43 protein-coding genes are annotated in these 50,007 nt (G+C 73.1%); 26 read left to right on the top strand and 17 right to left on the bottom strand.

Translation table 11 applies throughout. The features are described 5' to 3' along the window. The first annotated feature begins 185 nt into the window (after positions 1-185). Complete coding sequence (locus ABZ693_RS28465) at positions 186-1,451, top strand: cytochrome P450 (RefSeq protein WP_359882955.1); 1,266 nt, start codon at positions 186-188, stop codon at positions 1,449-1,451. Between the two features lie 160 nt (positions 1,452-1,611). Here the strand turns inward: ABZ693_RS28465 and ABZ693_RS28460 are convergent, their stop codons facing one another. The 3 genes from ABZ693_RS28460 to ABZ693_RS28450 are packed head-to-tail and all read right to left on the bottom strand — an operon-like array spanning position 1,612 to position 3,879. Then, a complete protein-coding gene (locus ABZ693_RS28460) occupies positions 1,612-2,253 on the bottom strand; it encodes a hypothetical protein (RefSeq protein ID WP_359882952.1) in 642 nt (213 codons plus the stop codon). Then, on the bottom strand, positions 2,246-3,556 hold the full coding sequence (locus ABZ693_RS28455; RefSeq protein ID WP_359882949.1) for an NAD(P)/FAD-dependent oxidoreductase: 1,311 nt from the start codon (positions 3,554-3,556) through the stop codon (positions 2,246-2,248). The genes ABZ693_RS28460 and ABZ693_RS28455 overlap by 8 nt, the downstream gene beginning before the upstream one ends. Continuing rightward, on the bottom strand, positions 3,556-3,879 hold the full coding sequence (locus tag ABZ693_RS28450; protein ID WP_359882947.1) for a 2Fe-2S iron-sulfur cluster-binding protein: 324 nt from the start codon (positions 3,877-3,879) through the stop codon (positions 3,556-3,558). The genes ABZ693_RS28455 and ABZ693_RS28450 overlap by 1 nt, the downstream gene beginning before the upstream one ends. Positions 3,880-4,122: 243 nt before the next feature. On the opposite strand from ABZ693_RS28450, the gene ABZ693_RS28445 reads away from it, so the two are divergent. Then, positions 4,123-5,559, top strand: coding sequence for an alpha/beta fold hydrolase (locus tag ABZ693_RS28445; RefSeq protein WP_359882944.1), 1,437 nt, complete (start codon positions 4,123-4,125; stop codon positions 5,557-5,559). A gap of 149 nt (positions 5,560-5,708) precedes the next feature. Beyond that, positions 5,709-6,938 (top strand): cytochrome P450, encoded by a 1,230-nt coding sequence (locus tag ABZ693_RS28440; RefSeq protein ID WP_359882942.1) that lies wholly within the window; start codon positions 5,709-5,711, stop codon positions 6,936-6,938. Between the two features lie 10 nt (positions 6,939-6,948). On the opposite strand, the gene ABZ693_RS28435 is transcribed toward ABZ693_RS28440, so the two are convergent. From ABZ693_RS28435 to ABZ693_RS28415, 5 genes are all read right to left on the bottom strand, one after another. Then, positions 6,949-7,497 carry a GNAT family N-acetyltransferase gene (locus ABZ693_RS28435; RefSeq protein WP_359882959.1) on the bottom strand — a complete coding sequence of 183 codons (549 nt, stop codon included), beginning with the start codon at positions 7,495-7,497 and terminating at the stop codon, positions 6,949-6,951. Continuing rightward, positions 7,410-8,735, bottom strand: a complete 1,326-nt coding sequence (locus ABZ693_RS28430; protein WP_359882940.1) for an NsdA family TPR-like regulatory protein — start codon at positions 8,733-8,735, stop codon at positions 7,410-7,412. The genes ABZ693_RS28435 and ABZ693_RS28430 overlap by 88 nt, the downstream gene beginning before the upstream one ends. Positions 8,736-9,236: 501 nt before the next feature. Further along, positions 9,237-9,791: a VOC family protein gene (locus ABZ693_RS28425; RefSeq protein ID WP_359882937.1), complete on the bottom strand. Its 555-nt coding sequence runs from the start codon at positions 9,789-9,791 to the stop codon at positions 9,237-9,239. Positions 9,792-9,833: 42 nt separating this feature from the next. Beyond that, on the bottom strand, positions 9,834-10,622 hold the full coding sequence (locus tag ABZ693_RS28420; RefSeq protein WP_359882935.1) for an SDR family NAD(P)-dependent oxidoreductase: 789 nt from the start codon (positions 10,620-10,622) through the stop codon (positions 9,834-9,836). A 111-nt stretch (positions 10,623-10,733) separates the two neighbouring features. Then, positions 10,734-12,305 carry an amino acid adenylation domain-containing protein gene (locus ABZ693_RS28415; RefSeq protein ID WP_359882933.1) on the bottom strand — a complete coding sequence of 524 codons (1,572 nt, stop codon included), beginning with the start codon at positions 12,303-12,305 and terminating at the stop codon, positions 10,734-10,736. A gap of 253 nt (positions 12,306-12,558) precedes the next feature. Here ABZ693_RS28415 and ABZ693_RS28410 point away from each other — a divergent pair, with 253 nt between their 5' ends. From ABZ693_RS28410 to ABZ693_RS28395, 4 genes are all read left to right on the top strand, one after another. Next, the gene (locus ABZ693_RS28410) at positions 12,559-13,407 is read left to right on the top strand and encodes an NAD(P)H-binding protein (RefSeq protein WP_359882932.1); all 849 of its coding nucleotides are present in this window, start codon (positions 12,559-12,561) and stop codon (positions 13,405-13,407) included. Between the two features lie 174 nt (positions 13,408-13,581). Then, on the top strand, positions 13,582-14,784 hold the full coding sequence (locus ABZ693_RS28405) for an NAD(P)/FAD-dependent oxidoreductase (RefSeq protein WP_359882929.1): 1,203 nt from the start codon (positions 13,582-13,584) through the stop codon (positions 14,782-14,784). Positions 14,785-14,848: 64 nt separating this feature from the next. Further along, a complete protein-coding gene (locus ABZ693_RS28400; RefSeq protein ID WP_359882926.1) occupies positions 14,849-15,076 on the top strand; it encodes an acyl carrier protein in 228 nt (75 codons plus the stop codon). A 13-nt stretch (positions 15,077-15,089) separates the two neighbouring features. Then, positions 15,090-16,133 (top strand): ketoacyl-ACP synthase III family protein, encoded by a 1,044-nt coding sequence (locus ABZ693_RS28395; RefSeq protein WP_359882923.1) that lies wholly within the window; start codon positions 15,090-15,092, stop codon positions 16,131-16,133. Between the two features lie 78 nt (positions 16,134-16,211). Here the strand turns inward: ABZ693_RS28395 and ABZ693_RS28390 are convergent, their stop codons facing one another. The 5 genes from ABZ693_RS28390 to ABZ693_RS28370 form a co-directional block, all read right to left on the bottom strand. Then, positions 16,212-17,318, bottom strand: a complete 1,107-nt coding sequence (locus ABZ693_RS28390) for a winged helix DNA-binding domain-containing protein (protein WP_359882920.1) — start codon at positions 17,316-17,318, stop codon at positions 16,212-16,214. A gap of 119 nt (positions 17,319-17,437) precedes the next feature. Next, positions 17,438-18,466 (bottom strand): MDR family NADP-dependent oxidoreductase, encoded by a 1,029-nt coding sequence (locus tag ABZ693_RS28385; RefSeq protein WP_359882917.1) that lies wholly within the window; start codon positions 18,464-18,466, stop codon positions 17,438-17,440. Beyond that, a complete protein-coding gene (locus tag ABZ693_RS28380) occupies positions 18,463-19,764 on the bottom strand; it encodes a cytochrome P450 (RefSeq protein WP_359882914.1) in 1,302 nt (433 codons plus the stop codon). The genes ABZ693_RS28385 and ABZ693_RS28380 overlap by 4 nt, the downstream gene beginning before the upstream one ends. Before the next feature lie 22 nt (positions 19,765-19,786). Beyond that, entirely contained in the window at positions 19,787-20,914 is a 1,128-nt protein-coding gene (locus tag ABZ693_RS28375) for an epoxide hydrolase family protein (RefSeq protein ID WP_359882911.1), read from the bottom strand. Between the two features lie 178 nt (positions 20,915-21,092). Further along, entirely contained in the window at positions 21,093-22,325 is a 1,233-nt protein-coding gene (locus tag ABZ693_RS28370) for a cytochrome P450 (protein ID WP_359882908.1), read from the bottom strand. 263 nt (positions 22,326-22,588) lie between these two features. On the opposite strand from ABZ693_RS28370, the gene ABZ693_RS28365 reads away from it, so the two are divergent. The 11 genes from ABZ693_RS28365 (at position 22,589) to ABZ693_RS28315 (ending at position 36,571) form a co-directional block, all read left to right on the top strand. Continuing rightward, entirely contained in the window at positions 22,589-23,671 is a 1,083-nt protein-coding gene (locus tag ABZ693_RS28365; protein WP_359882906.1) for a CaiB/BaiF CoA transferase family protein, read from the top strand. A gap of 84 nt (positions 23,672-23,755) precedes the next feature. Continuing rightward, positions 23,756-25,570 (top strand): MFS transporter, encoded by a 1,815-nt coding sequence (locus ABZ693_RS28360; protein ID WP_359882903.1) that lies wholly within the window; start codon positions 23,756-23,758, stop codon positions 25,568-25,570. A gap of 213 nt (positions 25,571-25,783) precedes the next feature. Then, on the top strand, positions 25,784-27,421 hold the full coding sequence (cimA, locus tag ABZ693_RS28355) for a citramalate synthase (protein WP_359882901.1): 1,638 nt from the start codon (positions 25,784-25,786) through the stop codon (positions 27,419-27,421). A gap of 84 nt (positions 27,422-27,505) precedes the next feature. Then, positions 27,506-28,537: a ketoacyl-ACP synthase III family protein gene (locus ABZ693_RS28350; RefSeq protein ID WP_359882899.1), complete on the top strand. Its 1,032-nt coding sequence runs from the start codon at positions 27,506-27,508 to the stop codon at positions 28,535-28,537. 109 nt (positions 28,538-28,646) lie between these two features. Continuing rightward, positions 28,647-29,651, top strand: coding sequence for an aromatase/cyclase (locus ABZ693_RS28345; RefSeq protein ID WP_359882896.1), 1,005 nt, complete (start codon positions 28,647-28,649; stop codon positions 29,649-29,651). Continuing rightward, positions 29,638-30,267, top strand: coding sequence for an antibiotic biosynthesis monooxygenase family protein (locus tag ABZ693_RS28340; protein WP_359882893.1), 630 nt, complete (start codon positions 29,638-29,640; stop codon positions 30,265-30,267). The genes ABZ693_RS28345 and ABZ693_RS28340 overlap by 14 nt, the downstream gene beginning before the upstream one ends. A 159-nt stretch (positions 30,268-30,426) precedes the next feature. Then, the gene (locus ABZ693_RS28335) at positions 30,427-30,618 is read left to right on the top strand and encodes an acyl-CoA carboxylase subunit epsilon (protein WP_359882891.1); all 192 of its coding nucleotides are present in this window, start codon (positions 30,427-30,429) and stop codon (positions 30,616-30,618) included. A 130-nt stretch (positions 30,619-30,748) separates the two neighbouring features. After that, positions 30,749-32,515, top strand: a complete 1,767-nt coding sequence (locus ABZ693_RS28330) for a fatty acyl-AMP ligase (RefSeq protein ID WP_359882889.1) — start codon at positions 30,749-30,751, stop codon at positions 32,513-32,515. Next, complete coding sequence (locus ABZ693_RS28325) at positions 32,512-34,272, top strand: acyl-CoA dehydrogenase family protein (protein WP_359882886.1); 1,761 nt, start codon at positions 32,512-32,514, stop codon at positions 34,270-34,272. The genes ABZ693_RS28330 and ABZ693_RS28325 overlap by 4 nt, the downstream gene beginning before the upstream one ends. A gap of 159 nt (positions 34,273-34,431) precedes the next feature. Then, complete coding sequence (locus tag ABZ693_RS28320; protein WP_359882883.1) at positions 34,432-35,682, top strand: acyltransferase domain-containing protein; 1,251 nt, start codon at positions 34,432-34,434, stop codon at positions 35,680-35,682. A gap of 1 nt (position 35,683) precedes the next feature. After that, positions 35,684-36,571 (top strand): 4'-phosphopantetheinyl transferase family protein, encoded by an 888-nt coding sequence (locus ABZ693_RS28315; protein ID WP_359882880.1) that lies wholly within the window; start codon positions 35,684-35,686, stop codon positions 36,569-36,571. 25 nt (positions 36,572-36,596) lie between these two features. Here ABZ693_RS28315 and ABZ693_RS28310 read toward each other — a convergent pair whose 3' ends face one another. From ABZ693_RS28310 to ABZ693_RS28295, 4 genes are all read right to left on the bottom strand, one after another. Next, positions 36,597-37,211 (bottom strand): response regulator transcription factor, encoded by a 615-nt coding sequence (locus ABZ693_RS28310; RefSeq protein ID WP_359882877.1) that lies wholly within the window; start codon positions 37,209-37,211, stop codon positions 36,597-36,599. A 49-nt stretch (positions 37,212-37,260) separates the two neighbouring features. Continuing rightward, on the bottom strand, positions 37,261-38,367 hold the full coding sequence (locus tag ABZ693_RS28305) for a sensor histidine kinase (RefSeq protein WP_359882875.1): 1,107 nt from the start codon (positions 38,365-38,367) through the stop codon (positions 37,261-37,263). A 289-nt stretch (positions 38,368-38,656) separates the two neighbouring features. Beyond that, on the bottom strand, positions 38,657-40,999 hold the full coding sequence (locus ABZ693_RS28300; RefSeq protein ID WP_359882873.1) for a TOMM precursor leader peptide-binding protein: 2,343 nt from the start codon (positions 40,997-40,999) through the stop codon (positions 38,657-38,659). Beyond that, the gene (locus ABZ693_RS28295) at positions 40,996-41,337 is read right to left on the bottom strand and encodes a hypothetical protein (RefSeq protein WP_359882870.1); all 342 of its coding nucleotides are present in this window, start codon (positions 41,335-41,337) and stop codon (positions 40,996-40,998) included. Before ABZ693_RS28295 ends, ABZ693_RS28300 begins: the two co-directional genes overlap by 4 nt. Before the next feature lie 268 nt (positions 41,338-41,605). Here ABZ693_RS28295 and ABZ693_RS28290 point away from each other — a divergent pair, with 268 nt between their 5' ends. The 8 genes from ABZ693_RS28290 to ABZ693_RS28255 form a co-directional block, all read left to right on the top strand. Beyond that, positions 41,606-42,400, top strand: a complete 795-nt coding sequence (locus tag ABZ693_RS28290; protein WP_359882868.1) for an AfsR/SARP family transcriptional regulator — start codon at positions 41,606-41,608, stop codon at positions 42,398-42,400. A 206-nt stretch (positions 42,401-42,606) separates the two neighbouring features. After that, complete coding sequence (locus ABZ693_RS28285; protein ID WP_359882865.1) at positions 42,607-44,196, top strand: acyl-CoA carboxylase subunit beta; 1,590 nt, start codon at positions 42,607-42,609, stop codon at positions 44,194-44,196. A 495-nt stretch (positions 44,197-44,691) separates the two neighbouring features. Next, positions 44,692-45,960, top strand: coding sequence for a beta-ketoacyl-[acyl-carrier-protein] synthase family protein (locus tag ABZ693_RS28280; protein WP_359882863.1), 1,269 nt, complete (start codon positions 44,692-44,694; stop codon positions 45,958-45,960). Further along, positions 45,957-47,219 carry a ketosynthase chain-length factor gene (locus ABZ693_RS28275; protein ID WP_359882860.1) on the top strand — a complete coding sequence of 421 codons (1,263 nt, stop codon included), beginning with the start codon at positions 45,957-45,959 and terminating at the stop codon, positions 47,217-47,219. Before ABZ693_RS28280 ends, ABZ693_RS28275 begins: the two co-directional genes overlap by 4 nt. A gap of 215 nt (positions 47,220-47,434) precedes the next feature. Further along, positions 47,435-47,698, top strand: coding sequence for an acyl carrier protein (locus ABZ693_RS28270; RefSeq protein ID WP_359882857.1), 264 nt, complete (start codon positions 47,435-47,437; stop codon positions 47,696-47,698). Positions 47,699-47,834: 136 nt separating this feature from the next. Then, positions 47,835-49,652: an acyltransferase domain-containing protein gene (locus ABZ693_RS28265; protein WP_359882855.1), complete on the top strand. Its 1,818-nt coding sequence runs from the start codon at positions 47,835-47,837 to the stop codon at positions 49,650-49,652. Beyond that, entirely contained in the window at positions 49,649-49,885 is a 237-nt protein-coding gene (locus ABZ693_RS28260; RefSeq protein ID WP_359882960.1) for a DUF6059 family protein, read from the top strand. The genes ABZ693_RS28265 and ABZ693_RS28260 overlap by 4 nt, the downstream gene beginning before the upstream one ends. Further along, positions 49,807-50,007, top strand: a 201-nt coding sequence (locus tag ABZ693_RS28255) for a hypothetical protein (RefSeq protein ID WP_359882957.1), incomplete at its 3' end; no start/stop codon positions are given. The genes ABZ693_RS28260 and ABZ693_RS28255, both read left to right, overlap by 79 nt.

Below are 50,007 nucleotides of genomic sequence, written 5' to 3'. Positions count from 1 at the left end.
ATCTTGGCCTCGTCGTACGCCTCGGCGACCACGCTGCCGGAGGTGAGCAGGACGGGACCACGAGTCCCGGGCGCCCCCGCTTCGCATGACCCCCTTCAACCGACCCTAGTCCGAGCCGACTTGGGCTCGATCCGCGCTGCCTACGGTGAGGCCAGACCCGTGACATCCCAAGCGGAGGTTCCCTCGTGACCATCACCCAGGAGACAGCCCCCCAGGAGACGGAGCCCCAGGGCACCGGCTGCCCGGTGGCGGGCACGTTCCCCTTCAGCGGATCCAGCTACCAGGGCCCGTCCCCGGCGTACGGGCGGCTGCGCGCCGAACAGCCGGTGGCGAAGGTGCCCACCGCGGGGGGCGTGGACGCCTGGCTGGTCACCCGCTACGAGGACGTGCGCCGGCTGTCCGCCGACCCCCGGCTCAGCCGTGCCCAGGCCTGCGGCGAGGGCGCTCCCCGGGTCGGCGGCACCATGCACACCACCCCCGAGATGATCATCTCCCTCGACGGCGCCGAGCACGCCCGGCTGCGCAAGCTGGTGGCCGGCGCGTTCACCATGCGCCGGGTCGAGCGGATGCGCGACAACGTCCAGCGGGTCACCGACGAACTCCTCGACGACATGGCCGCCAAGGGCGGCGTCGTCGACCTCGTCCAGCAGCTGGCGGTGCCGCTGCCGCTGACCGTCATCGGCGAGCTGCTCGGCGTACCGGCGCAGGACCTGCGGGAGTTCGAGCAGTGGGCCCGCGCGTTCGCCACCGTCGACGACCGGGCCGGCGGCGAGGCGTCCCTGCACGCGCTCGGCAAGCTCAGCGAGTACATCGTCGGCCTCATCGCCGAGAAGCGCGCGAACCCCACCGACGACATGCTGTCCGAGCTCATCGCGGCCCGCGACGACGACGACCGGCTCAGCGAGCCCGAACTCGTCACCTTCGGCTTCACCCTCATCGGCGCCGGCTTCGACACCACCGCCAACCAGCTCGCCAACTCGGTCCTCGCCCTCCTCGCCGACCACCCCGACCAGTGGCGCGCGCTCGTCGAGGACAGCACCCGGATCCCCCGGGCCGTCGAGGAACTCCTGCGCCACGTCAACCTGTTCGCCACCGACACCTCCGGCTTCCCGCGGATCGCCGCCGAGGACATCGAGGTCGGCGACGTGACCATTCCCAAGGGCGACGCCGTCCTGCTCGCGCTCGCCTCGGCCAACCGGGACCCGGAGGTCTTCGCCGACCCGGACCGGCTCGACCTCGCCCGCGAGCGCAACCCGCACATCGCCTTCGGCCACGGCATGCACTACTGCCTCGGCAAGCACCTCGGCCGGATGGAGATGGAGATCGCCCTCGAAGGGCTGACCCGCCGATTCCCCGACCTGCGGCTGGCCGACCCGGACGCCGAACTGCCGTGGCACGTCGGCGAGATCAACCACACGCTGACCAGCCTGCCGGTGGTGTGGGGCGCCTGAGGCCCCCCGTACGTACAGACACGGACGCGACGGTCCCGGTCACCCTCTCGGTGGCCGGGACCGTTCGTTGTCCGGAGCCAGGGGAGGTACGCGTACGACCGCGCCCCGGCTCGCGGGAGCCGGGGCGCGGTCGTGGCGGACGTACGGTCCGGGCCGGCCGTCAGGACGCCGGGACGGCGGAGACCCAGGTGCCGGTGGAGTCGACGTCGATCGGGCCCAGCGGCGCCTGGCCCGGGTCCGTGGTGACGAAGGCGTACGCGACGGTCGTCAGCGTCTTGCCGGATATCTTGCCCATGTGCACGGCCTGGACGACCCCGGGGATCGCGCCGCCCTCCACGCTGCCGTGGGTGATGTAGAGGGCGAAGGTGCCGTCCGGCTTCGCGTTCCAGAAGCCGGTCTCCGTGAACAGCGGCTGCCCGTTCGCGTCGAGCGGCCCGTCGCCGGTCAGCTGGTGGTCGGCGCGGAAGGTGAAGCGCGTGGGGTTGGTCGAGACGCCGCCGTCGGGCGTGTGGACGGTGACCATGAGGTCCCAGACCCCGACCAGGGACACCGGGGCGGTGCCGCCGTGACGCGGGTGCGGGCGCTTGCCCGCCGTGGCCGCCGCCGCGGCGCTGGTGCCGGCCAGGACGGCCAGCACGGTCAGCCAGACGCCCAGGACCCGCAGCGCGATCGGGCGCGGGGTGCGCGGGGTGCGCGGGGTGGCCAGGAGGGCCGGGGTGGCCGCGGTGGCCGGGGTGGCCGGGGTGGCCGGTGCGCCCGGACGGGCCGGGGCGGGTGCCGGGGTGGGTGTGGTCTCAGACATGAACGGTCCGCCTTTCTACGGAAGTTCGAGGTGTCGAGGCGGCGGGGCGGCGTGCCAGGTTCTTGAGGTCGAAGCCCGGCTGCCGGACCGTGTCGGGCGACAGGTCCGTGCCCGTCGCGAGGAGCCGGCGGGCGATGCCGTGGTCCGCCGGCCGGTTCACCGACTCGACGCCGATCAGCCGCCCCTCCCGGAAGCAGAAGACGGAGAACCGCCCGCTGTCCCGGTCGCCGACGGTCACCGTCTCGTCGTGGTCCGCGGTGAGCCCCGCGATCTGGAGGCGCAGCGCGTACTGCTCGGACCAGAACCACGGCACCGCGGTGTACGGGGCGGACTCGCCGTCGCCGTCGCCGTCGCCGTCGCCGCACAGCGCGGCGGCCACGCACTTCGCCTGGTCGGTGGCGTTCTGCACGGACTCCAGGCGGATGTGCCGGCCGCCCGCGTGCGGGCTGGGGAAACGGGCGCAGTCGCCCACGGCGTAGACATCCGGATCGCTCGTCCGCAGCCGCTCGTCGACCACGACACCGTCCCCGACGAGCAGCTCCGCGGCCGTCGCGAGCGCCGTGTCCGGCAGCACCCCGACCCCGACCACGACCAGATCCGCGTCGATCCGCCGGCCGCCGTTCAACTCGACCGAGTGGACCCGGTCTTCGTCGTCTCCGTGCAGCGCGGCGATCTCCTGGTTCAGGAGCACCCGCACTCCCCGCGCGCGGTGCTCGGAGACCAGCCGGTCCGCCATGCCGGGGGTCAGGGCGCGGGCGAGCGCGCGGGCCTGCGCCTCGACGACGGTCACCTCGTGGCCGAGGCCGCGGGCCGAGGCCGCCACCTCCAGGCCGATGAACCCGGCGCCCACGACGACCAGCCGGCGCGGCGGGCCGTCGAGCCGTCGCCGCAGGTCCTCCGCGTCGGCAAGCCCGCGCAGCGTCGACACCCCGTCCAGCGAGGCGCCCGGCACGGGCAGCGTGCGCGGCCGGCAGCCGGTCGCCAGGACCAGCGCGCCGTACGGCACCCGCAGCCCCGAGTCCAGCGTCACCGTGTGCCGCTCCCGGTCGATCGACACGACCCGGTCGCCGGCCAGCAGATCGATGTCCTGCGCGGCGAAGAACTCCGCCGGACGCAGCGCGATGTCGGCGGCCGGGACATCGCCCGTCAGATACCCCTTCGACAACGGCGGCCGGTGGCACGGCCCCGGCGGCTCCCCGCCGATCAGGGTCACCCGGCCCTGGAACCCGCGGGCCCGCAGCGCGGCCGCGGTCTCCACCCCGGCCTGGCCCGCGCCGACTATGACCACCGCGTGCGGGGCCATCAGCTCTGCGCCTCGGGCAGGTGGACCAGCAGGCCGTCGAGCGCGTCCGAGATCGGCAACTGGCAGCTCAGTCTGCTGAGTTCGGTCCGCTCGCAGGCCGTGCCGTACAGCACGTCGTCCTCGACCGAGTCCATCTCCGGCAGCGGAAGCGTGTTCGCGGGATCGATGTACACATGGCACGTGCCGCACTGGGCGGAGCCGCCGCACTGGGCCTCGATGCCGTCGACGTTGTTGAGCTTCGCCGCGCGCATGACCGTGTTCGGGGCGTCGGCGTCGACGGCGGTGACGGTGCCGTCGGGGTGCTTGTAGGTGATCTTGGCCATGGCGAGCGCTCCTCGTTTGGGCGGCCCTGGAGGTATGCGGGGACTGTGGCGAGGCGGTCTCCAGTTCGAGTGGAGCGCGTCTGGATCGTGGTGCGGGTTCAGACGATGGGGGGTGCGGTCGTGGGGGCGGCGGGCTCGCTGAGGTGTGTGGTGGGTGGGTACGCGGGGGCCATTCCGGGGTCCAGTGCTGCTCTAGGACGCACCGAGACGCTGGCCGTCTGACGAGATCGGAGGTTTGCGGTGGTGAGCGAGTTCTCCACACAGCGGCCGCGGTGGGCGCCCGGGGCGGATCAGGGCGACGAGCGGGTCGAGTACGCGACGATCGAGGTGCCCCGTGACTACGGCGACCCCGGGGGCGAGCGGATCACGCTGGCGCTCAGCCGCCGCCGCGCCACCGACCCGGCGCGGCGGCGCGGGGTGCTGCTGGCCGTCAACGGCGGGCCGGGCGGGGACTGGGGTGGCGGCCGGGATCTGCCCGGGCGGTACGTCGGGACGCCGCTGCACGAGGTGTACGACCTGATCGGCTTCGACCCGCGCGGTATCGGGGCGTCGACGCAGCTGCTGGCCGAGGTGTCCGTGCCCGCCGTACCGGCGGACTCGCGTCCGCCGGACGAGACGTTCGCGGCGATCGCCGAGGACATGCGGCGGCGCGAGGAGGCCTGCGCGCGGGCCGGGGGCGCGCTGCGGCCGCACATCAGCACCCGTAACACCGCCCGCGACATGGACGTGATCCGGGCCGTACTCGGCGAGGAGCGCATCAGCTTCGTCGGCTACGCGTACGGGGCGTATGTGGGGGCCGTCTACGGGAGCCTGTTCCCGGGCGGGCTGGACCGGCTGGTCCTCGACTCGTGTGTCGGCCCGGACTGGACCTGGCGCGAGCAGTTCCTCCAGCAGGGCGACGCCGTCCAGCGCAATGTCGACCTGTGGGCCGGCTGGACCGGGGAGCGGAACGGCACCTTCGGGCTCGGCGGTTCGGCCGAGCGGGTGCTCGGCACGGTGGAGGGCGTCGTCGCGGCGCTGGAGGCGCTGCCGGAGGACGCCGTACGGCTGCGGTCGCTGTTCGACGGCGCGGTCGGCGACTGGGCCGGGGACCGGGCGCGTTGGGCCGATCTCGGGCAGCTCGTCGGCGGGCTGCGGGACGCCGCCGGCGCGGGTGATGCCGGGCGGTGCCGGGAGCTGCTGGCGCGGCAGGAGACGTGGCGGGCCGCGGACAGCGAGGGCGATCTGCGGGTCGGCGTCCTGGAGGCCATCACCCTGGAGCACGCCTGGCCCGCCGACCTGGAGGTCTACTACCAGGACATGCGGGAGTTCCGGAAGCGGTTCCCGTACGGGAACGGGGTGTTGAAGGCCTCGCCGTGGGTCGGCGCGTTCCGGTCGTTCGAGGCGCCCGAGGAGCCGACGGTGCTCGGCCGGGACGGGTATCCGGTGGGGCTGATCGTGCAGGCCGACGGGGACCCGATGGACCACTACGACGGGGGTGTGGCCATGGCCGAACGGCTCGGCCACCATCTGCTCACCGTCGAGGACTCCGGGGAGCACGAGGTGTACGTACTCTCCGGGAACCCGCACGTCGACGCGGTCGTCCACCGCTACCTGGTCGACGGCGTGCTGCCGCCGGCCCGCTCGTCCGTACCGGGCCGGGCGTCCCGTCCCGACGTCGCCGCCGACGCGGCGGCCTGAGCCGGATCCGTCCGCCGGGCCGTGGGTGTTCCTGCGGCCCGGCGGTTTGGCGGTTTGGCGGTTCGGCGGCGTTCGAGTCGGGGGCAACCGCTCCTCCAGTCGACCCTTCTACGTTTCGCACAACCCTGCCCGCTCATGGAGGTGCCGTCTTGTCCGCGACCGAACAGGCCTTGGAAACACCGGTGTTCCCGCTCGCCGGCTCGTCCTACCGCTGCCCCGCCCCCGGGTACGCCCGGCTGCGCGCCGAGGCGCCGGTGGTCCGGGTGCGGACCGAGGGCGGCGTCGACGCCTGGCTGGTGACCAGGTACGAGGAGGCCCGGGAGGCGCTCGCGGACCCCCGGCTGAGCCGGGCCGAGACCGTGAAGCCGGACGCGCCCCGGATCGGCGGCGCGATGACCTCGTCCCCCGACATGATCATCTCGATGGACGGAGCCGAGCACGCCCGGCTGCGCCGCCTCGCCGCCGGCGCGTTCACCGCCCGCCGTATCGAGCAGATGCGTCCCGGGATCCAGCGGATCGCGGACGGCATCCTCGACGAACTCGCCCTGGGCGGTGGCCCGGTGGACCTGGTCGAGCGGTTCACCGTACCGATGCCGCTGACCGTCATCGGCGAACTCCTCGGCGTGCCCATGCGGGTGCTGCGGATGTTCGTCGCGAACGCGCGGGACTTCGTCACCGTCGACGACCAGGGCGAGAACTCCGACTCCGTCAACGGCATGGCGAACCTCTTCGAGTCGATGGTCGAAGTCGTCGCGGACAAGCGGAAGAACCCGGCGCAAGATCTGCTGTCGGACCTGATCGCGGCCCGCGACAGCGGCGACCGGCTCAGCGAACAGGAGCTGGTCACCTTCGCCTTCACCCTGATCGGCGCCGGCTTCGACACCACGGCCAACCAGCTGGCCAGTTCCGTCCTCGCGCTCATCGCCCACCACCGCGACCAGTGGAACTGGCTCGCCGAGGACCGCACCCGCGTCCCCCGGGCCGTCGAGGAACTGCTGCGCCACGTCAACCTGTTCTCCACCGACTCGGCCGGCAACCCGCGGATCGCCGCCGAGGACGTGGAACTGGGCGGCGTGAAGATCGCCAAGGGCGACGCCGTGGTGATCGCGATCTCGGCCGCCAACCGCGACGAACGGGTCTTCCCCGACCCGGACCGCCTGGACCTCGCCCGCACCCCCAACCCGCACCTGTCCTTCGGCCACGGCATGCACCTCTGCCTGGGCAAGCAGCTCACCCGGATGGAGCTGGAGGTCGCCGTCGACGGCCTCGTCCGCCGCTTCCCCGACCTCTCCCTCGCTGTCCCCGAGAGCGAGATCCCCTGGCACCTGGGCGGCATCAACCACGCCCTGGGCGCCCTGCCGGTGACCTGGAGTTCCTGACCCCAATCTCTTATGGGCGGAGAGGAAGCTCCGCGAGCATGACGGCGCAGACCGGGGAGTCAGGGAAGGGCCGGCGTTCGCCGACCTTCTCGAAGCCCCAGGACTCGTAGACGGCTTGCACCTTGGGGTGCTCGGTGTCGACCAGGAGGACCACGAGGTCTTCGGCCCGCTCTTCCAGAAGCGCCCGGGTGACGAGCCTCGCCGTCCCGGTTCCCCGGTATTCCGTTCGCACGGCCAGCTCGGAGAACGCGAAGGTCTCGTGCTTCTCCGGGACGTCTGTGAGGTACTCGCGCCACCATTCCCGGTACGGCCTGGCCGGAGCGCCGTAGGCGAACGCCACTGGTGTCTCCCCTTCGAAGGCGATCACGCAGGCGAACGCCGGGTTGCCACCCCAGTGGTCCACGAACCAAGGGAAGCGCTGGTTGAACTCGTCGTCCATGGCGTCGGCGTAGGCGTCCGCATGGATGTCGATCAGTGCCTGGCGGATCCGCGGGACATCGGCGTGAGTGAAGTATCGGACTTCCGGCTTGGGGGTGTTCCCGCTCGGTTCCCTTCGGATCGGATGCGGTCCCCCCACTCTCGTGACACCGCCGCATCCGGCGCAAGGGCGATCAAGTCCCGGTAGTAGTCGCCGAGGAGAGAGCGGAGCCGGCCGGGGAGCGGGTCCCCGTCCATCAGCTCGAAGACTGCCGACGCCGTGGCGCATGCCTGGTCGAGATCGCCTTGATGGAGCTGGGCGAGGGCGAGCCGGGCGGTGGCCATGGCCCGGTTCCTGCGGAACTGTGGCGGGATCGAGGCCAGGGCCTGGTGGGAGGCCGCCTCGGCGTGGTCGAAGTCTCCGATGCGGTCGCGGACGATAGCCGTGATGGCCATGAGCTCCCCTCGCCCGTAGAAGGCCACCCAGCTTGGCCGGGGTGCGTCGGGGGTCGCCTTCTCCAGAGCCTCCCACGCATGGCCCAGGGACCGGATCGCGGCCTGCCGGTCGAGGCTCGCGTGACCGATCGCCGTGCGGGCATGGGCCAGGGAGGCGTAGAACGGGTCTCGCTTGGTGATGCTCGTGGACTGGGCTGCCATGGCGGAGTCCACGGCCTGCGTGCGCTCGTCGCGTTGGCGGGCCAGCATCGCGTACAGGTTCCAGGTGCACAGTTCCGCACCCGAGTCCCGGCCCATCCCGGCCAGGTACAGAGCTCGGCCAAGGAGAGCTTGGGCCCGGTCGCCCCGGCGGGCGTCGAGAGCGCTCCAGGCCGCTGCCGCGGTGTAGTCGGCGGCCACCGTATAGAGGCGTCGGCGGATGCGCTGGGTGGCGCCGAGCTTCTGCTTCTCCAGCGCTTCGGCCGCCCCGGCCAAGGCGGCCCGTTCAAGGGCTTCGTGGCCGCCCCTCGTGTCGTCCACCGCCATCAGGTTGTCCAGCCCGCTGCGGAGCCGGATGACATCGGAGGTGCCCACCTGTGGAGGGGCACCCAGGAACGGGGCGGCCGCCGCGACCATCGTTCCGCCGGCACCGGTGAGGAAGTTCCTCCGATCCACGGAATCCTCCAAGGGAGTCGAGGGGCGTTTTCTTACTGGTGGACGGAAGCCCAGCTCCTCGGCTGTGCGGCGGAACACCGCCTCCAGCGCGTCCCGTTGCCGAGGGTGAGGCCACTTGGTCGTGCCGGTCAGCCAGTTCCGGACCGTGCGCTCGCCGACCGTGCCCTTGTACCCCTTGTCGATCAGGCGGCTGTTGACCGCGTCGGCCAACTCATGCTGCTTGAAGCCGTGCTCCCGCATGGCGCTGGCGAGGTGCTCGTTGCCCTCCATGTACCCACGGTAGCGACCCGTATTCAGTACGTGAGTGTGAGTGACCGGAATTTCCGGTCGGAATGGACGCGTACGTGCGGGATGTTTCCTCCTGGCGCAGCTCCGTCGGTCGTTCACGGAATCGAGGCCCCGCCGCTCCTCGGAAGACCGTGAGCGGTCCACCCACCCGTGAACAGGTCCTGATGACTGTGATGTCTCGCCCCACAGGGCATCCCGTGTACTCGCAGACCCTCCCGCGCGAACCGCAGAGCGCGGCAGTCGCCCGCCGGCTGGTCAGGACGGCGCTGGCCGTCTGGGGTCTGGAGTCGCTGAGCGACGACGCGGGCGTAGTGATCACCGAGTTGGTCTCCAACGCGGTGGCACACAGCCGGCTCGCGTCGATTCGTGTGATCGTCGCCAGGCCGTCAGTGACCGGGGTCCGGCTGAGCGGACGCGAAGGCCCCCGCCCGGATCCTCCGGGTGGGGGCCTTCGCGGTGTGCGGGGTGGGGTGGGGCCGGGGGTCAGCTGATCGGGGCGTCGCGTTGGACCTCGGTCGGGTCCGTGCCGGCGATCCAGGCGTCCATCGAGGGCTTCATCAGGGTGTTGAGCAGCTCGACGCGGATGCCGCCGAGGCCGCGGTGGTAGACCCACGTCAGCTTGCCGTCGGCCTCGAAGTCGTTGGAGGCCTCGACGTCGAGGCCCAGGTCCACGAGAGCCGCGGAGATCTCCTCGATGCGCTCGTCCTCGGCCCAATAGCCCACGTGGTGCGCGCCGTTGCTGCCGTCGGAGACCCAGACCGTGCCGGGGATCGCCTCGACGAGTTCGAGCCGGGGCTCCTCGACCGAGAGCACGAAGCGCTGGGCGGCGTGCTGCCGGCCGTGCGGGGTGCGGGCCGTGACCTGGAGTTCCATGACGGTGGTCCAGTGGTAGCCGGCCAGTTCGCTCAGGGACTTCATCGCCGATTCGAGGTTCTCCACCACCAGGCCTGTGTGGAACAGGGCCTCGGGTGTGAGGACCGCGCCCGGCGCGGGGCGGGAGGAGCCGTTCTGGTGGTGCTCGTTCGCTGTCTGCGACATCGCGCGTCGCCGTCCTTCCGTTGGCGTGAGTGGGGAACGCGGTCAGACCTGGCGTGCCCGCACCAGGTCCGCGCCGCCGTCCATCGTGAGGATCTGGCCCGTCATCCAGGCGCTGCCCGGTGCGGCGAGCAGGGTGATCCAGCGCGACACGTCCTCCGGGACGCCGGTCACGCCCATCGGCACGCTCGTGGCGGCCTGCTGGAAGAGCTCGTCCACCTGCTCGGTGGTCATGCCGTGGGACTCGTACACCTCGGTCCGCACCCAGCCCGGCGCCACCGCGTTCACACGGATGCCCCGGGGGGCCAGTTCCAGGGCCCAGCTGCGGGTGAAGGTGTCCACGGCCGCCTTGCTCGCCGCGTACACCGAGGCCATGGGGGTCGGGTTGTGCCCGGCCGGGCTGGTGACGAAGACGATGCTGCCGCCGGGCGCGGTCAGGGCGGGGAGCAGCCGGTTGGTGAGGATGATCGTGCCGAGGACGTTGATGGCGAAGAGTTCGCGGGCGGCCTCGGGGTCGATGGCCCCGACGGCGCCGATGGTGTGCACGCCGGCGTTGTGGACCAGTACGTCGACGGTCCCGCCCCAGGCCTCGACGGCCTCGGCGACGGCGTCGGCGCCCTCCTGGGTGCTCACGTCCGCGCACACCGGGACCAGCGCCGGGTGCAGGGCCGCCACCTCGTCCAGCTTGTCCTTGCGGCGCCCGGTGACGATCACCCCGGTGGCGCCCTGCCGGGCGAAGTCGAGGGCGGTGGCACGGCCGATGCCGGTGGCGCCGCCGGTGACCACGACGTACCGCGGTGCGGAGGGTGCGGAGGGCTGGGGCTGTTCGGTCATGCTCCGTCCTTTCGAGAGGGCTCTGGGCGACGGGTGATTTCGGATGTCTCCGTCTCGTCATCAATCCAGAGCCGGCTGGAACGTGGGTCGAGCGGGCGGTACGGGGCGAGGTCAGACGTAGATGGACCGCGACGTCCAGTCGGGGGTGGGCAGCGCCTTGCGGTCGGTCTTGCCGTTGCCGGTGACCGGCAGCGCGTCCAGCGCCACGAACGCCGCCGGGAGCATGTGCTCGGGCACCAGGTCGCGCAGGTACGAGCGGAGCGCGCGGCGGTCGAGGGTGTCGCCCTCGGGCACCACCCACGCCACCAGGCGGCGGTCGCCCACATGGCTCTCGCGGACGCCGACCGCCGCGCTGCGCACCTGAGCGTGCCCGGCGAGCACGCTCTCCAGCTCGCCCGGCTCGATACGGAAGCCGCGCAGCTTGAACTGGTCGTCGTTGCGGCCGAGGAAGACGACGACGCCGTCGGGGCGCCGTACCGCCAGATCGCCGCTGCGGTAGTAACGGCCGGTCATGGCAGGCGTGTTGCTGGTGGTGAAGGCCTTCTCGGTGAGGTCGGGGCGGCGCCAGTAGCCGCGCGAGACGCCGGCCCCGCCGATCCACAGTTCGCCGGGCGTGCCGTCCGGGAGCGGCGCGCCCGTGTCGTCGACGATCCGGACGTCGACGTTCTGCAGGGGCGTGCCGATGGGGACCGAGTGCCCGAGGTCCTCGTGCGGGTCGACCCGGTGGCAGAGGGCGAACGTGGTCGTCTCGGTCGGCCCGTACCCGTTGACGATCCGGCAGTCGGGCACGGCGGACTGGAGCTCGCGGAGGTGCGGGACGGAGAGGACGTCCCCGCCGGCCAGGACCGTGCGCAGCCCGGCGAACGCCTTGACGTCGACCTCGATCTGGCGGTGGAAGAGCGCGGCGGTCAGCCAGAGCACGGTGATGCCGCCGTGCCGCAGCAGGGTGCCGAGTTCCTCGGCCTGGACCTGGCGCGGCGGGGCGAGGACGAGGCGGGCGCCGTTGAGGAGGGCGCCCCAGATCTCGAAGGTGGCGGCGTCGAAGGCGACGGGCGCCAGCTGGAGGATGCGGTCGTCGGGGCCCAGGTCGACGTAGTTGGGGCCGGTGACCAGGTTGGTGATGTTGCGGTGCTCGACCATGACCGCCTTCGGGCGGCCGGTGGAGCCGGAGGTGTACATGAGGTACGCGAGGTCGTCGCCGGCCGTCTCCGGGAGGGGGACGTCGGCCACGGGTACGTCTGCCGTGACGCCGTCCGCTACGGGGGCTTCCGCTTCGGGGGCTTCCGCCGCCGGGCCGTCCGGCCGGGCCGGGACCTGGAGGACGGGGATCCCGTAGGGGGCGAACCGTTCGGCGTCGTCCGGCCCGCACAGGACGGCGCTCGCCCCGGCGTCCCCGAGCACCTCGGCCACCCGCGCCGCCGGGTCGTCGACCGAGAGCGGGACGAACGCCGCGCCGGCCGTGAGGACGCCGAGCAGCGCGGCGACGAGCCCGGGGGAGCGGTCCAGGCAGACGGCGACCCGGTCGCCCGCGCGTACGCCCGCCGTCCCGGCCAGGACGCGGGCCACCTCCCGGGCCCAGGCGTCGAGCCGGGCGTACGCGAGGTGGTCGTCCCCGGCGGAGACCGCCACGGAGTCGGGGGTCTCGGCGACCCGCCGGCGAAACGCTGCGACTACCGATGTCATCGGCCTGGCTCCTCACGAGTCGAGCATCACGGGAGCGGCAGGGTGAGGCAGGGCCCTCGACCGGCGGTGGAGGAGGCCGGCCCGCAGGCCGTCGACCAGCGGCGGAATCGAACAGATCCCCTGGTGGATCAAGGCGCGCGCGAGTGCGGGCCGGTTCACTGAACCACCGGCTCCGTATAGGGCCCGGCGGGCGGCGCGCCCGCCGGCCGGGCTCCCCCCGACCGAGCCGGAACCGCATCGACAGGAGTACAGCATGACCATCCTGGTAACCGGCGCCCGCGGCAACGTGGGACGTCGCGTCCTCGCCCGCTTACACGCCGCCGGGCGGCCCGTACGCGCCTCCAGCCGCACCCCTGGCGAGCTGGACGCCCCCGCCGGAGTGGACGTCGTCCCCCTCGACCTCAACCGCCCGGAGACCTTCGACGCCGCGCTCGACGGCGTGGACCAGGCCTTCCTCTACGCCGAACCCGACGGGGCCAAGGAGCTGTTCGCCGCGGCCGCGCGCGCCGGGGTCCGGCACGCCGTCCTGCTGTCCTCCTCGACGGTCGGCGGACCAGGGGCGGCCACGGACCCGCTGGGGCAGTTCCACGCGGCGGTGGAGGAGTCCCTCGCGGCGTCGGCGCTGTCGGCCACGGTGCTGCGGCCCGGTGCCTTCGCGGGCAACGCGTACGGCTGGAGCGCCGCCATCCGCGGCGGACAGCCCGTACGGCTGCCGTACGCGCGCGCCCACACCGTGCCCGTGCACGAGGACGACATCGCGGACGTCGCCGTCGCCGCGCTCGGCGATCCGGCCGTCGCGGGCCGGATCCTCACCCTCAGCGGTCCCGAGTCGCTGTCCTTCACCGAGCAGATCGGTGTCCTCGCCGACCTCCTCGGGCGCGAGATCCCCGTGCACGAGCTGACCCGGGAGGAAGCCGTCGAGGAGATGGGCCGCTTCATGCCGCCACTGGTCCTCGCCTCGCTGCTCGGGCACTGGGCCGCGGCCGTGGACCGGCCCGCCCGGATCGAGGACACGGTGGAGCGGATCACGGGCCGGCCCGCGCGGACCTTCCGCCAGTGGGCCGAAGAGCACCTCGGCGCGTTCACGCCCGCCGGCGGCTGAGGACACCGACGGCCCAGGAGTGATCGAGCGGGGTTCGAGAAACGGCTGTCAAGGTGCCCCGTGCCTGCTCCCGGCCGGGCGGGTCGGGCCACATCGCCCGACCCGCCCGGCCGACCGGATAGCGGAAGCAGACCGCACAACACATGAGTCAGATCCGTGACTTGGAGGTCCGGAATGTACGACGTCATCGTGGTGGGGGCACGGGTCGCGGGTGCCGCCACCGCTCTGCTCCTGGCGCGGGCGGGTCGTCGGGTGCTGCTCGTCGACCGGGCCCGGTTTCCCAGCGACACCCTGTCCACGCACTACATCCATCAGCCCGGGATCGAGAGGCTCGCCCGCTGGGGCGTGCTCGACGCGGTCCGGGCCACCGGGTGCCCGGCGCTCGACCGCACCGTCTACCAGGTGGGCGACGTCCGCCTCGACGGCGGCACCGTGCCCGCCCACGGCCAGGCCGAGGCGTACGCGCCGCGCCGCTACCTGCTGGACCAGATCCTCGTGGACGCCGCCGTGGCCGCCGGCGCGGAGTTCCGGGACGGCTGCTCCGTCTCCGGTCTCGTGTACGAGGACGACCGCGTCGTCGGGGTCACGTGCCGTTCCGCCGCCGGGACTCCGGTCGTGGAGCGGGCCCGCCTCGTCATCGGCGCGGACGGGATGCGCTCGGCCGTCGCGAGGGCCGTCGACGCCCCGTTCACCGTGCACGACCCGCTGATGTCCTGCATCTACTTCACCTACTGGCAGGGCGTGCGCTCCGGCTTCGAGCTGTACGAGCGGCCCGGCCGCTGGATCGGCGCCATCCCGACCAACGACGACGCGACCCTGATCGCCGCGTACTTCCCGCAGGCGGAGTTCGACACGGTGCGGGGCGACGCCCTCGCGCACTACCTGGAGAACATCCGTACGACCGCCCCCGATCTGTACGCGCGGACGGAAGGCGCGGAACGCGTCGAGCGGCTCCGCGGCACCGGCGACCAGCAGAACTTCTTCCGCAAGCCGAACGGTCCCGGCTGGGCCCTCGTCGGCGACGCCGCGCACCACAAGGACTCGATCACCGCGCGCGGCATGAGCGACGCCTTCCTCGCGGTCGAGGTGCTGACCGGGGCGATCACCGCCGAGGGCGTCCTCGACGACCCGGCGCTGCTCGACGAGGCGCTGCGCCGGTACGGGGAGCGGATCCAGGACGAGCTCTTCGAGGGCTACCGCAACACCCTGTTCGTCAGCCGTCTGCGGGTCACGCCCGACCGGATGGCGATGCTCCGGGCCATCCAGGACTCCCCGGAACTGACGGAACGCTACTTCGCGGTGGCGGCCGGCGTGATGTCCGTCGACGAGCTGTACGACGAGGACCTGCACAGCCGCATCGGGCTCGAAGCGGCATGACCGGAGCCACCCACCGAAGCCGAGGCGGAAGCCGAAGCCGAAGCGGAAGACAACGGAGGTACCAGTGACCGAATCCGAGTGGGTGAACGAACTCTGCCTGCTGTTCGGCGAAGTGCTCGGCATGCCGCACGTCGAGCCGGACGACAGCTTCTTCGACCTGGGCGGGCATTCCCTCCTGGCGTCCAAGCTGACCCGCCGTATCCACGAGTCGTACGGCATCAAGATCCCGGTGCGCCGCGTCTACCAGGCGCCCACGCCCAGGACCCTCGCCGCGTATCTCTGCGCGGCCTGACGGGAGGACGGACATGCGCTGGAACGATCTGTACGTCGCCGGGGTGGGAGCCTACCTGCCCGAGCGCGTCGAGACCGCCGACGAGGCCATCGCCGCCGGCCGGTACACCGAGCAGAAACGGTCCCTCAACGGCTTCCGCTCGGTGCACGTCGCCGCCGAGCACGAGACCGGCCCGACCATGGCGGCCCTCGCCGGCCGGCAGGCCGTGGCCCGGTCGGGGCACGCGGACGACGACTTCGGGCTCGTCCTGCACAGCTACATCGGCCACCAGGGGCTCGACTTCTGGACGCCGGCGAGCTTCGTGCAGCGCGAGACGGTCGGCGGCTCGGCCCCCGCGTTCGAGATCAAGCAGGGCTGCAACGGCATGCTCGCCGCCTTCGAGGTCGCCTCCTCGTACGTGGCGGCCCGCCCCGACGTCACGGCGGCCCTGGTCACCGGCGGCGACGCCTTCCGGATGCCGTACATCGACCGCTGGGGCTCGGACGAGCAGAACGTCGACGGCGACGGCGCCGCGGCCGTCGTCCTCTCCGGCCGGGGCGGCTTCGCGCGCGTCCGGTCCACGTACTCGCACGGCGACCCGTCGCTCGAACCGATGGGGCGCAGCGGCGCCGGCTGGACGGACACCCCGTTCGCCGGCGGGGAGACGATCGGTGTCAGCAAGCGGAAGTCGGACTACCTGCTCGCCGAGGACATGGAGTTCGACGACGCGATCGAGAAGATCTCGGCGAGCGTCGAGAAGTCCATGGCGCGGGCCCTCGCCGACGCCGACGCCGAACTGTCCGACGTCCGCTACTTCCTGCACCAGAACCTCGCCCTGTCGATCGTGACGCACGGCCTCTACGGTCTGCTCGGGGTCGAGCGCGAGCGGACCACGCACGAGTGGGGCCTGGGCGTCGGCATGGTCGGCACCGCGGACCCCGTCCTCGGCCTGAACCGGGTGATGGCGAGCGGCGAGGCGAAGCCGGGGGACCTGGTGGTCCTCCAGGCGGCGGGCGCGGGCTACGTGTGGACGACGGTGGTCCTGGAGATCCTGGAGGTCCCGAGCTGGGAGTCCTGAGCGGGTGTACGGGGGAGGGGGAGCGGCCGGCGGTGACCGGCGGCTCCCCCTTCCCCTTGCCCCGCCCAGGGTCGGGCGTCAGTCGAAGCGGAGGTCCCGCCCCGTGGCCTCGGCCGCGGCGAAGGACAGCAGCCGCTCGCCCTCGGCCGCGAGCGCCTCCTTGTCGCGGGCGCGCAGCTCCCGGAAGGGCTCCAGGACCAGGGTCGCGGCCTTGCGGCGCTGCTCGATCCGCCACAGTCCGCCGACGAACCCGTCGACGAGGAACGTCGACTTGATCAGGCCGTTGCGGGTGAAGACCAGCTTGCGCTGCTCCTCGGTGATGATGCGGGAGCGGTCGGCGTGCGACAGCAGGATGTTGTCGAACTCGGGCAGGAACCGCACCGGTACGGGCGTGTCCGCGTCGGGCAGCGGGGCGTCGAGCAGGTCGACCAGCTCCTGGCCGTTCTCGTCGCGGAAGCTGCGCAGCCGCGGCCGCAGCCGGCCCACGGCGTCGGCGAGCCGGGTCATGCCGGACCAGACCTGGATGTCCTTGACGGTGGCCGGGCCGAACGCCGCCAGATAGCGCTCGACCATGGCGTCCGGCGTGGCGTCGGCCGCGAGCGGCCGGCCGAGCCAGGACTCGGCGGTCGTGTGCACGGCCTGGCCGCTCTCGCCCCACAGCCCGCGCGGCGGCACCTGCACCAGCGGCACCAGGTTGCGTACGGCGTTGGCGAGGGCGAACGGCTCGCGGTCCGGCCAGCGTTCGGCGAGCCGCGTCCCGAGGCCGCCCAGGGTGAGCGTCTCCTTCTCCACCAACTCCCGCCCCGCCGCCGCCACCTGCGCGGTGTCGACCCCGTCGAGCTTGCGGCCGAAGGTGCCCTTGAGACCCTGTTCCAGGGCGCCTCGCAGCACCGGCCGCAGGGCCAGGCAGTCCTCCGCCGTCACCAGGTGGATGGTGCCGCGCATCAGCACGAGCCGGACCACCTCGCGGGCCGTGACCAGGCCGGCCAGATCGTCGACGCGGAAGCCCGCGAGCCGGGTCCACAGCCCGACGTAGGGCGGGTTGGGTGCCTGGGCCTGCATGCCGACCAGATGGCCGATCGCGGCCGAGGCGGTCATCTCCGAGCGTTCGACGAGCAGTTGGCGGGCCAGCAGGCTCCGGTTGAGCGTCCTGCGGTCCAGCACGCCCGGGTCTCCAGTCGCCATGCGCGTTCCTTTCCTCCGTACAGACATCTTCGTACTCACAGGGACAACGACAAAGGGGTGGTGCCCCGGGTCACGATTCCGACCCGGGGCACCACCGGCGTACGCGTCCTGCCGCGCGTTCAGCTCATCCGCACCAGGACCGTGCCGCTGTACTTGCGGTCCAGCAGGTCCAGGAACGCCTGCGGCAGGGCGTCGACCCCGCCCTCGACGACGGTGTGCGGGAAGACGATCCGGTCCTCGCCGAGCCAGGCGCCGAACCGCGCGTTCCACTCCTCGATCTGGTCGGGGGTGTGCAGGGTGGCGAAGCCGCGCAGCGTCAGGTCCTTGGTGATCGCGGACATCAGCGGCAGCCGCGGGCTGCCGCCCTCGCCCCCGCCGTGCTGGCCGGACAGCACCCCGCACAGCGCGAAGCGGGCGCCGCGGGCCGCGTGCGCCACGGCGGCCTCGAACTGCTCGCCGCCGACGTTGTCGAAGACGACGTCGAGCCCGTCCGGGGCCAGCTCCGCGAGCCGTTCGGCCACCGGGCCGTCGTGGTAGTCGAAGGCGGCGTCGAAGCCGAGCTCGTCGACCAGGAAGTCGATCTTCGCCTTGGAGCCCGTGCTGCCGATGACCCGCTTCGCCCCGCGCAGCCTGGCGATCTGCCCCGCCAGCGCGCCGACGCCGTTGGTCGCCCCGGACACGAAGACCGTGTCGCCCTCGCGGACCTCCGCCGTGCCGACCATGCCGTGCCAGGCCGTCGGGCCCTGCGACAGGAAGTACTCGGGGCCGGGCAGCAGCGCGCGGTCGCGCCGGAAGAACTCGTGGGCCGTGCCGACGGCGTACTCGCGCCAGCCGTTGAAGTGCTCCACCAGGTCGCCGACGGCGAGCGCGTCGCTGTTCGAGCGGACGACCGTGCCGACGGTCCGGCCCCACATGGCGACGCCCGGCTGGAAGACGGGGATCGGCAGCTTGGTGTCCGGGTTCATCTGGTCGCGGGCGACGGAGCCGAGGGTCATCCAGTCGTTGCGGACGACAACCTGTCCCTCGCCCGGCTCGGACAGCTCCGACTCGCCGAACGCGAAGGTGTCCAGGGTGACGTCGTCACCGGGGTACGACGCCAGCCGGACCTCCCGGCTGACGGCCGGAAGCTCGACTCTGCCGCTGCTCATGACGTGCTCCTTCGCAGATGAACGGGGAGGCTTACGAGGTTGTGGTTGACGTCGCCGACCCGCCACAGCAGCTCGGGCTCGGGGACCGCCGGCCGGGCGTCGGGGTAGCGGGCGGTCAGCTCCTCCAGGGCCACGGCCAGCTCGACCCGCGCCAGCGGCGCGCCCAGGCAGTGGTGGATGCCGTGGCCGAAGGCGAGGTGCGGGTTGTCCGCGCGGTCGAAGTCCGCCGTCTCCGGGTCGGGGAAGACCGACGCGTCGCGGTTGGCGGAGGCGAAGGCCAGGAAGACGGCGTCCCCGGCGGGGATGGTCACGCCGGCGACGGTCACGTCCTCGGTGGCGATACGCGGCATGCCGGAGGTGTCGTTGCCCGTCAGGTTCACCGTCCGCAGCAGCTCCTCGACGGCCCGCGGCACGTCCTCGGGGTGCTCGCCGAGCCGCCGCCAGACCTCGGGGTGATGCGCGAGCAGCGTCAGGGTGAAGTTGGAGATCTGGCCCGCCGCCGAGTCGAAGCCGCCGCCGAGCAGGGTGTAGCCGAGGCCCACCAGCTCCTCGAAGCTCAGCCGGTCCTCGCCGTCGCGGGCGGCGATCAGGTCGGAGAGCACGTCGTCGGCGGGGGCGGCCATCTTGCCGCCGACCAGCCCCGCGATGTACGCGCCGAGCTTCTCCCGGCCCTCGACGGCCAGCTCCTCCGGGCCGGACACGTCGGCGAACTGCCGGACCCAGACCAGGAATTGATCGCGGTCCTGCTCCGGCACGCCGAGCAGCTCGCAGATGACCGCCATGGCGAGCGGCGCGGCGAAGCCCTCCACGAGGTCCACCGGCCCGCCGTCCGCCGCCTTCTTGTCCAGGGCGTCGAGCAGCCGGACCGCCACCTCGCGTACGCGGGGCCGCATGCCCTCGATCCGGGTCCGCGAGAAGGCCTGTTCGGCGAGCCGCCGCAGCCGGGTGTGGTCCGGCGGGTCGAGCGAGACGATCATCCCGGGCGGGGCCTGGAACAGCCCCTGGAACGTGGGTGCTTCGGGCGCGTACGAGGCCGCCCGGCTGAACCGGGTGTCGTCGAGCACCCGCCGTACGTCCTCGTGGCGCGTGATCAGCCAGGCGTGGCCGCCCCCGGTCCACCGGACGCGTACGACGGGCCGCTCCGCCCGGAGACGGGTGAAGAGCGGGTCGGGGCCCCGGTAACTCGTACCCGGGAAGGGGAATTCGGGTATCTCTGACAGCTCTGACAGCTCTGACAGCTCTGACAGCTCGGGCAGCTCTGCGCTGGCCCCGGACGTACCGGTCGTACCGGCGGTCATGGCACAGCCTCCAGACTCGGGTTCAGGTCAACGGGCGGAAGAAGGAGCGGAGTTCGTCGACGAGGAGGTCCGGCTGCTCCAGGGCCGGGAAGTGTCCGCCGCGCTCGTGGTCGGTCCAGCGGCGCAGATCGGTGAAGCGGTGCTCGCACCAGGGGCGCGGCATCCGGGCGTCCTTGGGGAACACCGAGCAGGCGGTCGGCACGCCGACCGGCCCGAGGGCCATCTTGTTGTGGCTCTCCCAGTAGATCCGGGCCGAGGAGGCGCCGGTGCCGGCCAGCCAGGCGAGGGTCACCACGTCGAGCAGCCGGTCGCGGTCGAGGACCTTCTCGGCGTCGCCGTCGTGGTCGCTCCACGCCCAGTACTTCTCGATCATCCACGCGAGCTGGCCCACCGGGGAGTCGGCCAGGCCGTAGCCGAGGGTCTGCGGGCGGGTGGCCTGGAGCACCGAGTACGCGCCCTCGTTCGCCTGGAAGTCCTTGAGCGCGGCGAGCCCGGCCAGGTCACGGGCGTCCAGCTCCACCGGGACGTCGCCCTGCGGCGGCATCGCGAACGGCATCGCCAGATGGACGCCGAGCAGATGGTCCGGCACCGTCTCGCCGAGGATGCCGGTCAGGAACGAGCCCCAGTCGGTGCCGTGCGCCGCGTACCGCTCGTACCCGAGGCGCCGCATCAGCGTGTCCCAGGCGGCGGCGGTGCGCTCCACGGTCCAGCCGGCCTCGGCCGGCTTGTCGCTGAAGGCGAAGCCGGGCAGCGACGGGCAGACGACGTGGAAGGCGTCGGCCGGGTCCTCGGGGTCGGTCAGCGGGCCGATGAGGTCGAGGAACTCCAGGACCGATCCGGGCCAGCCGTGGCTCAGCAGCAGCGGCGTGGCGCCGGCGTGCGGCGAGCGGACGTGCAGGAAGTGGATCCCGAGGCCGTCGATCTCCGTACGGAACTGGGGGAGCGCGTTCAGCCGCGCCTCGGCCGCCCGCCAGTCGTACGTGTCGCGCCAGTACGCGGCCAGCTCCTGGAGGTAGCCGAGCGGCACGCCCTGCGACCAGTCGCCGACGGTCTCCTTCTCGGGCCAGCGGGTCCGGGCCAGCCGGTCGCGCAGATCGGCGAGGTCCTCCTCGGGGAACCCGACCCGGAAGGGTGTGAGGGCCGTGCTCATACGTCTTCCTCCTGGACTTCGACTGCGATGTCGACTGCGACTTCGACTGCGACTTCGACGGTGGCTGCGACTCGACTGCGACTGCGGGGATGGTGGGGGCCGCGGTGGCTTGGTGCCGTGGGAGGCGAAGGCTACGGACGGCGGCTCGAACGCCGGTCGAACCGGCCGGACCGCTCGCTCACCAGGTGACCGGCAGCTCCCACAGCCCGTAGATCACCGCGCCCTCCTTGCGGGGGATGTCGAGGAAGGGCTTGGCGAGCCGGAGGGTCGGGATGCGCTGGAACAGCCTGCTCCAGACGATCTCCATCTCCAGCCGGGCGAGGTCCGCGCCGATGCAGTGGTGCACGCCGTGCCCGAAGCCGAGGTGCTTGCGGCTGCCGCGGGTGATGTCGAGCTTCTCCGGCTCGGGGAAGACCTCGGGGTCGCGGTTGGCGGCGAGGCCGAGGCAGAGGATGCCGTCGCCCTCGCGGATGGTCTGGCCGCCGATCTCGATGTCCTCCAGGGCGACGCGCGGGACGGCGGTGTCGCCGATCGTCGCGAACCGCACCAGCTCCTCGACGGCCGGCTTGACCAGCGACGGGTCGGCGAGCAGCAGCGCGAGCTGGTCCGGGTTCTCCAGGAGGCAGGCGGTGCCGAGGGAGAGCTGGCTGGCGGTGGTCTCGTGGCCGCCGTTCATCAGCAGCCGGACCATGTTGAACAGGTCGCGGTCGGTGTACTCCTCGCCGGACGCCTCGTAGTCGGCCATCGCCCGGCTGAGCAGGTCGTCGCCCGGCTCGGCCTTCTTCAGCTGGATCAGCTCGTTGACGTACGCGTTGACCTCGACGATCGCGGCCTGCCGCTCCTCCGTCGAGCTGTGGCCGCCGAGCAGCGCCGTGCCGTGCTTGATGAAGAACTCCTGCCGGTCCTGCGGGATGCCGAGGAGTTCGCAGATCACGGTCATCGGCACGGGCAGCGAGAACGCGTGGTGGAAGTCGACGTACGGCGTCGGCGACATGGCGAGCAGCCGGTCGAGGTGGTGGTCGACGATCTCCTCGATCCGCGGCCGCAGCCGGCGGACCTGGCGGGCCGTGAAGGTCAGCGCGGCCTTGCGGCGGGTGTCGCTGTGCGCCTGGCCGTCGTAGCCGATGAAGGAGGTCTCGGTGCGGTACTCCGGCGGGGCGATGAAGTAGAAGGGGAAGTTCGCGTGCTTGCGCGACGCGCTGACCCGCGGGTCGGTGAGCAGCTGCCGGATGGTCTCGTAGCCGGTGATCGTCCAGATCCGCAGTCCCGAGCCGGTGAGCGTGACCTGGGAGACGTCCTTCTCGACCATCTCCGCGTATTCCTTGGGCGGGGTGAACGGGCACTGCCGCTGATACGGGAACGTGCCGGTCTCCACCTCGGCGGTGCCCGGATCCGTTGCGCTGGTTGTCACGGTGATTCCTTCCTCGGGGCGAATCGGTCGGCACGAACGTCCCGCCGGACGGTGCCAGCGCGGCCTCGCACCCCGCTGGAGCCGGGCCGGTCCCGGGACGGGTCGGTGGACGGCGTACGGGCAGCTCCGAGGCGGCTTCAAGGCCGCTCCGAGGCGGCATCAAGCCGGCTCCGAGCGCGGCTCCAAGCCGGCTCGCGTACGGCCCCGCCGGGACTCCACCACGGCTCAAGTGGGCCTCCACCGGCGCTTTTTACGCTCGCTCAATGGGCATCGCATCGACTGAGGAACGTGCCACCGGCACCGGCACCGGCACCGGTGTCGGTCCGCTGGCCGGGCTGAAGGTGGTCGAACTGGCGGCGATCGGTCCCGGCCCCTTCGCCTGCATGATGCTGGCCGACCTCGGGGCCGAGGTGACCCGGATCGACCGGGCCGACGGCCGCAGGTCGTTCGAGGAGTGGCATCAGGTACTGGACCGCGGCCGGCGCGCCCGGGCCCTGGACCTGAAGGACCCGGCCGGCGTCGCCGAGGTCCTGGACCTCGTGGCGGACGCCGACATCCTGGTCGAGGGCTTCCGCCCGGGGGTGGCGGAGCGTCTCGGTCTCGGCCCCGACGCGTGCCGGGAGCGCAACCCGCGCCTCGTGTACGCGCGGATGACCGGCTGGGGGCAGGACGGGCCGCTGGCCCAGGTTCCCGGCCACGACATCAACTACCTCGCGCTCACGGGGGCGTTGGACGCGATAGGCGAGCCGGGCGGGCCCCCGGTCCCGCCCGTGAACTTCCTGGGCGACTTCGCCGGCGGCTCGATGTTCCTGGTCGCCGGCGTGCTCGCGGCCCTGTACGAGCGGCAGCGCACCGGTCTCGGCCAGGTCGTCGACGCGGCGATCGTGGACGGGGTCGGCGCGCTGCTCGGCATGCTCGTCGGGATGTCCGCGGCCGGTCAGTGGCGGCCCGAGCGGGGCGCGAACCTGCTGGACGGCGGCGCGCCGTTCTACACCTGCTACGCGTGTGCCGACGGCGGCTACGTGGCGGTCGGCGCGCTGGAGGAGCGGTTCTACGCGGCCCTTGTCCGCGGTCTCGGACTCGACGGCGAGGGGCTGCTCCCCGACCGGGCCGACTCCGCCAACTGGACAGCGATACGGCGGGAGTTCGAGGACCGCTTCGCCGCGCGGGACCGGGACCACTGGGCGCGGCTCTTCGAGGACACCGAAGCGTGCGTGACCCCGGTGCTGAGCGTCGCGGAAGCCGCCGCTCACCCGCATCACCGGGCCCGCGACAGCGGCCCCGCCGCGGTCGCCCCGCGCTTCAGCCGGGGTCCAGCCGGACTCCACCGGCCGCGGGCACGCTGATCAGCCCCTGACCCGGGGACCGTACGGCCGCGTGCGCGGCCCCCGGGTACTGCCACCCCCCACCCAAGATCTGAGAGGTACACCATGGCTATTTCCTCCGAGCAGGCTCCGCCCGTCGAGACGGAGGTGACCAGGGACGAGAGGGCCGCGGACACCCCGACCGGCAAGGACACGCAGACCGGAGCGGACACGCCGACGGGCGCGGCACCCGACCCGAAGCGGTGGATGGCCCTCCTGGTGCTGCTGGTCGCCGCCTTCATGGACATGCTGGACGGGACCATCGCGAACGTGGCGGCCCCGGCCATCCAGCACGGGATCGGCGGCGGCTACTCGGTCATCCAGTGGGTGCTGGTGGGCTACCAGCTCAGCTTCGCCCTCATGCTGATCCTCGGCGGACGCCTCGGCGACATCCACGGCCGCAAGAAGGTGTTCCTGATCGGCGTCGCCGGCTTCACGCTGGCCTCGCTCGGTGCCGGACTGGCCCAGGAGCCCTGGCAGTTGGTGGCCTCCCGGATGGTCCAGGGCGCCTTCGCGGGCATCATGGTGCCGCAGATCCTCGCCATCATCCACGTCACCTTCTCCGCCAAGGAGCGGGCCGGCGCCTTCGCGATGTACGGCGGTGTCTCGGGCATCGCCGCGGCCGTCGGCATGGGCGCGGGCGGCCCGCTGGCCGAGTGGGACCTGTTCGGCCTCGACTGGCGGCTGATCTTCCTCATCAACATCCCGGTCGGCATCCTCGGCCTGATCTACGCCCCGCGCGTGATCCGCGAGTCCAAGGCGCCGCACGCCCTCAAGCTCGACGTCCGGGGCGTCGCCCTGGCCACCGTCGGTCTGCTGATGCTGATCTTCCCGCTGCTCCAGGGCCGCGAGCTCGGCTGGCCGGTCTGGGGCTTCGTGTCGATGGCGCTGTCGATCCCGGTCCTCGCCGGCTTCGTGCTGTGGCAGAAGCGCAAGATCGCCCTGGACGGCTCCCCGCTCATCGAGCTGGCGCTGTTCAGGATCCGCAGCTTCTCCTCCGGCCTCGGCGTCAACCTGGCCTTCTACATCGGCATCGGCATGTTCAACATCGGCTGGACCATCTACATGCAGGTGGGTCTCGGCTGGTCGCCGATGCGGGCGGGCCTCACCAGCCTCCCGTTCTGCATCGGCGCCTTCCTGACCTCGTCGATGGCGATGGTCGTCCTGGTCCCGAAGTTCGGCCGCAAGGTCCTCCAGGCCGGCGCGGGCGTCACGATCGCCGGCGCGCTGACCTTCCTGTGGGCCGCGGGCCACTACGGCAGCGGCATCTCGTCCTGGAACCTCGTCGTCCCGATGCTGCTCGTCGGCCTCGGCTTCGGTCTGATCGCGGCCCCGCTGCCGCAGATCGTGATCTCCGAGGTGCCGGTGAAGGACGCGGGCTCCGCCTCCGGCGTCGTCCACACCAACGGCCAGCTCGGCTTCGCCATCGGCGGCGCCCTGGTCAGCGTCGTCTTCTTCGCGGGCCTCGCCGGCAACACCGGCACCGCGATCGACGACCAGTCCGCCCAGCTCCGCAAGGACCTGGTGGCCAGTGCCCAGCTGACCCCGGGCGAGGTGGACGCCACCGTCACCGCCTACCGGCAGTGCGCCGTGGACCGGGTGCAGGAGAAGGACCCGAGCGCCGTCCCGGCGAGCTGCGCCGCGCCCGCGCTGCGGAGCGAGAAGGCGGCCCCGGTCCTCGCCACGTACGCCAAGGACGCCACCGGCACCTCCTTCGCGCGCAGCCTGCAGACCACCCTGTGGGTGTTCGGCGGAGTCGTCGTCGTGGCCTTCCTGCTGATGCTCGCGATCCCGCGGCAGATGCGCCTGGAGGCCCCCGAGGAGGAGGACGCCTCCCCGGCCGAGGACGCCGGCACGGCCCCGGCCGCGCGGGTGTCCTGACCCGGCCACCCTCCGCACCCGCGGCGGGACTCGACGGCAGCGCCGTCCGGTCCCGCCGCGTTCGCGCGTCCGGGGCCGTCCGGGGCCGCCCGGGACGCTCCCGGATCCATCGCCGCTCAAGGGGTTCTCCGGCCCGCCGCCGGACCGTGGGACCGACAAGCAACCGCGAGTCGCCGGGCACCGTCGGCGCGACACAGGACCCAGGGAGGGCCGATGGCCGAGCACGGCTTCCAGCTCTACGACACGACCTTGCGCGACGGCACCCAGCAGGAGGGCATGCTCCTGACGGTCGAGGACAAGCTCGCCGTCGCGCGCCGCATCGACGCCCTCGGCGTCGGCTTCATCGAGGGCGGCTGGCCCGGCGCCGTGCCCCGCGACACCGAGTTCTTCCGCCGCGCCGCCACCGGCGAACTCGACCTCCGGCATGCCGTGTTGGCCGCCTTCGGCGCCACCCGCCGGCCCGGCGTCGCCGCCGCGCTCGACCCCCAGGTGCGGGCCCTGCTCGAAGCGGAGACCCCGGTCGTGACCCTGGTGGCCAAGAGCCACACCGGGCACGTCCGGCACGCGCTGCGCACCACGCTCGCCGAGAACCTCGCCATGATCGACGGTACGGTCCGCTATCTGGTGTACGCGGGCCGGCGGGTCTTCGTCGACGCCGAGCACTACTTCGACGGCTACCAGCTCAACCGCGAGTACGCCCTCGCCGTCGTCCGCACCGCGGCCGAGGCCGGCGCCGAGACCGTCGTCCTGTGCGACACCAACGGCGGCTCGCTGCCCGACGAGGTGGCGTCGATCGTGGCCGAGACCCGCGCCCTGACCGGCGTGCCGCTCGGCATCCACTGCCACGACGACACCGGCTGCGCCGTCGCGAACACCATGTCCGCCATCGACGCGGGCGCCGTCCACGCCCAGGGCACCGCGCACGGCTACGGCGAACGCTGCGGCAACGCCAACCTGTTCACGGTCATCGCCAACCTCGTCCTCAAGCGCGGCCGCGAGGTCGTCCCGCTGGAGAAGCTGCGCGACCTCGCCCCCACCGGCCGTGCCATCGCCGAGGTGACCCAGGTCCCGCCGCGCGCCGCCGCCCCGTACGTCGGCTCCTCGGCCTTCACCCACAAGGCCGGCCTGCACGCCTCCGCGCTGCGCGTCGACCCCAACCTCTACCAGCACACCGACCCGGCCCTGGTCGGCAGCGCCATGCGCACCCTCGTCTCCGACCTCGGCGGCCGCTCCTCGATCGAGCTGAAGGCCCGCGAGCTGGGGTACGAGGTGGCGGCCGGCTCCGACGAAGTGGCCCGCGCCGCCCGGCGGGTGAAGCAGCTGGAGAACGACGGCTACAGTTTCGAGTCCGCCGACGCCTCCTTCGAGCTGCTGCTGCGCGAGGAGCTGGCCGGCGGTCCGCCGCCCGCGCCCTTCGAGGTCGAGTCCTGGTCCGTGCGCGTGCTCGCGCCGCGGGGCGCCGAGGTCCGCACCGAGGCCACCGTCCGGCTCGTCGCCGACGGACGGCGGCTCACCGCCACCGGCTACGGCAACGGCCCCGTCAACGCCCTCGACACCGCGCTGCACAGCGCCCTCGACCCCTGCTTCCCGGCGCTCGCCCGGCTCGAACTCACCGACTACCGGGTGCGGGTGCTGAGCGGCGAGACCGGCAGCGGCGCCACGGCCCGCGTCCTCACCTCCTTCCGGGACGGCGAGCGCGCCTGGCGCACGGTCGGCGTGGACGGCAACACGGTCACGGCGAGCTGGCGCGCGCTGCTCGACGCCGTCCACTACGTCCTGCTCGACCGCCCGACGGCGCCGGCACCGGCCCCGGAGACCCCGGCGCCCGCCGCGGCCGCCGTCACCGGCTGACCACCGGCCCACGGGGCCGGACCGAGGGCCCGACGGCCCGATGAGACCCGAACCACCCGCCCGTATCCGTTCCTTGGAGTGACCGTGCGTCTCGAAGACGTCTACATACGGGGAACCTCCACCCGGCTCCCCGCCCGCCTCACCGTCGCCGACGCCGTCGCCTCGGGCGCCTTCCCGTCCCGGGTGGCGACCGCCACCGGCATGGAGTCGGTCGCGTACTCGCCCGACGAGTCGGCCGCCGAGATGGCCGCGGCCGCCGCCCGGACCGTGCTCGCCCGGGCCGGCCTGCACGGCGGCGACGTCGACCTGCTGCTGCACGCCGACACGTACCACCAGGGCCAGGACCTGTGGCCGGTGGCCTCGTACATCCAGCGCGAGGCCCTCGGCAACACCTGCCAGGCCGTCGAGATCCGGCAGATGTCCAACGGCGGCCTCACCGCCCTCGACCTCGCCACCGCCTACCTGACCGCGGGCCACGGGCACGGCGACGCCCTGCTCACCACCGCCGACCGGTTCTGCGCGCCGGGCATCGACCGCTGGAACACCGACCCCGGCACGCCCTACGCCGACGGCGCGACCGCGCTGCTGCTGTCCCGGCGCGCCGGATTCGCCCGCCTTGTGTCGCTCGCCCTGTACGCGGACCCGGAGCTGGAGCCGCTGCACCGCGGAGACGAGCCGTTCACCCTCGCCCCGTTCGGCCACCGCATGCCCGTCGACTTCGAGGAGGCCAAGCGGGCCTTCGTCGGCCGCGCGGGGATCTCGTACGCGATCAGCCGCGCCCACCACGGCCAGCAGACCGTCATCAAGCAGGCGTTGGCCGACGCGGGGTCCGAACTCGCCGACGCGGACTGGGTGGTGCTGCCGCACTTCGGGCGCCGCCGCCTCACGTCCATCTACTACAAGCCGTTCGGCATCGAACCCGAGCGCACCCCGTGGGAGTTCGCCCGGACCGTCGGCCATCTGGGCGCCGGCGACCAGTTCGCGAGCCTCGACCATCTGCTGGTCTCGGGCCGCGCGAAGCCCGGCGACCGGTGCGTGCTCGTCAGCGTCGGCGCCGGCTACAGCTGGGGCTGCGCCGTCCTCGACCTCCTCGACCGACCGGATTGGGCCGACTGATTCCGGCCCGCTCCACCGGCACTCCAGCTCCGCTCGATCCCTGCTCGATCCGTTCACGTCAGCCTTGAGATCCGCCCCCGAGGCGGACCGCCCGAAGGGAAGATTCGCCGTGGCACCCACCGCTACGTCCGAGACCGCCGAGACCACCGCCCGTACCGCTCCGCACGTCACCGAGCACGCCGTCACCGTGGCCGCGCCGCCCGCCGCCGTGTACGCGCTGGTGGCCGACGTCTCCGGGTGGCCGCAGGTGTTCGGCCCCACCGTGCACGTGGAGGTCCTGGAGGAGGCCGGGCCGGAGGGCGGCGAGCAGCTGCTGCGGATCTGGGCCATCGCCGGCGAACGCGTCCGCACCTGGACCTCGCGCCGCGTCCTCGACCCGGCCGCCCGCACGATCACCTTCCGCCAGGTCGTCACCGCCGCGCCCGTCGCCTCGATGGGCGGCGAGTGGCGGATCCAGGAGCTGGAGGACGGCCGCACCCGGGTCACGCTGCTGCACGACTACCTCGCCGTGGACGACGACCCGGCCGCCGAGGAGATGATCGAGCAGGCCGTCGACCGCAACAGCCGCGCCGAGCTCCTCGCCCTGAAGAACACCGCCGAACTGGGCGACGCCCGCGAGGAACTCCACTTCACCTTCAGCGACTCCGAGACCGTCTTCGGCGCCGCCGGCGACGTCTACGCCTTCCTCGACCGCGCCGACCTGTGGCCCGAGCGGCTGCCGCACGTGGCCCGGCTCGACCTCACCGAGGACGAGCCCGGCGTCCAGCACATGGACATGGACACCCGCGGCCCCGACGGGTCCACCCACAACACCACCTCGGTCCGGGTCTGCTTCGAGGACCGCAAGGTCATCGTCTACAAGCAGCTGCGGGTCCCGGTGGCCATGAGCGGCCACACCGGGCGCTGGGTGATCGAGTCCCTCGACGACGGCACCGTCCGGGCCACCTCGTGGCACACCGTGACCCTCGACCCGGAGGGCGTCCGCACCGCGCTCGGCCCCGAGGCGACCCTGGCCGAGGCCCGCACCCTCGTCCGCAACGCCCTCGGCACCAACAGCTCCACCACCCTGCGCCACGCCAAACAGTTCGCGGAGGAAGCACGTGGCGATTCGTAGTCAGGACACCCCCCTGACGGTGATCAACCGTTTCCGTGTGAAGGGAGACGGCGATCGGTTCGTACGGAAGTTCCGGGCGCACTCGCAGTACCTGCGCGCGCGTCCGGAATTCGACTTCCTGGTGACCGTCCAGCTCGTGGACCAGCCCGAGGTGGTGGTCAACCTCGCGCACTGGCGCACCGTCCGGGGCTTCCTGCGCACCGTCCACGAGGACACCTTCCAGGAGCACGTACGGCAGCTCGGCCCGCTGGTCGAGACCGAGGCCGACCAGGCGCTCAGCGTCGCCCGCGTCCTCAAGGAGAACGCCCTCGTCGGGACCGCGAACATCCTGCTGACCCGGGCCCGGCCGCACGGCGACCCGCACGACTTCGAGCGGCGGTTCGCCGAGCTGGACGACCGCCACGGGCGGCTCGGCGGCTTCGGCGGCAGCGACCTGCTGCGCTCCACGCTCTATCCCGACACCTATCTCGGCCTCCAGTGGTGGTACGACGCCGACGAGTGCGACCGGGCCCTGCTCGACCGGCGGCGGCGCGCGCTCGCCGAGCGGATGGCCGAGGAGGCGGACCTCGTGGTGGACCGCGGCCGGCATCTCGCGTACGAACGGGACCTGAGCTGACCCGTACCCCCGGCCCTCGTACCCCCGGACCCCGCACGCCCGGACGCCGTACCCCCGTGCTCCGCGCCGCCCGCCCCCGTACCCCCGGAAGCCACCCCTCCGTGACGGCCTCCAGCCGCGCAGGAGCCCGCTTCGAGCGGTCCGGCGCACGCTGGATCCATGGCGAATCCGATGACTATCACCGTGGTCCGCGGCCGGCCCGACGAGGTCGAGCTGGCGGCGGTGACCAGCGTGCTGCTTGCCCTGGCCCGCCGCGCCGGAGAACCCGACGAGGAGACGGCAGCGGCCTACGCCGCCTGGACCGTCAAGAACGACGGCGCGCGGACCTCGGTCGGCTGGCCGGGCCGGTGAACCGGCGTCGCCACGGGTCTCCGGGCGAGGCCGGGGCGCCCTCACGGGCGTGCTCGTGCCGTGCCGCGGACCCACACCGCCGCGGCCGCTCCCGCGTGGGCGGCGGCCGCAGGACACGCGAGGGGGAGGCATGAGAGCACATCAGACCTTCACGGAACACCTTCAGGCGCGGATCGCCGCCACGCCGGACCGGGAGGCCCTGATCCTCCTCACCGAGCGGGGCGGGGTCCTCACGCCGGAGACGCTCACGTACGCGGAACTCGACGGGGCGGCCCGTGAGGTGGCGGCGCGGCTGCGCCGGCACGTACGGCCCGGGGACCGGACGCTGATCGCGACGGGGTCGCGGCGGATGTTCGTCACCGGCTTCCTGGCCTGCCTGTACGCGGGGGCCGTCGCCGTCCCCGTGGCCCCGCCGTCCGGCGGGCGCGGCCACCACGACGAGCGGGTCGCCGGCATCGTCCGGGAGGCGGCCGCGGCCTGCGTTCTCACGTCGGTGGCCGAGGCGCCCGAGGTCTCCCAGCTGCTGGCCCGCACCGGGTACGGCGAGGTGGTCTGCCTGCCCGTCAACGGCGCCGCCGGAGCTGACGGCGCCGTCGGTCCCGGATCCGGGACCGAGGAGCCGCTCTTCGCCACCGGCCCCGACACGGCCGTCTACCTCCAGTACACCTCCGGCTCCACCCGCGACCCGCGCGGCGTGATCGTCACCCACCGCAGCCTGCTCGCCAACCAGCGGGCCATCGCCGACGCGCTCGGCACCCGCCCCGGCATCCGGCTCGGCGGCTGGCTGCCGCTGCACCACGACATGGGCCTGGTCGGCCAGGTGCTGCACGCCCTGTGGCTGGGCGGCACCGCCGTCCTGCTCACCCCGACCGCGTTCGTGAAGCGGCCGGCGCACTGGCTGGAGACCGTCTCGCGGTACGGCCTCACCGTCAGCGGCGCCCCCGACTTCGCGTACGAACTGTGCGTGCGGCGCGTCAACGACGCGCAGATCGCGGGTCTGGACCTGTCGGGGTGGGAGGTCGCCGTCAGCGGCGGCGAACCCGTGCACGCCGCCACCCTGGAGGCCTTCGCCGCCCGGTTCGCGCCCGCCGGACTGCGCCCCGGCGCCCTGGCCCCCTGCTACGGACTGGCCGAGGCGACCCTGCTCGTCTCGGGCACCCGGACCGCCCCGGCCGCCGCGGGCCGTACGGTCGACGCCGCCGCCCTGGAGGCGGGCCGGCTCACCGCCCCCACCGGCCCCGGCCGCGTCGTCGCCCACTGCGGCCCGGCGGCCTCCGCCGACGTCCGCGTCGTGGACCCGGAGACCCGCCGGGAGCTGCCGGACGGCCGGATCGGCGAGATCTGGGTCCGCGGCGACAGCGTCGGCCCCGGCTACTGGGCCCGCCCCGCCGAGACCGCGGCGGCCTTCGACTGCCGCATCGAGGACGGCGGGAGCGGCTATCTGCGCACCGGCGACCTCGGGGCGCTCGCCGACGGGCTGCTGTACGTGACCGGCCGGCTCAAGGACGTGATCGTCTTCGCCGGGCGCAACCTCTACCCGCAGGACCTGGAGCGCACCGTCCAGCAGGCCGGCGGCCTGTTCGGGTCGGCCACCGCGTTCCTGGTGCCCGCGGCCCGCGAGCGCTTCGTGATCGTGCAGGAGGTCCGGCCGCACAGCCGGTACGACGTCGACCTGCCCGGGCTCGTCGCCGCGATCCAGCGGCGGCTCACCGAGGAGCACCAGGTGACGGCGGGCGGCGTGGTCCTCGTCCGGTCCGGCACGGTGCGCCGGACCACGAGCGGCAAGGTGGAGCGCGCGGCCATGCGCCGGCTCTTCCTGCGCGGCGAACTCACCCCGCTCTACCAGCGGTTGGACGCCGACGTCGAGCGGCTGCTCCCGGCGGGGTGCCGGCGATGAGCCCGGAGACGTGCGAGGCCGCGAGCCCGGCGGAGGAGCGCATCGACGCCCTGGAGCGGGCGTTCGGGCCCTTCGACGACCCCGCCAATCCGCTCGGCGCCGACGCCCTGCTGGCCGCCGACGCGGCCGGCCGGCTGCCGGCCAAAGGCGAACAGGTTCTGGACGAGCGGGAGTTGAACGCCGAGTTCGTGCCCGCCGAACTGGGCGGGCGGCTGGACCGGATGGACGTCCTCGGGCGGATCCTGCGCCCGGTCTTCCGCCGCGACGCCTCCCTCGGCTTCGGCTACGGCCTCAACTGCTTCTTCGCCGCCGCCCCCGTGTGGACGGCCGGCGACCTCGACCAGCGCCGCAAGGCCGCCCGGCTGCTGCTCGACGGCCGCCGGATCGCCGTCGCCCGCCACGAGGTCGCGCACGGAAACGACTTCGTCCGCGACGAGTTCACCCTCACCGACGTCCCGGGCGGCGGCCTGCTCCTCGACGGCAGCAAGTCCGCCATCGCCAACGCCTCCCGCGCCACCGGCCTCGTCGTCTTCGCCCGCACCGAGGGCGCGGAGCGCGGCCGCAGCCACTCGGTGCTGCTCCTGGACCGCGACGAACTGCCCGCCGACCGGGTCGAGGACCTCGCCCGCCGCACCACCACCGGCATGCGCAGCGCCGAGTTCGGCGGACTGCGGATCCGCGAGTGCGTCGTCCCCGAGAGCGCGGTGCTCGGCGCGCGCGGCGACGGCTACGAACTGTCCCTGCGGTCCTCGCTGCTCATCCGCGGGCTCATCCCGTCGATCGTGCTCGCCGGGGCCGACACCGCGCTGCGCACCGTGGCCCGGTTCGCGGTCCGCCCGCGGGCCGACGGCCGTTCCTCGCTCGACGTCCAGATGGTCCGCGACGTCCTGACCGGCGGCTTCCTCGACCTGCTGCTCATCGACTGCCTGGCCCTGGTCGCCACCCGCGCGCTGCACCTGCTGCCCCGGCAGATGAGCGCGTACGCCGCGGCCGCCGCGTATCTGGCGCCCAAGCTGGTCGCCGAGAGCATGGACGAGATGGCGGCCGTCCTCGGCGAGGAGAGCTTCACCGAGGACGGCGCGTACGGGATGTTCCAGAAGCAGCGGCGGGACCTGCCGGTCACCTCGCTCGGGCACGCGGGCAGCGCCGGCCGCCAGGTCAGCATCCTGCCGCAGCTGCCGTACTTCGCCCGCTACGCCTGGTTCGCCGACCCGCAGCCGCCGGCCGGACTGTTCCGGCCGCACGAGGCCCTGCCGCCGCTCGACCTGTCCCAGCCCGTCCTGCTCGGCGACGGCGACCCGCTCGCCGCGACCCTGGTCGCCCTCACCGACCGGCTGGAGTCGGCGGACGCTCCCGGGCCGGGCGGCGCGGCCGGGCACGCGCTGCGCTTCCTCGCCCGCTGCCTCACCAGTGAACTCGCCGACCTGAAGAAGGCGTTCGAGGCCGTCCCGCTGGGCGACCGGTCGGCACTCGCCAGCCCGCACAGCTTCGGCCTCGCCGACCGCTACACCCTGGTCCTTGCCGCGGCCGCCTGCCTCGGCGTCTGGCGCGAACAGCAGGCGGCCCCCGCCGGCCGCGTCGACGCCTTCCTGGCCGACCCGTCCTGGATCACCGCCGTCCTCTACCGCCTCGCCCGGCGGCTCGGCCTCCCCCTGCCGGACCGCCCCGGCGCCTGCGAGCGCCGGGTCCTCGACGAGACGGTCGCCCGCCTCCACACCCGCCGCAGCTTCGACCTCTACGGCTCCCCGCTCGCCTAGGCCGCTCCAGCCGCCCAGGCCGGCCTCGGCCCGACGGAGTCCCGCCCGCCGCCCCGCCGCACCCCCAGCGGCCACCCCCCACCGGCTCGCGCCGTATCGACCGCCCCCGCGGCAGCCGCCCCCACGGCCTGCCGACCAGAGCCCGAGAGGAACCACACCATGCAGGAGCAACCCCCGAACCACGAGGACGACTTCGCCGTCGCCCACCGGGAATGGCTGCGCGACTGGGTCGCCCGGAACGTCGGAGACCCGATGGGGGACGCCGTGCCGCTGGAGGAGCAGGGGCTCGACTCCGTGGCCGCGCTCTGCCTGTGCGGCGACATCGCCGAGGAGTTCGGCGTCCAGGTCGAGCCCGACGACATCCGCGCGTACCCCACCGTGCGCGGCCTCGCCGACTTCCTGGCGATGCGGGACGCGCGCGGGCGCGGCGGCCAGATCCGGGCCGCCTTCGTCTTCACCGGACAGGGCTCCCAGCACCCCGGCATGACCGGCGGCCTCTACCTGCACTCCACCGGCTACCGGAACTTCCTGGAGGAGGCCGACACCGCCCTCCTGCCGTACACCCGGCAGTCCATGGTCGAGCTCATCGTGAACAAGGACCCGCGGGTCCACCGGACCTCGCTCACCCAGCCCGCCCTGTTCGCCGTCGGCTACGCCCTGGCCCGCACCCTCCAGGAGGCGGGCGTCCGGCCGGTGGCCGTACTCGGCCACGGCATCGGGGAGTTCGCCGCCGCGACCATCGCGGGCGCGCTCACCCTGCCCGACGCCGCCCGGCTCGTGTCGATGCGCGGCGCCCTCATGCAGCGGCTGCCGCAGGGCGGCGCCATGATGGCCGTCTGCATCACCCCGTACGAGGCGGCCGACCTGATCGCCGCCGAACCGGCCGTCGGCATCAGCGCCATCAACGCCGCCCGGTCGATCGTGCTCTCCGGCGACCGCGCCGCCCTGGAGCGGGTCGAGACCCGGCTCGCCGCGGACGGGGTGCGCTGCCGGTACCTGGCGGTGTCGCACGCGTTCCACTCCCCGCTGATGCGGCCCGTGGTGCCGCCCTTCGAGGGGGCGTTGCGCGCGGTGCCCGGCGCGGCGGCCCGGCTGCCGTTCTACTCGACCGTGTACGGCCGGCTCGCGACCGAGCCGCTGTACGCCCCGTACTGGAGCGAGCAGATCACCGCCCCGGTCCGGTTCGCCGACGCGGCCCGGAGCATGCTCGGCCAGCAGGCGCCCACGCACGTCGTGGAGGTCGGGCCGCGGGCCGTGCTCACCCCGTATCTGCGGCGCCTCGGCGGCGGCCCGCGCGGACCGGTGGTGCTGCCGGTCTGCCAGGGGCCGGGCAGTGACGCCGTGGACCTGGCCGGGGTGATCTCCGCCCTGGACGCCGGCCCGCTGACCGCCGCCCTGTCGGGGGCGTGAGATGACCGGACGGATCGGGCCGCTGCTGCCCGTCGCCGGCCCGGCCGGCCCCTGGGACCGGGTGTGCGACCAACTGGACCGCACCGGAAGCACCTTGATGTACGCGCCGATGCCGTCCTGGCTGCCGCAGGACGACAGCGAGGCGGAGCTGCGGCGCCGGCTCGGCCGGGACTGGCGGCGGTACGAGCAGTTGCCGCAGGACCGGATGCGGCGGCGGTTCGTCGCCTCCCGGCTGCTGCTGCGGCACGCCGCCGCCGCGGTCCTCGGGACGGCCCCGGACCTGGTGGACCTGTCGTACCTGCCGGGCGGCCGGCCGTATGTGCGCGGCTGCGACCAGATCGACATCAGCCTCAGCCACACCGAGGAGATGATGGTCGTCGGCATCACCCGGCAGGGCCGGATCGGCGTCGACGTGGAGCGGGCCGACCGGCAGCTGGCCCGTACCGGCTCCGAGGCGCAGGCGTGCACGCCGTACGAGAGGGAACGGCTCGACGCGGCGGGCGAGGAACGGCGCAACGACCTGATGGTGCGGCTGTGGACCCTCAAGGAGGCGTACAGCAAGGCGCTCGGGCAGGGGCTGAAGTTCCGGTTCACCGGCTTCGGCTTCTCCATCGACGACGCGGGCGAGGCCGAGGGCCCGGCCGGCGGCGGTGACGGGGAGATCCGGCTCGTACGGCCGGACGGCTCGCCGGTGCCCGGGGGCGAGTGGCACTTCGGCACCTTCCCGGTCGGCGAGCGCTACGTCGTCAGCGTGGCCGTCTGCGACACCGGCTTCGGGGAGGTCACCGATCTGTCGGTCGGCACCACCCTGGACGACGGCCTGCTCGACACCCTCCTCGGCGCGCCCGGCGCCTTCGGGATGCCCCGGCCGGGGCCGGGAGCGGCGTGAGAGGGGTCCTCGGCGGGCGTGGCCGTCACGGCAGCCAGCCGGCCTCCTCGGCTATGCGTATCGCGTCGATCCGGTTGCGGGCGCCGAGCTTGCCGACGATCGCGGTGAGGTAGTTGCGGACCGTGCCCTTGGAGAGATAGAGGCAGCCGGCGATCTCGGCCGCGTCGGCGCCCCGGGCGGCGAGCCGCAGCACCTCCAGCTCGCGGGGCGACAGGGGATTGTCGGGCAGATCCCAGGCCGTCAGCGCGAGTTGGGGGTCCACCACCCGGCGCCCGGCGGCCACCGACCGGACCGCGAGGGCGAGTTGGTCGGGCGGCGAGTCCTTGAGCAGGAAGCCCGACACCCGCGCGGACAGGGCGCGCCGCAGGGTGCCGGGCCGGCCGAGGCTCGTCAGGATCAGCGTGCGGCAGCTGGGCAGTTGCTTGTGCAGCTCGGCCGCCGCGGTGAGTCCGTCGATGCCCGGCAGATCGATGTCGATGATCGCCACGTCGGGCTGGGACTCCAGGGCGGCCTTCACGATCGTGTCGCCCCGGTCCACCGTCGTCACCACGTGCAGATCGGGTTCGAGCTGCAACAGGGCCACCAGCGCGCCCCGGATCATGTGGACGTCCTCGGCGAGGAGAATCCTCACGGACAACATCGTCGTTCCCCCCGTTACTCATGGCCCCAGGCCCTCGCCTCGGGCCTGTCTAGGCCACGGCGGTTCTCTCCGAGCCCGCGGAGTCGAACCCTCGTGACTCACCGTCGTTGCTGTGCGGTCTGACCGGTGCCCAGACTTCCAGCCGGTACCGGCCGTCCACCCCGAGCCCCGCCCGCACCCCGCCCCCTATCGCGGCGAAGCGGGTCCTCAGATTGTCCAGCCCGCTGCCACCGGTCCGCACCGAGAGCACGTCCCGCTGCTCGTGCGGCCGGTCGTTCGTCAGCAGGAGACGGGCGGTCTCGCCGTCCGACTCCGCCTTGATGGAGCAGAACCGCACGCGGCTGTGCCGCAGGATGTTGGTGACTCCTTCCCGCAGGGCGGTGGCGAGCACGGTGTCCACGACCGGGTGCAGCCTGCCGCAGGTCACGTCGACCTCGGCGCGGACGTCGGCCGCGGCGAGGACCGACTCGGCCGACTCGGCCTCCTCGGACAGCGACATGTCGCGGTACCCCCGGGACACCAGCCGTACGTCGGCCAGCGCCTGGCGCGCCACCTGGAGCAGGTCGGCGGTCTGCTCCCGGGCCTTGTCCGGGCGGGTGTCGATCAGCCGCTGGACCAGTTCCCCCTTGAGGGTGACGGCGGACAGGCTGTAGCCGAGCAGGTCGTGCAGATCGCGGGCGAAGCGCAGCCGCTCCTGCGTCACGGCCATGCGCGCCAGTTCCTCGCGTGCCGCGTGCACCTGGTGCACCAGGTCGGTCAGCCGGGTGAGGCCGTAGATGACGAGGCCGGTCAGGATGGTGGAGATGGTGAAGTAGACGACCAGGTCGGCCGTCGCGCCGGCCAGCAGGTTGTACACCGCGATGAAGACGACCAGCAGCCCGTAGCCCGGCCAGCCGTAGCGTGCGGGCAGGATGAGCAGCAGTGAGGCGGCGAACGGCCCCAGCATGCTGCCCCAGTTGGTGCTGAACAGCAGGAGCGGGGCGAGGGTGAGCGCCGCCTGGAGGAGCAGTACGGCCGCCTTCGTTCCGGTCGACCAGCGCCGGGAGCCGCCGGAGGAGACGGCCACCTGCACCCCGAACACCGCGATCACCAGGCCGACGCAGACGGCGAGTTGCCGAGCGGGCTGCTCGACCCTGACCACGTTGAGGATGGTCATGGCGGCGTAGCAGGACAGGGCGACCAGGATGACGGTCCGGGCCAGTAACGGGGCCGGCGGCTGGGACCGCGGTGACCGCGCGATTCCGGACGCGCCCTTCCCTGGCGGAACATCACCTTCCGCGGGCGCGTCCGGGGTGGCCGCTTCCGTCAAGAAGCCCGGCCCCGAAGGCTCTTGCATGCCATCACGCCTCGTCGGCATTGCCTCTCCTTGGCCGGGACAGTAGTGGCGAACCGCATGCTATGCCGTTCGGTTGGGCGCAGCCACTGCTTGTCTTCGGCGGCCGATTTCAGATGAAGAGCGGTATCGGGTTGAGTTCTTCGTACCGGGCCGGGCGGGTGCGCCGCCCGAGTCGTACCGGTGTGTCGTAGAGCCGGCCCGGGGCGAATCGGGCCCAGAAGTGCCGCATTCCCGGAACGATCACTTTCACCACGGGAAGTCCCACGTCGGGCCGAGTCTGGTCGAGGACGAGCAGGTCCATTCCGTGGGCGCGCACGAGCGCGTGCGCCGCTTCGATGTCGTCCCGGAGATTCCCCCGGGGGGTATATGTCCAGTGGTCCGGAATGCGCGGCGACTCAGCCGGATCAGGACAGAGGTATGGCTGATTCTCGATGGTTCCCGTATGCCACCAATCGAGGAGAGCACGATCCATCGCGCGGATTGCGGAGGAGTCGCTTTTCGGGGGCAGTAATTGGGCCAGCTCCGTCACCGCCCGGCGCAGCGCGAGGCGCGGATCGAAGTGCGCGCCGAAGCCGAACGAGACGGCCTCGGGCCCTCCTCGGGTACGGCGGGACAGCGCGGCCATCACGGGGATGCCGAAGTCCGCGGTCAGGTCGAGCACCCACAGCTCCCGGCCCGCCTCCGCGTACGCCCGCCGGGCCCGGGCGAGCCACGGTTCGTCGAACGCGTCGAGGTCCACCGCCGGCTGGCGGGTGCGGTTGTACCACCACAGCGCGACCGCGTCCCGCTCCACCAGCTCCAGGAGGCCCTGCAGGACGGCGTCCTCCGGACTGCTGCCGGCCGCGTTGCCGTTGGAGTCCGCCCAGGGTGCCGTGGGCACGCCCCCGGGCCCGGCGCCGAAGTACAGCATCGAGGTGGGCAGATAGCGGTGGGTGCCCTGGGTGAGCGACCACACCGGCGTCCACTCGGCGGGCGCCGCCGGATCGAACGGCGGGGGTACGTGCTGGAAGCCGGCGTGCCGTGCGTGTCGGTTGTTCCATGCCTCGCGCTCCCGGAACTGCCGGTCGGCGAAGAGCTGACAGGCGTTGGGGTGCAGCGCGGCGGCGCCGAGACCGGTGAGGGTGTCGCGGACCACCGGCTCGTCGCCCTGCCGGGTCCCGCAGTAACGTTCCAGCGCCTCGCACAGCGCGCCTACCTCGGCCTCCTGCGGCGTGGTCCCCTTCCCGCCGCTCTGACTACGCAGCCCGCCGCGCAGCCCGGCCAGCGAATGGGTGTCGCCCAGCGCCAGATTGCGCCCGGCGACGTACCGGTGCAGCCCCTCGGGACAGTCGGCCGCGGGCCGCAGCTCGGCGACGATCCCGGTCACTGGGTCGGCCAGGTGGCGGTAGCGCGCCAGCACCGTCTCGGCGCTGTGCGCCCGGTGGTTGCCGCCGACGACGTGCGTCCGGGGACTCGACCGTACGGTGAAGGGACGCCGTACCGTCTCCGCCACGAGCCCCGGGTCCCCGCAGGCCCCGCACTGGGGGCGCCGGGCGACCGGATGCTGCCGGGTCCGCAGCGTGCGGGTGTCCAGGACGCAGATCGCGCGCTGGCCCTCGTACCGCAGCCCGGCCACCCACTTCTCGGCCTCCAGGACGGCGGTGTGCAGGCCCATGGCCCGTACGGTCGCGAGCGACGCCTCCGGCACCGGCACCGTGCCCGACAGGCCGAGCGCGTGCAGGACGGGCGCCATCGAGGTCCGGTGGCCGCGCAGCCGGTGGGCCAGACACTCCCAGCAGGCCCCGTTCGGGTCCCCGAACACCGGCCCCACCCAGGTCTCCGCGCCGCACGGCTTGGCGAGCAGCCAGGCCCGGCCGGCGGCCCGGTGGCGGGCGTCGACCGCCGCCAGGCGCGGATCGAGGTAGTCGTCGCACAGCACGAGCGAGAACGCCGCCGCCGTGCCGGCGCGGCCGGCCGGCCACTCCGGATCCTCCTGCCGCGCCGGATCCTCGGAATCCTCCGGATCCTCCGGCTCGACCGTGCGCAGCCCGGCCGCCGCGCACTCCGCCCGGGCCGCCGAGGCGTCGATCCGGCCGAGCGCGATCACCTCCACCGGGGTCGTCTGGAGCGACGCGGCGGCGCTGCCCCCGCGCAGACCGGAGAGTTCCCAGTACCCCTCCGCCCCGGCGTCCACGGCCGGATCGTGGTAGCCGATCAGGTCGGCGCGGGCCAGTTCCGCGATCATCCGGGCGGCGGTGTCCGACGGCAGCGACCGCGCCGCCTCCTCAAGGACGCCGGTCAGGGTGCGGGTGCCGTCCAGCAGGGCCGCGAGCTCCTGGACCTCACGCCCCTGCAGGGCGGTCGTGCCCCGCTCCGACAGCAGGTAGACCGCGTCCCCTGCGATCGCCTCCACCCGCAGATGCCGCTTGAACCCCACCGGCAGCTCGTCGGCTCTGTGCCCGGAGGTGATCATGCAAGTGCTACCCGGACACCCTGCGCGTCCGCGTCGGCCCACGCGCCCATCGTGGTGGCGCATCCGAAGCATTCGTCGAACGCGACCGCCGGACCGTCCAGTTGCTCGATGACCAGCAGGCCGGCCGAGCCGCCGAACACCGGCTCGGCCGGGGCCAGGCCGAAGTCGGCCAGGGCGGCGACCGGGTCGCTGGTGTAGCGCTTCGCCAGCTCGGCCTCCAGCTCGGACAGGGCCGTCAGCAGGGCGGAGCGGTCGTCGGGGGAGCCGGGGGAGCAAGGGGCGGCGGGGGAGCCGGGGCGGGTGTTCGTGACCGGCGTGGTGCGCGGGGTGACGTTCACGGGAGATCCCCTCCTGGAAGGTCGGCGGATTCGCGCCTCATCGGCTCGAATGCGTCGGGTTTGCCGAGTGCCAGGATTCTGCGTCGAGCCGGGGTGGACCGCACAGTGCGGGGCTCACCAACGGGGTATGACATTTTCACGCCCACCCTCGTGACCCGCTCACTGGGAGGAAATCGCCGCTGGTGCGAGGCTCGACCCATGCTCCGGACCCGTGCCGAATCCCGGTGCCGGACCGGCCTCACAGTTTCAGGAAGTGGAGGGCGCGATCATGGAAATCACAGTATTGGGACCACTGACGGCCCGCGTGAACGGGGTCTCCGTCGTCCCCACCGCCGCCAAGCCGCGCCAGATCCTGTCCCTGCTCGCGCTGCAGGCGGACCGGGTCGTGACGGTGGCGACACTCATGGAGGAGATCTGGGGTGAGGACATCCCGCGCAGCGCGGCGACCACACTCCAGACGTACATTCTGCAGCTGCGCCGCAAGATCGCGGCCGCTCTCGACGGCGACCCGACCCGGCAGGCCAAGGACGTGCTGGTCACCCGGCACGGCGGCTACCTGCTCCAGGTGCGCCCGGGCCAGGTCGACGCCCACGAGTTCACCCGGATCACCGCCGCCGGGCGGGCCGCGTACGAGGCCGGCGACTACCACGCCGCGTCCGAACTCCTCGGCGGCGCCCTGGACATGTGGACGGGCAGCGCGCTCGTCGACGTCCGCGTCGGCACCGTCCTCGAACTCGACGTGCTCCGCATGGAGGAGGACCGGATCGCGGCCCTCGAACTGCGGGTCGACGCCGACCTGAGGCTCGGCCGGCACATGGAGATCGTGTCCGAGCTGCACGTCCTGGTCGCCCGGCACCCCATGCACGAGAACTTCTGCGCCCAGCTGATGACCGCCCTGCACCGGTCCGGCAGCGCCTGGCGGGCCCTGGAGGCGTACCAGCGGCTGCGCGAGACCCTCGTGGACGAGCTGGGTCTCGAACCCTCCGCCCGGCTGCGGCGGCTGCACCAGGCCGTGCTGTCGGCGGACCCGGCGCTCGACCTGCCGGTGACGGCCGCGGGCTGACCCGCGCGTACGGCCGGCCGCACGGTCCCTCCGTACGTCCCTCATCGGTACGGCCCCCGGTACGCTCCCCCGTACCTCCAGTCGTACGCCCATCCGTACGCCCATCCGTACGTCGAGCCGTACGCGGTCCAGGGGCCAACCGGCCCTGACGGGACCGTCGTTCGGCCCTCCAGCCCGTCTCAAGCCGCCGTTCCTACGTTCGGCCGATGACGATCCTCGACGACCTCACGGTCACCCAGGCCGCTCCCGACCTCCGTCGTGCCACCGCCGAACTCCGGCGGCTCAAGGAGGAGGTGAGCCGGGGGCCCGACCCCGCGGCCACCCGGCGGCAGCACGAGAAGAACAAGCTCACCGCCCACGAGCGCCTGGAACTCCTCTTCGACGAGGGGACGTTCACCGAGATCGAGCCGCTGCGCCGGCACCGCGCCACCGGCTTCGGCCTGGAGGACAGGAAGCCGCACGGCGACGGCGTCGTGATCGGCTGGGGCCTCGTCCACGGCCGGACCGTCTTCGCCTACGCGCACGACTTCCGGGTCTTCGCCGGCGCGCTCGGCGAGGCGCACGCCCAGAAGGTGCACAAGGTGATGGACCTCGCGGAGGCCGCCGGTGCCCCGCTGGTCGGTCTCAACGACGGGGCGGGAGCCCGCATCCAGGAGGGTGTCACCGCGCTCGCCGGCTACGGCGGGATCTTCCGCCGCACCGTCGCCGCCTCCGGGGTGATCCCGCAGATCAGCGTGATGCTCGGCCCGTGCGCGGGCGGCGCCGCGTACGCCCCGGCCCTCACCGACTACGTCTTCATGGTGCGCGAGACGGCGCAGATGTTCATCACCGGACCCGACGTGGTCCAGGCGGTGACCGGCGAGAAGATCACCCACAACGGACTGGGCGGCGCCGACGTCCACGCCACCGCCTCGGGCGTCTGCCACTTCGCGTACGACGACGAGGCCGACTGCCTGGAGGACGTCCGCTTCCTCCTCGCCCTGCTGCCGTCCAACAACCGCGAACTGCCGCCCGCGGCGCCCTGCGAGGACCCCGTGGACCGGTGCACCGGCGCCCTCACCGAGCTGGTGCCGGCCGACCCGGGCCGCAGCTACGACATCCGCCGGGTGATCGAGGAGATCGTCGACGACGGCGAGATCTTCGAGGTGCACGAGGCGTGGGCGCCCAACATCGTGTGCGCGCTCGCCCGGCTCGGCGGCCACACCGTCGGCATCGTCGCCAACCAGCCCGCCGCGCTGGCCGGCGTCCTCGACATCCACGCGAGCGAGAAGGCCGCCCGCTTCGTCTCCACCTGCGATTCGTTCAATGTGCCGCTCGTGACCCTCGTCGACGTGCCCGGCTTCCTGCCCGGCGTCGACCAGGAGCACAACGGCATCATCCGGCACGGCGCCAAGCTGCTGCACGCGTACTGCAACGCGACCGTGCCCCGGATCTCGCTCGTGCTGCGCAAGGCGTACGGCGGCGCGTACATCGTCATGGACTCCCGTTCCATCGGCGCCGACCTGGCCTTCGCCTGGCCCACCAACGAGATCGCCGTGATGGGCGCCGAGGGCGCGGCCGGGGTCGTCTTCCGCCGCGAGATCGCCGCCTCGGCCGACCCGGAGGCCACCCGCGCCCGGCTCATCGACGCGTACCGCACCGAGCTGATGCACCCGTACTACGCGGCCGAAAGAGGCCTTGTGGACGACGTCATCGACCCCGCGGACACCCGGCGGATCCTGATCCGCTCGCTGGCCATGCTGCGGACGAAGCGGGCCGAGGTCCCCGCGCGCAAGCACGGAAATGTCCCCACGTAGGCCCGTGGGCCGGGACGCCGGCGCGCGGGCCCTCCAGCGGGCTGCCCGGCGGTCTCTCCAGCGGGCTGTCCGGCGGGCTCTTCAGCAGGCTGTTCCCCGCGCCGGCCTGCGGGTTTTCTGGCGGGTCCGGCGGTGGGCCGCGGGAGAACGACAGGTCCACGCACACACGAGTACCGGTCTAGCGCACAGATGTTCCATGAAGTCACCGGAAGCGGCAGTGACTCCACCGGCAACGGCACTCCGTCACGAGCGAGCGGCTGACCGGTCCGGCCGGCCGGAGAAGGACCCACCCCGCGCTTTCTCCGGCCGCCGCATGCGAATCGGTGCAGATGCCGGCGCGGCCCTCCGCGCGGATTTCGGTGCGGACTTCGGTGCAGACATCGGGTCCGTTTCAGGTCAGCGATGAACACGACGAAGGGATCGACAGTGAGCCCCACAGCGTCAACCGGCCGGTGTGCGGCGCCGCACCCGGCCCCGTCGAAGGCCAGGTAGACCATGCGTAGAGTCGCCATCACGGGCTTGGGCGTCGTGGCTCCCGGTGGGGTCGGTGTCAAGGCGTACTGGAACCTCCTCACCGAGGGCCGCACCGCCACCCGCACGATCTCCTTCTACGACCCCTCGCCCTTCCGCTCCCAGGTCGCCGCCGAGGTCGACTTCGACCCGGCCGCCGCGGGCCTTACCCCGCAGGAGATCCGCCGGCTCGACCGCGCCGCCCAGTTCGCGGTGGTCAGCACCCGCGAGGCACTGGCCGACAGCGGCCTCGACCTCTCCGCGTACGACCCGGGCCGCGTCGGCACCTCGGTCGGCAGCGCGGTCGGCTGCACCACCAGCCTGGAGCGCGAGTACGCGGTCGTCAGCGACGGCGGCCGGAAGTGGAACGTCGACCACGAGTACGCCGTACCCGAGCTGTACCGCCACTTCGTGCCCAGCTCCATCGCCGCCGAGGTCGGTCAGGCCGCCGGCGCCGAAGGCCCCGCCGCCGTCGTCTCCACCGGCTGCACCTCCGGCCTCGACTCCCTCGGTCACGCCGTGGAACTCATCCGCGAGGGCACCACCGACATCATGATCGCCGGTGCGACCGAGGCGCCCATCTCGCCGATCACCTCGGCCTGCTTCGACGCCATCCACGCCACCACGCCCCGCAACGACACCCCGGAGAGCGCCTGCCGGCCCTTCGACCGCACCCGCAGCGGACTCGTCCTCGGCGAAGGCGCGGCCATCCTCGTCCTGGAGGAGCTGGAGTCCGCCCGGCGGCGCGGCGCCCACGTGTACGCCGAGATCGCCGGCTTCGCCTCGCGCTGCAACGCGTACCACATGACCGGACTCAAGCCCGAGGGCATCGAGATGGCCGAGGCCATCGACGCCGCCCTCGCCGAGGCCCGGCTCGCCCCCGGCGCCGTCGACTACATCAACGCCCACGGCTCCGGCACCAAGATGAACGACCGGCACGAGACCGGCGCCTTCAAGCGCAGCCTCGGCGAGCACGCGTACCGCACCCCGGTCAGCTCCATCAAATCGATGATCGGCCACTCGCTGGGCGCCATCGGCTCCCTGGAGATCGCCGCCTGCGCCCTGGCGATGGAGTACGGCATCCTGCCGCCCACCGCCAACCTCCACGAGCCCGACCCGGAGCTCGACCTCGACTACATCCCGCTGACCGCCCGCGAGAAGCAGACCGACGTCGTGCTCAGCGTGGGCAGCGGATTCGGCGGATTCCAGAGCGCCATGGTGCTCGCCCGCCCGGAAAGGGGAGCCGCCGCATGACCGCCTCCGGATCGGCGGCAGCGCCCGCCACGGCGTCCGTCACGACGTCGCCCACCGTGGTGACCGGCCTCGGCATCGCCGCACCCAACGGCCTGGGCACCGAGGACTACTGGAAGGCCACCCTGGCCGGCGAGTCCGGCCTCGGCCCGGTCACCCGCTTCGACGCGACCCAGTACCCGTCCCGGATCGCCGGCGAGGTCCCCGGCTACACCGCCGAGGAGCACATCCCCAGCCGGCTGATGCCGCAGACCGACCACATGACGCGGCTCGCCCTGACCGCCGCCGACTGGGCGCTCGCCGACGCCGGCATCGACACCGGCGAGCTGCCCGAGTACGGCATCGGCGTCGTCACCGCGGCGTCCGGCGGCGCCGTCGAGTTCGGCCAGCGCGAACTGCAGAACCTGTGGAGCAAGGGCAAGGAGTACGTCAGCGCGTACCAGTCCTTCGCCTGGTTCTACGCGGTCAACACCGGCCAGATCTCCATCCGGCACAAGCTGCGCGGCCCCAGCGGCGTGCTGCTCACCGAGCAGGCCGGCGGCATCGACTCCCTCGGCCACGCCCGCCGCCACCTCCGCAAGGGCTTCTCCGCCGTCGTCGCGGGCGGCGTCGACGCCGCGATCTGCCCCTGGGGCTGGGTCCCGCAGATCGCCTCCGGCCTGATGAGCACCGCCGACGACCCGGCCCGCGCCTACCTGCCGTTCGCGGCCGAGGCCCGCGGGTACGTGCCCGGCGAGGGCGGCGCCATCCTGGTCCTGGAGAGCGCCGAGGCCGCCGACCGGCGGGGCGCCGGGCACCGGTACGGCGAGATCGCCGGGTACGCCGCCACCCTCGACCCGGCCCCCGGCAGCGGCCGCCCGGCCGGTCTCGGCCGTGCCATCGAGAACGCCCTCGCCGACGCGGGCCTCACCGCCGGGGACATCGACATCGTCTTCGCGGACGCCGCCGGGGTCCCGGACCTCGACCGCGCCGAAGCGGCCACCCTCACCGCGCTGTTCGGCGTGCGCGGGGTGCCCGTCACCGCGCCGAAGACGATGACCGGACGGCTGCTCGCGGGCGGGGCCGCCCTCGACGTCGCCACCGCGCTCCTCGCGCTGCGCGACGGCGTCATCCCGCCCACCGCGCACGTCACCGCCCCGGCGCCCGAGCACACCATCGACCTGGTCACCGAGGCCCGCGAGGCCGACCTGCGCACCGCGCTCGTCCTGGCGCGCGGGCACGGCGGCTTCAACGCGGCCCTCGTGGTGCGCCGCGCCTCCTGACGGGGACGCGGGCAGCCGGCGGGACGCGGAACCGCAGCCGTACCCGCCGGGTCCCCGATCCTCCCGATCCGTGCCGACCGGGCGTACGTACCCGCGTGCCCATCAGACGTACGCACCGGACCGGACCACGATCCGACGACTCCACGTCCCTACGACCCACCCAGGCCGGCCACCCCGGTCCTGCCAAGCGCACCACCGAGAGGACGGTACCGACCATGACGACCACTTCGACCGCCACCGTGACCCTGGCCGACCTGACCCGCATGCTGCGCGAGAGCGCCGGCGAGGAGGAGGGCATCGACCTCGACGGCGATGTCATCGACACCCCGTTCATGGAGCTGGGCTACGACTCCCTCGCCCTGCTCCAGGTCATCGGCGAGATCCAGCGCGAGTACGGCATCGAGATCCCGGACGACGCCGTCGTCGACGCCGAGACCCCGGGCGCGCTCCTCGCGCTCATCAACGCCGGCCGTCAGTAAGGACGCCGTCTGAGCCGGCCCCGCGCGCGGCCGCCCTGCCTCACGTCCCCCGCGGGCAGGGCGGCCGTTGTTCTGCCCGGCTCCCCTTTTCCGTACACACGAGCGCGGCCGAAGCCGCAGCCCACGAGGAGGGAACATGTCACTCACGTCCCACAGCGCGGTGGTGCGGCGGCTGATCGTCAGCCCCGGCTCCGCCCCGCGGCAGCCCGCACGGGTCGTGGCCTCGGCCGCGGGCGTCTCGGTCGTCCTGCGCGCCTTCGGCCGTTCCCCGGAGGAGCTGCCGGCCCGTACCGTCGTCCTCATCGGCACGGATGCGGACGCGGACTCCGGTACGGGCGCGGATTCCGTGCCCGGTGGCGCACTCCCCACCGAGCACGAGGGTTTCACCGTCCGCACCGTCGGCGGCCCGGGCCAGGTGCTGCGCCGCGCCCACCAGGAACTGCACGAGGGCACCGCCGACCTCGCCCTGGTCGCGGAGTTCGGCGCCCCCGACCCCCAGACGATCACCGTGTACGCGGTCAAGCGCGCCGCCGAGGCCGTCGCGGACGGCGACACCGTCCTCGGCATCCTGGACATGTTCGCCCCGGGCGACGTCGCCCCGCCGCTGCGCCCGCTGTGGCAGCCCCCGCGCGGCACCGACCCCGACCGCCACCGGCTGATCCTGTGGTCGGGCCGGGACGCGGCCGACGAGGCGCGGGTCCGCGAGGAACTGCTGCCGATGCTCAGCGGGGTGCACCGGGAACGGTTCCCCGCGCTGCCCGTCACCGTGCCCTGCGGCACCGCGCCCGGACCGGTCCGGGGCGCCGCCGTGGCCGTGTCGGCGCTCGCCTCCCGTACGGTCCACCGGGCCCGCGCGGCCGACGCGTCGCGCCCCCGGCCCATCGCCCTGATGTTCCCGGGCCAGGGGTCCCAGCACGCGGGCATGGCCGCCGGCCTCTACCGCCGCGAGCCCGTCTTCACCGCCGCCGTCGACGCGGTCCTCGCCCACCTGGGCGAGGAGGGCCATCTGATCCGCGCCGACTGGCTCGACCCGAACCGGGCGACGATCGGCATCGACGACGTCCGCCGCGCCCAGCCCCTGCTGTTCGCGATCGACTACGCGCTCGGCCGCATGGTCCTCGGCTGGGGCGTGCGCCCGGTCGCCGTCCTCGGGCACAGCGCGGGCGAACTCGTCGCGGCGACCCTGGCCGGGGTCGTGTCCCTGCGGGACGCGGTCGAGATGGTGCGGGCCCGGGTCCGGGAGGCCGTGAGGATCCCGGCCGGCGGCATGCTCGCCGTCGCCGCGAGCGAGGAGCAGCTGCTCCCGTACCTGACCGGGGACGTCGCCATCGCCGCCGTCAACGCCAACCAGCAGGTGATGCTGGCCGGTTCGCAGGGGCCGCTGGACGCCGTACGGGACCGGCTGAAGGCCGACCGCTTCACCGCTGTCGCCGTGCCCGCGTCCAGCCCGTTCCACTCCCCGGCCATGGCGCCCGCCTCCGACGCCGTCGAGACCGCGTACCGGGACATCCCGCTGCGCGAGCCGCGGCTGCCGCTCTACTCCGGCTACACGGGCACCCTGATGAGCCCCGAGGAGGCGCGCAGCCCGCGCTTCTGGGCCCGGCAGATCACCGACACCGTGTACTTCCGCGATGCCCTGGACGAACTCCTCGCCGCCGACGACGTGTTGCTGGTCGAGGTGGGCCCGCGGCAGACCCTCACCGCGTTCGCCCGCCGGCACCGTTCGGTACGGCTCGGCGCCGGCGCGGTCGTCCCGCTCCTGCCGGCCCGCCGCGGCACCCTGGAGGCGGACCGCCAGTCGGTGCTCACCGCCGCCGCCCGGATCTGGACCGAGGGCCACGACCTGGACCTGGACGCGGTGTCGCGGCTGTGGACCTGGGGCACCGGACGGCCCACGTCGCCCGCCGAGGACGCGGACATCGCCGTGGCCGCCCGGGAGGTCCTGCACGCATGAGAGACGTGGTTCACAAGACCGTCCGCGGGATCTACTCCACGCTGCTCGCGGCCGGGTGGGTCTGGCTCGGCATCTCCACGATCGGGCCGCCTGTGCTCATGGGCACCCCGACGCGGCGGCTCGACGAACCGCCCGCCGGCCATCCGGAGCGGCTCTGCCCGCACATCCCCCTGTCCAGTACCGAACTCGCGCTGCAGCGACAGCTCGCGGCACCGATCAAGGAGCGGGAGTGAAGGAAACACGCCGCCTGGAACGCGTGGTCATCCGCTTCGCGGGTGACTCCGGCGACGGCATGCAGCTCACCGGTGACCGGTTCACCTCGGAGACGGCGTCCTTCGGGAACGACCTCTCCACG

The sequence above is a fragment of the Streptomyces laurentii genome, from assembly GCF_040635425.1.
Classification (GTDB): domain Bacteria; phylum Actinomycetota; class Actinomycetes; order Streptomycetales; family Streptomycetaceae; genus Streptomyces; species Streptomyces laurentii.
This window is presented reverse-complemented; position numbering and strand designations above follow the sequence as displayed.

Bases quoted from the DNA above. Each gene is read 5' to 3' on its own strand.
- ABZ693_RS28460 (WP_359882952.1), bottom strand. From the start codon at position 2,253: ATGTCTGAGACCACACCCACCCCGGCACCCGCCCCGGCCCGTCCGGGC.
- ABZ693_RS28455 (WP_359882949.1), bottom strand. From the start codon at position 3,556: ATGGCCCCGCACGCGGTGGTCATAGTCGGCGCGGGCCAGGCCGGGGTG.
- ABZ693_RS28450 (WP_359882947.1), bottom strand. From the start codon at position 3,879: ATGGCCAAGATCACCTACAAGCACCCCGACGGCACCGTCACCGCCGTC.
- ABZ693_RS28430 (WP_359882940.1), bottom strand. From the start codon at position 8,735: ATGGAGGGCAACGAGCACCTCGCCAGCGCCATGCGGGAGCACGGCTTC.
- ABZ693_RS28425 (WP_359882937.1), bottom strand. From the start codon at position 9,791: ATGTCGCAGACAGCGAACGAGCACCACCAGAACGGCTCCTCCCGCCCC.
- ABZ693_RS28420 (WP_359882935.1), bottom strand. From the start codon at position 10,622: ATGACCGAACAGCCCCAGCCCTCCGCACCCTCCGCACCGCGGTACGTC.
- ABZ693_RS28415 (WP_359882933.1), bottom strand. From the start codon at position 12,305: ATGACATCGGTAGTCGCAGCGTTTCGCCGGCGGGTCGCCGAGACCCCC.
- ABZ693_RS28410 (WP_359882932.1), top strand. From the start codon at position 12,559: ATGACCATCCTGGTAACCGGCGCCCGCGGCAACGTGGGACGTCGCGTC.
- ABZ693_RS28405 (WP_359882929.1), top strand. From the start codon at position 13,582: ATGTACGACGTCATCGTGGTGGGGGCACGGGTCGCGGGTGCCGCCACC.
- ABZ693_RS28395 (WP_359882923.1), top strand. From the start codon at position 15,090: ATGCGCTGGAACGATCTGTACGTCGCCGGGGTGGGAGCCTACCTGCCC.
- ABZ693_RS28390 (WP_359882920.1), bottom strand. From the start codon at position 17,318: ATGGCGACTGGAGACCCGGGCGTGCTGGACCGCAGGACGCTCAACCGG.
- ABZ693_RS28385 (WP_359882917.1), bottom strand. From the start codon at position 18,466: ATGAGCAGCGGCAGAGTCGAGCTTCCGGCCGTCAGCCGGGAGGTCCGG.
- ABZ693_RS28380 (WP_359882914.1), bottom strand. From the start codon at position 19,764: ATGACCGCCGGTACGACCGGTACGTCCGGGGCCAGCGCAGAGCTGCCC.
- ABZ693_RS28375 (WP_359882911.1), bottom strand. From the start codon at position 20,914: ATGAGCACGGCCCTCACACCCTTCCGGGTCGGGTTCCCCGAGGAGGAC.
- ABZ693_RS28365 (WP_359882906.1), top strand. From the start codon at position 22,589: ATGGGCATCGCATCGACTGAGGAACGTGCCACCGGCACCGGCACCGGC.
- ABZ693_RS28360 (WP_359882903.1), top strand. From the start codon at position 23,756: ATGGCTATTTCCTCCGAGCAGGCTCCGCCCGTCGAGACGGAGGTGACC.
- cimA (WP_359882901.1), top strand. From the start codon at position 25,784: ATGGCCGAGCACGGCTTCCAGCTCTACGACACGACCTTGCGCGACGGC.
- ABZ693_RS28335 (WP_359882891.1), top strand. From the start codon at position 30,427: ATGGCGAATCCGATGACTATCACCGTGGTCCGCGGCCGGCCCGACGAG.
- ABZ693_RS28330 (WP_359882889.1), top strand. From the start codon at position 30,749: ATGAGAGCACATCAGACCTTCACGGAACACCTTCAGGCGCGGATCGCC.
- ABZ693_RS28325 (WP_359882886.1), top strand. From the start codon at position 32,512: ATGAGCCCGGAGACGTGCGAGGCCGCGAGCCCGGCGGAGGAGCGCATC.
- ABZ693_RS28320 (WP_359882883.1), top strand. From the start codon at position 34,432: ATGCAGGAGCAACCCCCGAACCACGAGGACGACTTCGCCGTCGCCCAC.
- ABZ693_RS28315 (WP_359882880.1), top strand. From the start codon at position 35,684: ATGACCGGACGGATCGGGCCGCTGCTGCCCGTCGCCGGCCCGGCCGGC.
- ABZ693_RS28310 (WP_359882877.1), bottom strand. From the start codon at position 37,211: ATGTTGTCCGTGAGGATTCTCCTCGCCGAGGACGTCCACATGATCCGG.
- ABZ693_RS28305 (WP_359882875.1), bottom strand. From the start codon at position 38,367: ATGACCATCCTCAACGTGGTCAGGGTCGAGCAGCCCGCTCGGCAACTC.
- ABZ693_RS28300 (WP_359882873.1), bottom strand. From the start codon at position 40,999: ATGATCACCTCCGGGCACAGAGCCGACGAGCTGCCGGTGGGGTTCAAG.
- ABZ693_RS28290 (WP_359882868.1), top strand. From the start codon at position 41,606: ATGGAAATCACAGTATTGGGACCACTGACGGCCCGCGTGAACGGGGTC.
- ABZ693_RS28285 (WP_359882865.1), top strand. From the start codon at position 42,607: ATGACGATCCTCGACGACCTCACGGTCACCCAGGCCGCTCCCGACCTC.
- ABZ693_RS28280 (WP_359882863.1), top strand. From the start codon at position 44,692: ATGCGTAGAGTCGCCATCACGGGCTTGGGCGTCGTGGCTCCCGGTGGG.
- ABZ693_RS28275 (WP_359882860.1), top strand. From the start codon at position 45,957: ATGACCGCCTCCGGATCGGCGGCAGCGCCCGCCACGGCGTCCGTCACG.
- ABZ693_RS28270 (WP_359882857.1), top strand. From the start codon at position 47,435: ATGACGACCACTTCGACCGCCACCGTGACCCTGGCCGACCTGACCCGC.
- ABZ693_RS28265 (WP_359882855.1), top strand. From the start codon at position 47,835: ATGTCACTCACGTCCCACAGCGCGGTGGTGCGGCGGCTGATCGTCAGC.
- ABZ693_RS28260 (WP_359882960.1), top strand. From the start codon at position 49,649: ATGAGAGACGTGGTTCACAAGACCGTCCGCGGGATCTACTCCACGCTG.